The organism is Paraburkholderia sp. USG1, from assembly GCF_031570135.1.
In the GTDB taxonomy this organism is placed as follows: domain Bacteria; phylum Pseudomonadota; class Gammaproteobacteria; order Burkholderiales; family Burkholderiaceae; genus Paraburkholderia; species Paraburkholderia dioscoreae.
Genome location: NZ_JAMWXW010000013.1, coordinates 115,344 through 172,584 on the forward strand (window position 1 = coordinate 115,344; position 57,241 = coordinate 172,584).

Annotated in this window: 51 protein-coding genes and 3 pseudogenes (1 of these 54 running past the window's edge); 41 read left to right on the top strand and 13 right to left on the bottom strand. The window is 61.3% G+C overall.

What is annotated here, in order from left to right; all coding sequences use genetic code 11:
• From NE850_RS18795 to NE850_RS18815, 5 genes are all read left to right on the top strand, one after another.
• On the top strand, positions 1–727 hold the 3' portion of the coding sequence (locus tag NE850_RS18795; RefSeq protein ID WP_310699179.1) for an enoyl-CoA hydratase-related protein. It extends 65 nt beyond the left edge of the window; only the last 727 of its 792 coding nucleotides appear in the window; the start codon falls outside the window, past its left edge; the stop codon is at positions 725–727.
• Between the two features lie 42 nt (positions 728–769).
• Entirely contained in the window at positions 770–2,326 is a 1,557-nt protein-coding gene (locus NE850_RS18800) for a long-chain-fatty-acid--CoA ligase (RefSeq protein WP_310699180.1), read from the top strand.
• Positions 2,327–3,219: 893 nt separating this feature from the next.
• Positions 3,220–4,896, top strand: a complete 1,677-nt coding sequence (locus NE850_RS18805) for an electron transfer flavoprotein-ubiquinone oxidoreductase (protein ID WP_310699181.1) — start codon at positions 3,220–3,222, stop codon at positions 4,894–4,896.
• A gap of 436 nt (positions 4,897–5,332) precedes the next feature.
• On the top strand, positions 5,333–5,533 hold the full coding sequence (locus tag NE850_RS18810; protein ID WP_310699182.1) for an SMR family transporter: 201 nt from the start codon (positions 5,333–5,335) through the stop codon (positions 5,531–5,533).
• 34 nt (positions 5,534–5,567) lie between these two features.
• Positions 5,568–5,759 (top strand): integrase, encoded by a 192-nt coding sequence (locus NE850_RS18815; RefSeq protein ID WP_310699183.1) that lies wholly within the window; start codon positions 5,568–5,570, stop codon positions 5,757–5,759.
• A gap of 475 nt (positions 5,760–6,234) precedes the next feature.
• On the opposite strand, the gene NE850_RS18820 is transcribed toward NE850_RS18815, so the two are convergent.
• From NE850_RS18820 to NE850_RS18835, 4 genes are all read right to left on the bottom strand, one after another.
• Positions 6,235–7,074, bottom strand: coding sequence for an alpha/beta hydrolase (locus NE850_RS18820; RefSeq protein ID WP_310699184.1), 840 nt, complete (start codon positions 7,072–7,074; stop codon positions 6,235–6,237).
• 8 nt (positions 7,075–7,082) lie between these two features.
• Positions 7,083–8,675, bottom strand: coding sequence for a benzoate-CoA ligase family protein (locus NE850_RS18825; RefSeq protein ID WP_310699268.1), 1,593 nt, complete (start codon positions 8,673–8,675; stop codon positions 7,083–7,085).
• Positions 8,676–8,826: 151 nt separating this feature from the next.
• Positions 8,827–10,422, bottom strand: coding sequence for a 3,4-dehydroadipyl-CoA semialdehyde dehydrogenase (locus NE850_RS18830; protein WP_310699185.1), 1,596 nt, complete (start codon positions 10,420–10,422; stop codon positions 8,827–8,829).
• Positions 10,423–10,432: 10 nt separating this feature from the next.
• A complete protein-coding gene (locus tag NE850_RS18835) occupies positions 10,433–10,900 on the bottom strand; it encodes a DUF4863 family protein (protein WP_310699186.1) in 468 nt (155 codons plus the stop codon).
• Between the two features lie 185 nt (positions 10,901–11,085).
• Here NE850_RS18835 and NE850_RS18840 point away from each other — a divergent pair, with 185 nt between their 5' ends.
• The 8 genes from NE850_RS18840 (at position 11,086) to NE850_RS18875 (ending at position 20,339) form a co-directional block, all read left to right on the top strand.
• Complete coding sequence (locus tag NE850_RS18840; RefSeq protein WP_310699187.1) at positions 11,086–12,033, top strand: helix-turn-helix transcriptional regulator; 948 nt, start codon at positions 11,086–11,088, stop codon at positions 12,031–12,033.
• Positions 12,034–12,152: 119 nt separating this feature from the next.
• Positions 12,153–13,832 (top strand): 2,3-epoxybenzoyl-CoA dihydrolase, encoded by a 1,680-nt coding sequence (gene boxC, locus NE850_RS18845; RefSeq protein ID WP_310699188.1) that lies wholly within the window; start codon positions 12,153–12,155, stop codon positions 13,830–13,832.
• 76 nt (positions 13,833–13,908) lie between these two features.
• Positions 13,909–15,336, top strand: coding sequence for a benzoyl-CoA 2,3-epoxidase subunit BoxB (gene boxB / locus NE850_RS18850; protein WP_310699189.1), 1,428 nt, complete (start codon positions 13,909–13,911; stop codon positions 15,334–15,336).
• Positions 15,337–15,423: 87 nt separating this feature from the next.
• Positions 15,424–16,668, top strand: a complete 1,245-nt coding sequence (gene boxA / locus NE850_RS18855; protein WP_310699190.1) for a benzoyl-CoA 2,3-epoxidase subunit BoxA — start codon at positions 15,424–15,426, stop codon at positions 16,666–16,668.
• Positions 16,669–16,763: 95 nt separating this feature from the next.
• Positions 16,764–17,591, top strand: coding sequence for an enoyl-CoA hydratase-related protein (locus NE850_RS18860; RefSeq protein ID WP_310699269.1), 828 nt, complete (start codon positions 16,764–16,766; stop codon positions 17,589–17,591).
• The gene (locus NE850_RS18865) at positions 17,588–19,156 is read left to right on the top strand and encodes a 3-hydroxyacyl-CoA dehydrogenase (protein WP_310699191.1); all 1,569 of its coding nucleotides are present in this window, start codon (positions 17,588–17,590) and stop codon (positions 19,154–19,156) included. The genes NE850_RS18860 and NE850_RS18865 overlap by 4 nt, the downstream gene beginning before the upstream one ends.
• Complete coding sequence (locus NE850_RS18870) at positions 19,153–19,968, top strand: enoyl-CoA hydratase/isomerase family protein (RefSeq protein WP_310699192.1); 816 nt, start codon at positions 19,153–19,155, stop codon at positions 19,966–19,968. Before NE850_RS18865 ends, NE850_RS18870 begins: the two co-directional genes overlap by 4 nt.
• Complete coding sequence (locus NE850_RS18875; protein ID WP_310699193.1) at positions 19,965–20,339, top strand: MaoC/PaaZ C-terminal domain-containing protein; 375 nt, start codon at positions 19,965–19,967, stop codon at positions 20,337–20,339. Before NE850_RS18870 ends, NE850_RS18875 begins: the two co-directional genes overlap by 4 nt.
• Positions 20,340–20,486: 147 nt before the next feature.
• Here the strand turns inward: NE850_RS18875 and NE850_RS18880 are convergent, their stop codons facing one another.
• The 3 genes from NE850_RS18880 to NE850_RS18895 all read right to left on the bottom strand — a co-directional run bounded on the left by NE850_RS18880 (position 20,487) and on the right by NE850_RS18895 (position 24,123).
• On the bottom strand, positions 20,487–22,028 hold the full coding sequence (locus NE850_RS18880) for a DHA2 family efflux MFS transporter permease subunit (RefSeq protein WP_310699194.1): 1,542 nt from the start codon (positions 22,026–22,028) through the stop codon (positions 20,487–20,489).
• A gap of 190 nt (positions 22,029–22,218) precedes the next feature.
• Complete coding sequence (locus NE850_RS18885; protein ID WP_310699195.1) at positions 22,219–22,764, bottom strand: MerR family transcriptional regulator; 546 nt, start codon at positions 22,762–22,764, stop codon at positions 22,219–22,221.
• Between the two features lie 390 nt (positions 22,765–23,154).
• Positions 23,155–24,123 (bottom strand): LysR family transcriptional regulator, encoded by a 969-nt coding sequence (locus NE850_RS18895; RefSeq protein WP_310699270.1) that lies wholly within the window; start codon positions 24,121–24,123, stop codon positions 23,155–23,157.
• 241 nt (positions 24,124–24,364) lie between these two features.
• Here NE850_RS18895 and NE850_RS18900 point away from each other — a divergent pair, with 241 nt between their 5' ends.
• The 11 genes and pseudogenes from NE850_RS18900 to NE850_RS18950 all read left to right on the top strand — a co-directional run bounded on the left by NE850_RS18900 (position 24,365) and on the right by NE850_RS18950 (position 37,223).
• Positions 24,365–26,098, top strand: coding sequence for an IlvD/Edd family dehydratase (locus NE850_RS18900; protein ID WP_310699196.1), 1,734 nt, complete (start codon positions 24,365–24,367; stop codon positions 26,096–26,098).
• Positions 26,099–26,108: 10 nt separating this feature from the next.
• Entirely contained in the window at positions 26,109–27,689 is a 1,581-nt protein-coding gene (locus NE850_RS18905; RefSeq protein WP_310699271.1) for an aldehyde dehydrogenase (NADP(+)), read from the top strand.
• Between the two features lie 76 nt (positions 27,690–27,765).
• Positions 27,766–29,133 (top strand): MFS transporter, encoded by a 1,368-nt coding sequence (locus tag NE850_RS18910; RefSeq protein ID WP_405044864.1) that lies wholly within the window; start codon positions 27,766–27,768, stop codon positions 29,131–29,133.
• Positions 29,134–29,153: 20 nt separating this feature from the next.
• Positions 29,154–30,083, top strand: a complete 930-nt coding sequence (locus NE850_RS18915) for a dihydrodipicolinate synthase family protein (protein ID WP_310699198.1) — start codon at positions 29,154–29,156, stop codon at positions 30,081–30,083.
• A gap of 93 nt (positions 30,084–30,176) precedes the next feature.
• Positions 30,177–31,685 (top strand): sugar ABC transporter ATP-binding protein, encoded by a 1,509-nt coding sequence (locus tag NE850_RS18920; RefSeq protein WP_310699199.1) that lies wholly within the window; start codon positions 30,177–30,179, stop codon positions 31,683–31,685.
• A complete protein-coding gene (locus tag NE850_RS18925; protein WP_310699200.1) occupies positions 31,682–32,620 on the top strand; it encodes an ABC transporter permease in 939 nt (312 codons plus the stop codon). Before NE850_RS18920 ends, NE850_RS18925 begins: the two co-directional genes overlap by 4 nt.
• The gene (locus NE850_RS18930) at positions 32,617–33,627 is read left to right on the top strand and encodes an ABC transporter permease (protein WP_310699201.1); all 1,011 of its coding nucleotides are present in this window, start codon (positions 32,617–32,619) and stop codon (positions 33,625–33,627) included. The genes NE850_RS18925 and NE850_RS18930 overlap by 4 nt, the downstream gene beginning before the upstream one ends.
• Positions 33,628–33,661: 34 nt before the next feature.
• Positions 33,662–34,570 carry an SMP-30/gluconolactonase/LRE family protein gene (locus tag NE850_RS18935; protein WP_310699202.1) on the top strand — a complete coding sequence of 303 codons (909 nt, stop codon included), beginning with the start codon at positions 33,662–33,664 and terminating at the stop codon, positions 34,568–34,570.
• A gap of 88 nt (positions 34,571–34,658) precedes the next feature.
• The gene (locus NE850_RS18940) at positions 34,659–35,645 is read left to right on the top strand and encodes an ABC transporter substrate-binding protein (protein WP_310699272.1); all 987 of its coding nucleotides are present in this window, start codon (positions 34,659–34,661) and stop codon (positions 35,643–35,645) included.
• 45 nt (positions 35,646–35,690) lie between these two features.
• A pseudogene (locus NE850_RS39510) lies at positions 35,691–35,858 on the top strand (NAD(P)-dependent oxidoreductase); the annotation flags it as partial.
• Positions 35,859–36,305: 447 nt separating this feature from the next.
• Positions 36,306–37,223, top strand: coding sequence for an HTH-type transcriptional regulator ArgP (locus NE850_RS18950; protein ID WP_310699203.1), 918 nt, complete (start codon positions 36,306–36,308; stop codon positions 37,221–37,223).
• 5 nt (positions 37,224–37,228) lie between these two features.
• Here the strand turns inward: NE850_RS18950 and NE850_RS18955 are convergent, their stop codons facing one another.
• Complete coding sequence (locus NE850_RS18955) at positions 37,229–38,476, bottom strand: sodium:solute symporter (RefSeq protein WP_310699204.1); 1,248 nt, start codon at positions 38,474–38,476, stop codon at positions 37,229–37,231.
• Positions 38,457–39,419 (bottom strand): fatty acid desaturase, encoded by a 963-nt coding sequence (locus NE850_RS18960; protein WP_310699205.1) that lies wholly within the window; start codon positions 39,417–39,419, stop codon positions 38,457–38,459. Before NE850_RS18960 ends, NE850_RS18955 begins: the two co-directional genes overlap by 20 nt.
• Positions 39,420–39,683: 264 nt before the next feature.
• Here NE850_RS18960 and NE850_RS18965 point away from each other — a divergent pair.
• A pseudogene (locus NE850_RS18965) lies at positions 39,684–39,791 on the top strand (ribonuclease H); the annotation flags it as partial.
• A gap of 104 nt (positions 39,792–39,895) precedes the next feature.
• Positions 39,896–40,060, top strand: coding sequence for an ACT domain-containing protein (locus tag NE850_RS18970; protein WP_310699206.1), 165 nt, complete (start codon positions 39,896–39,898; stop codon positions 40,058–40,060).
• A 13-nt stretch (positions 40,061–40,073) separates the two neighbouring features.
• Here the strand turns inward: NE850_RS18970 and NE850_RS18975 are convergent, their stop codons facing one another.
• Together NE850_RS18975 and NE850_RS18980 are read right to left on the bottom strand one after the other, a co-directional pair.
• Entirely contained in the window at positions 40,074–40,286 is a 213-nt protein-coding gene (locus NE850_RS18975; protein WP_310699207.1) for a hypothetical protein, read from the bottom strand.
• Between the two features lie 144 nt (positions 40,287–40,430).
• Positions 40,431–40,787: an XRE family transcriptional regulator gene (locus tag NE850_RS18980; RefSeq protein WP_310699208.1), complete on the bottom strand. Its 357-nt coding sequence runs from the start codon at positions 40,785–40,787 to the stop codon at positions 40,431–40,433.
• A 208-nt stretch (positions 40,788–40,995) separates the two neighbouring features.
• Between NE850_RS18980 and NE850_RS18985 the strand changes: the two genes are divergently transcribed.
• The 14 genes and pseudogenes from NE850_RS18985 (at position 40,996) to NE850_RS19050 (ending at position 54,784) form a co-directional block, all read left to right on the top strand.
• Positions 40,996–41,226: a DNA-binding protein gene (locus NE850_RS18985; protein WP_310699209.1), complete on the top strand. Its 231-nt coding sequence runs from the start codon at positions 40,996–40,998 to the stop codon at positions 41,224–41,226.
• A gap of 65 nt (positions 41,227–41,291) precedes the next feature.
• On the top strand, positions 41,292–42,170 hold the full coding sequence (locus tag NE850_RS18990) for a ParA family protein (protein WP_310699210.1): 879 nt from the start codon (positions 41,292–41,294) through the stop codon (positions 42,168–42,170).
• Positions 42,167–43,891, top strand: a complete 1,725-nt coding sequence (locus NE850_RS18995; protein WP_310699211.1) for a ParB N-terminal domain-containing protein — start codon at positions 42,167–42,169, stop codon at positions 43,889–43,891. Before NE850_RS18990 ends, NE850_RS18995 begins: the two co-directional genes overlap by 4 nt.
• Entirely contained in the window at positions 43,888–44,580 is a 693-nt protein-coding gene (locus NE850_RS19000; protein ID WP_310699212.1) for a hypothetical protein, read from the top strand. Before NE850_RS18995 ends, NE850_RS19000 begins: the two co-directional genes overlap by 4 nt.
• The gene (locus tag NE850_RS19005) at positions 44,549–45,013 is read left to right on the top strand and encodes a hypothetical protein (protein WP_310699213.1); all 465 of its coding nucleotides are present in this window, start codon (positions 44,549–44,551) and stop codon (positions 45,011–45,013) included. Before NE850_RS19000 ends, NE850_RS19005 begins: the two co-directional genes overlap by 32 nt.
• The gene (locus NE850_RS19010) at positions 45,010–46,551 is read left to right on the top strand and encodes a hypothetical protein (RefSeq protein WP_310699214.1); all 1,542 of its coding nucleotides are present in this window, start codon (positions 45,010–45,012) and stop codon (positions 46,549–46,551) included. The genes NE850_RS19005 and NE850_RS19010 overlap by 4 nt, the downstream gene beginning before the upstream one ends.
• Before the next feature lie 221 nt (positions 46,552–46,772).
• Positions 46,773–47,834, top strand: a complete 1,062-nt coding sequence (locus NE850_RS19015; RefSeq protein WP_405044861.1) for a PFL_4669 family integrating conjugative element protein — start codon at positions 46,773–46,775, stop codon at positions 47,832–47,834.
• Positions 47,835–47,850: 16 nt separating this feature from the next.
• Positions 47,851–48,324 (top strand): hypothetical protein, encoded by a 474-nt coding sequence (locus NE850_RS19020; protein ID WP_310699216.1) that lies wholly within the window; start codon positions 47,851–47,853, stop codon positions 48,322–48,324.
• A 135-nt stretch (positions 48,325–48,459) separates the two neighbouring features.
• Positions 48,460–49,029: a single-stranded DNA-binding protein gene (locus tag NE850_RS19025; RefSeq protein WP_310699217.1), complete on the top strand. Its 570-nt coding sequence runs from the start codon at positions 48,460–48,462 to the stop codon at positions 49,027–49,029.
• 330 nt (positions 49,030–49,359) lie between these two features.
• Positions 49,360–50,466 carry a site-specific DNA-methyltransferase gene (locus NE850_RS19030; RefSeq protein ID WP_310699218.1) on the top strand — a complete coding sequence of 369 codons (1,107 nt, stop codon included), beginning with the start codon at positions 49,360–49,362 and terminating at the stop codon, positions 50,464–50,466.
• A pseudogene (locus tag NE850_RS19035) lies at positions 50,463–50,912 on the top strand (DNA cytosine methyltransferase); the annotation flags it as partial. The gene NE850_RS19030 and the pseudogene NE850_RS19035, both read left to right, overlap by 4 nt.
• 52 nt (positions 50,913–50,964) lie before the next feature.
• Complete coding sequence (locus tag NE850_RS19040) at positions 50,965–51,741, top strand: hypothetical protein (protein WP_310699276.1); 777 nt, start codon at positions 50,965–50,967, stop codon at positions 51,739–51,741.
• A 131-nt stretch (positions 51,742–51,872) separates the two neighbouring features.
• Complete coding sequence (locus NE850_RS19045) at positions 51,873–52,670, top strand: Nin-like protein (protein ID WP_310699219.1); 798 nt, start codon at positions 51,873–51,875, stop codon at positions 52,668–52,670.
• Between the two features lie 68 nt (positions 52,671–52,738).
• Positions 52,739–54,784, top strand: coding sequence for a DNA topoisomerase 3 (locus NE850_RS19050; RefSeq protein WP_310699220.1), 2,046 nt, complete (start codon positions 52,739–52,741; stop codon positions 54,782–54,784).
• On the opposite strand, the gene NE850_RS19055 is transcribed toward NE850_RS19050, so the two are convergent.
• A complete protein-coding gene (locus tag NE850_RS19055; RefSeq protein WP_310699221.1) occupies positions 54,694–55,218 on the bottom strand; it encodes a hypothetical protein in 525 nt (174 codons plus the stop codon). The genes NE850_RS19050 and NE850_RS19055 overlap by 91 nt on opposite strands.
• Positions 55,219–55,524: 306 nt before the next feature.
• Between NE850_RS19055 and NE850_RS19060 the strand changes: the two genes are divergently transcribed.
• Complete coding sequence (locus NE850_RS19060) at positions 55,525–55,809, top strand: HU family DNA-binding protein (protein WP_310699222.1); 285 nt, start codon at positions 55,525–55,527, stop codon at positions 55,807–55,809.
• Positions 55,810–55,817: 8 nt separating this feature from the next.
• Here the strand turns inward: NE850_RS19060 and NE850_RS19065 are convergent, their stop codons facing one another.
• The gene (locus tag NE850_RS19065) at positions 55,818–57,047 is read right to left on the bottom strand and encodes a conjugal transfer protein TraB (protein ID WP_310699223.1); all 1,230 of its coding nucleotides are present in this window, start codon (positions 57,045–57,047) and stop codon (positions 55,818–55,820) included.
• Positions 57,048–57,241: the final 194 nt, after the last annotated feature.

Below are 57,241 nucleotides of genomic sequence, written 5' to 3' on the forward strand. Positions count from 1 at the left end.
GCCAGATCAGGGCAATCCGTTGAACGCAGCATGCTGTCGTGAGTTTTGCCATGTCGCAAATGAACTGGCCAGTCGCGACGATGTTCGGGCCGTGCTTCTGCGTGCGCGTGGCAGGCATTTCAGTGTAGGTGGAGATGTCAGTCTGTTCTCCCAGGATCTTGACGCCATGGCGGGCGCCGTTCTGCACGGTACCTCAGTACTACACATGGGAATAGCCCGCCTCATGAGGTTGAACGCGCCACTCGTGGCTTGTGTTCACGGGGCGGCCATGGGCGGAGCGCTTGCAATCCTCTCCAACTTCGATGTTGTCTATAGCGCCCCCTCCGCACGTTTCGGTGCGGCCTACGCACAACTCGGTTTTACCTGCGATCTGGGCGCGTCCTTCGGGCTTGCATCCCGGATGGGACTTGCCCGCGCCCGGCGGTTCCTGCTGCTCGGAGAGATCCTTGACGCTGACGAAGCAGGGCGTACCGGTCTGGTCGACTACGTGATGGCTGACACTGAGGTTAATGCCCAGGCTGAGGCTGCTGCTGTCCGGCTCAGTCGCGGGCCGACCCGAGCCTATGGGGAAATTCGCCGATTGATGGCCCGATCTCTGGGACAAGCCTTCGAAGCGCAGCTCGAAGACGAAGCACAAGCCTTTGCAAGGGCTGCGGCTACGCAGGATGCACGCGAAGGCATTACCGCTTTCGTAGAGAAGCGAAGTCCGATCTTCAACGGTCGCTGATTGGATTTTGTTGTCCCTGTTAACTTGAAACGGAGAGAGGACGTGTGGTTATTTTCTGAAATCAGGAGCCTGGGTGATATCCCAAGGCATTATGCTAGGACCATTCCGGAAAAACCGGCGCTTATCGACGCTGACGGAACGGTATCCTTCGCGGAGCTTGATGCAAGATCGAATCGTCTAGCCAATGCATTGGTGAGGATGGGTATCGAACCGGGGGCACGCGTAGCGTTCCTCGGCAGGAATTCGAGTCGTTTTTTCGAAGTTTGGTTTGGCGTCAACAAGGCCGCCCTGGCGCTCGTTCCGCTGAACTGGCGTCTGGCTGTTGTGGAAATGGCAGCGATAGTGGAAGACGCGTCTCCTGCGCTGATCATCACCGACCGCGAATACGAAGGAATCGCGGAAATCGTCCGCAAGTCGAGCACGCGCGAATGTCGCAGCATTGTTTTCGATTCAACGAGTCCAGGCACGTCAGGGCTGGATGAGTTGATGAATGCCTGCCACCCGGCCGACCCTGCAATCCAGGTGGACCCGTGGCAGATCGCCTGCCTGATGTATACGTCCGGAACGACGGGCAGACCTAAGGGCGTTCAACTGTCTCATCAGGGCTACCTTTACTTACGCCTGTGCGAGCACCTGGATTCCTCGCTCAAATATGACGTGAATGATGTGATGCTGACGGTGATGCCGCTGTTCCATGCGATGGGCACCGGCTTGTCGTTGCAGGCGCTCTACAACGGGGCGGCCGTTGCCGTCTATTCGATGCCCGAGCCTGGCGAACTGATCAAACTGATCGCGCGTGATCGACCAACCATTTTGCCGCTGGTCCCCACGGTCATTCAAATGCTCTTGGAGCATCCGGATGCAGCCGTCGCGGACTATTCGTCAGTGCGTTTCGTGATATGTGCCGGTTCGCCGATTGGTTCGCATTTACTGTCCCGCGCCATCCGCGCAATGCAGTGTGATTTCATCCAGTTTTATGGGGCGACAGAGACCAGCACCGGAGTTACTTTCCTGAGGCCTGAACAGCATCGGCTTGATGACGAGGCAAAGCTGAGATCCTGTGGCAGTCCGCTTCCTTTGGTCGAAATCAAGGTGGTCGATGCCAAAGGTAAGGAAGTACCCAATGGACAGGTTGGAGAGCTTCTCATCCGTTCACCATCACTTGCAACGGGCTATTTTAATCAACCGGAACTGACGGCGGCAACATTCGGAAGCGGCTGGTATCGATCGGGTGATGGCGGCTACCGGGATGCGGAGGGGTTCTTTTACATTGTTGACCGTCTTAAGGACATGATCATCAGTGGTGGGGAAAATGTCTACTCGGCAGAGGTGGAGCAGGCGCTTCAAAGACTTCCGGGAGTTGACTTGTGCGCAGCGGTCGGATTGCCGGATGAAAAGTGGGGAGAAAGAGTGGTTGCGGCAATAGTCCTCGCTCCTTCCGCAACCTTGTCAAAGGAAGAGGTGATCTCGCATTGCCGCGGTTTGATTGCCGGATACAAGGTGCCGAAACAGGTAGAGTTCGTGCAATCGATGCCGATGACGTCAACCGGCAAGGTGATGAAGCGGGCGCTCCGGGATCTGCTGCTGAAAGACAGCTGACATGAATTAAAATATATTGACTTGTTTTATATGAATTAGTAGTCGATATATAAAATATTGGAGACGGTCTTGCCCAGATTGCCGGGTTAGATCCTTAAAAAGGAGGTTGCAATGTTCCGCGTTTCTCGCGTGAAGGTTGTCATGCGTTCGTTGAGTTGTGTTTCTCTTTAAGAAAATCGATTTTCTTCGAACTCTCGTCGTTGTTCATGTTTATATCGATGAACGCCCGCGCAGCCGAAGATATAACTTACGGTGGGCCGCGAGGCGGAACCGATATCGGTGGTACTTACCTTCCACCAGAAACCGGATTTTACGGACTGGCCCTCGGATGGGCCAGCGTCAAGGGTGCTACGGTAAGGGTCCCGCTGTTGTCTCGCCGGCAGACACTGCAGGGTTGGCGAAGCTGATAGCAGGATGTACGAAGTCAGGCGTTTCCGTGGGGGATCTCGCCGCGCTGACCTGGCTACCTTGATGTGGCATGGCGAAGTCTCGCGATCTGCTGCTTTACGGAACGCTCGTCGGCGAGGGTGTCGAGCGTGCGGCGTAGTGATCGCTATGACGAGTGAAGGGTTGCTGCTGGACAGGCATATGCAGTTTGAGCCGCAAGCTCCCGGGTGGCAGGTCCGGGCGAATTACTGGTGGTGGGATTGCTGCCGTCAGCATCCGCAGATCACCACGACCGGTAGTCGGGATCGTTTGATGTGTCCGACAGCTTATTCATCGGCATATGGTCGAAGGTCTGGATACGTTGGGAATAGTTTTCAGGTTTGATGCGAAGACGTAAACTCAACGCATGCCTGAACCTGGTGGAGGGACGCGGAGTTGGAGTATTGGAGCATCGTGCGAGCCCGGGTCGGGTGGCATTACGGATAACATCAAATCATCGCAACCAGATGAATCAGCTAAATCAGCAATACATGCAGCACGATGCTCGCGAGTCGATGGAATATGACGTGGTGATCGTCGGCGGCGGCCCCGCCGGCCTGTCCGCGGCCATCGGTCTGAAGCAGCTGGCGCAGGACAAGGGCGTCGAGATCGGCGTCTGCGTACTGGAAAAGGGCTCGGACATCGGGGCGCACATCCTCTCCGGCGCGGTCATGGACCCCCGCGCGCTGAACGAACTGATTCCGGACTGGAAGGAAAAAGGCGCGCCGCTGGATGTCGAAGTGAGCGAAGACCGCTTCCTGTTCCTGTCGGAAAGCGGCGCGAAGAGCGTGCCGAACTGGGCGCTGCCGGATAACTTCAAGAATCACGGCAACTATGTCATCAGCCTGGCCAACGTCACACGCTGGCTGGGCCAGCAGGCTGAGGCACTGGGCGTCGAGATTTTTCCGGGCTTCCCGGCCGCAGAAATCCTGTACAACGACGATGGTTCGGTCAAAGGCGTCGCGACCGGCAATCTCGGGATCGGCAAGGATGGTCAGCCTACCGAGAATTTCCAGCTCGGCATGGAGCTGCACGCGAAATACACGCTGTTCTGCGAAGGCGCGCGTGGTCATCTGGGCCGTCAGCTCAATGACAAGTTCAAGCTGCGCGACGGCGTCGATCCGCAGGTCTACGGCATTGGTATCAAGGAACTGTGGGAAATCGATCCGGCCAGACACAAGCCGGGTCTCGTGATCCACACGGCCGGCTGGCCCTTGGAGTCCGACACTTACGGCGGCTCGTTCCTCTATCACATGGACAACAACCAGGTGATGGTGGGCTTCGTGGTGGGTCTGGGGTACTCGAATCCGTACCTCTCGCCATTCGAGGAGTTCCAGCGCTACAAGACACATCCTTCGATTCGTGCGTTCCTCGAAGGCGGCAAGCGCGTGTCCTACGGCGCCCGGGCTATTGCTGCCGGTGGCCTGATGTCACTGCCGAAGCTCGTGTTCCCGGGCGGCGCGCTGGTGGGCGACGACGCAGGCTTCCTGAACGCGTCGCGCATCAAGGGTTCGCACGCTGCGATCAAGACCGGCATGCTGGCCGCCGAAGCGGCCTTCGATGCCGTGCAGGCAGGCCGTCAGGCGGACGCGCTCAACGCCTATCCGGAAGCATTCAAGACGTCATGGCTGCACAACGAACTGTACCGCGCCCGCAACTTCAAGCAGTGGATGAGCAAGGGCCTGTACCTGGGCACGTTGATGGTGGGGATTGAGCAGAAACTGCTGGGCGGCAACGTGCCGTGGACGCTGCATCACCAGCATTCGGATCATGAGATGTTGCGGCCCGCGTCGCAATGCAAGCCAATCGTCTATCCGAAGCCGGATGGCAAGCTGACGTTCGACCGGCTATCTTCCGTGTTCATTTCGAACACGAATCACGAAGAGAACCAGCCGGCTCACCTGACGCTGAAAGATCCTTCAGTGCCGGTGAACGTGAACCTGCACACCTATGCGGGGCCCGAGGCGCGTTACTGCCCGGCAGCCGTGTACGAGTTCGTCAAGAGCGATGACGGCAACGAACGGCTGGTGATCAACGCGCAGAACTGCGTGCACTGCAAGACCTGCGACATCAAGGACCCGACGCAGAATATCGTGTGGGTCACGCCGGAAGGTGGCGGCGGGCCGAATTATCCGAATATGTGATTGAAGCACACAGCGCCGGTTTTGAATTCGTTATCTTAAGGTTGATGTGACGGTTGTCTGCCACAGCGACGCCTGATGTCCCACTCAGATGATTCACGCACACCACGGATTCCGGAATGGCTACCCCAACTGTCTGTGAGGCGATACTCCGTGGGTGCGGTTGGCAGTTACATTGCATGCAGGCCTTGCAGGGAGACCGAAGCCGAGGATCGTTCAAGAGGCAATTTGATGAACGGAATGCGCGTCTCGCTGGTCAATGCACAGCCAGCTCAAATGCCGAAAAGTAAATCAAGCACATGAGACAAATGACATGACAAAAACAGATAGCGGCTGCCTTGCGATCCTCTGCCTCTTGTACTAATCTAACCGCATCCGGGGTACCGCAGTCATTCTCTTCTCAACGTTCGGTATAAACGCTGGAGTAGTGAGGATTTGTATGCCCGCGATTCAAATCGCATGGATTCTTCTCGGTGTCAGCGTCACTGCTGAAGTGCTCGGCACCATCGGCCTCAAAATCTCTGTTGGATTTACTCATCCCCTGCCGACGGCTTTCACCGTTGCTCGCTATACCGGTGCAGTCTGGCTCATGGCGATTTCCACGAAGCATATTGAGATCGGTATGCATCCTATCTCTTGATAGAGATAGTCGACATGCGACGGCGACGCATCTGTTGCATGCTGGCGTCGACATCAGCGTCATCGCATTGTGGCTGGGCCATGAAAGCATCGACACGACACACATCTACATGGAGTCGAATCTTGCACACAAGGAAGAAGCGCTAGGTCGCCTGCAGCCTGCCGGCCAGCGTACGCCGCGTTTTCACGCAACCGACAAGGTCATGGCGTTCCTCGAAACCATCTGATTATGCGCACCGCAACGGCTGGGGTTTCGTGCTCCAGACGGCTCCCTGGCCTTCGCTTCGCCTAATCTGCCGGTGTGGGTAATCCTGAATATCTGAAGCTTCAGATATTCAGGAATCCCGGCCGGCCCTCATCGACAAATAGAGGTGGAAAACATTCCGCGCGAAAGCGATCAGTCGTCTCGACCCGGGATTCAGGAGTCGAGCTCTTTACGCCGTATTCGAACTACATGTTCGATGACGTGCTGTCTTTGGAGTTCACGCATTCCGATATGTCGACGGGTATCCAGGCCGCAGATCCGATAGCCGGAATGATGATACGTTTTTATCAGGACGTCAGCGCAGCCCGGATGCTACAACCCAGCTGTGGATGCAGCCGTCCACTTGCTGCTTCGCAGTTCCGACCCGCTGACCGCCAGCGGTCTGAACCAGGTCATGCCGCTTCGCTACGTGCGGTAAGCATTTGATCTTTGGCGAATTATTCTTTGATGCCCGCAGTAAAGGTCGCGATTGCATTTGTCAGTGTCTCGGGCGCGTCCCGATGGGGCGAGTGGCCGCCGCGATCGAGTCGCAACAGCCTTGCGCCCGATACGTGCCGGGCGATGGTTTCGATCTGGGCCATCGTGCCGTATTGGTCGTCGTGAGCTTGAATCGCGAGCACAGGGCAGCGTATTGTCTTCAACTCATTTACGATATTCCAGGCCCTGAATGCCGGATTCAGCCAGACGTCGTTCCAGCCGTAAAACGCCGAATCAACGTCACCGTGGTATCGGGCGAGCTTCGTACGCAGGTCCGTCGTTTCGTATGCGATCTTTGTCTGCGCGATGCTTTCGACCGAGATACCTTCAACGAACACATGTGGCGCAATCAGGACTGTGCCAGCGAGCGCGTCAGGGAAGGCGCTCGCGTAGAGAAGCGCAATCGAACCACCGTCGCTATGGCCGACCAACCACATACGGCTGCGTTCCTGCGCATCGACTCCCAGTGTGTCCAGCAGCGCGGGCAGCACATCGTGCGCCTGGACCGACATGAAATCGACAGGCCATTTTGCGTCATGCGGCCTGGGCGTCGAATGTCCATAGCCGGGGCGCGAATAGACGAAACCACGCAGGCCAAGCCGGTCGCACAGCATCTGTGGCCAGTCTTTCCACATTGCGATCGAGCCGAGCCCCTCGTGCAGAAACATGACGATAGGGGCTTCGCCCAGTTCGGGGTTGAGCCAGCGGTACTCTATGCGCAATGGGCCATGCAAGGAGGTAGCAGGCAGTTCGGCGAACCCGCTGTCCTTCACGGCCGTCGTCGTCGCGGGAATATGCATGGGGTACCTTAAAGCTGATCGCGCAGTTTGAAGCGTTGAATCTTGCCGGTCGCCGTCTTGGGGAGATCGTCGACGAATATGATCTCGCGCGGATACTTGTGTGGCGCGAGTCGTTCCTTTACGAATGCTCTCAATTCGTCCGCCAGTGTTGGAGAAGTCGATGCATTGTGTTTGAGCACGATAAATGCGCGGGTCTTCAGGACGCCACCATGGTCAACACCCACCACGGCTGCTTCAAGCACCGCCTGGTGCTCCATCAGCACCATTTCCACTTCGATTGGCGACACATACTGGCCGCTGACTTTCAGCATGTCGTCGCTGCGCCCGGCGTAGACATAACAGCCATTGGGCAGCTTGCGATACTTGTCACCGCTTCTGATCCATTCGCCAAGGAAGGTCGCGCGCGATTTCTCCCGATTGTTCCAGTACATGATTGCCGCGCTCGGCCCCTTGATGTACAGATCGCCGATTTCGCCTTCGGACACTGTGTGCCCCGTCTCGTCGCGCAGTTCGACTTCATAGCCGGGTACCGGTTTGCCTGTCGTGCCATATTCGACAGCACCTGTACGATTGGACAGGAAGATGTGCAGCATTTCGGTCGAGCCAATACCATCAAGTATCTCGCAGCCGAAATGCGCGGTGAAGCGTTCACCGATCTCGCGCGGCAGGGCTTCGCCCGCGGATGTGCAGATGCGCATTGCTACGTCCGCACGCGCGGGCAGATTCGATGACGCGAGCATGCTGGCATAAAGGGTCGGCACGCCGTAGAACACCGTGGGGCGGTGCTGTACCAGACGCTTGAACACGGCGTCGGCGGTGGGCCGCTCCGCCATCAGCACTGCAGTGGCGCCGACCGATAAGGGGAACGTCAGACCATTGCCGAGACCATAAGCGAAGAATAGCTTGGGCGCGGAAAACACGACGTCGTGTTCCACGATGCCGAGCACTGGCTTCGCATACAGCTCGGCGGTCCAGTACAGGTTGGCGTGAGTATGAACCGTGCCTTTCGGCTTGCCTGTCGAGCCGGACGAATACAGCCAGAAGGCGATGTCGTCACAACTGCTCGCTACTGGCTTGATGGTGGGCACAGCGGTGTCAATCAGTTTGCTCAATACCTGCTCAGAGGGCAGTTCGGCATCCTCAGGCTGCGAAACGACTAGCAGGCAACCGTCATGATCGGCATCGGCAAGGGCCTGCGCAACGGTCGGCAGCACGCTGCCCGACGCGATCACCACCTGGGCATGGCTGTGCGTTAGCATATAGACGTAATCGGCCGACGTGAGCAGCGTATTGGCGACCACCGGTACGACCCCCGCATAGAGCGCGCCGAGGAAGGCGACGGGCAGTTCCACCGTATCGAGCATCACCAGCAGGATGCGCTCTTCCGCATGCACACCGAGCCTGTGCAATACTGCCGAGAAACGGCGCGCACGATCTTCGAGCTTTCCATAAGTGGTTGAGCCGCTGTCGTCGATATAAGCTGCCTTGTCTGCCCGGACCTGATTGAGGTCGAACAGCCATGATGCGAAATTGAACTGCGCGGGTGGTGGCACAGGGGCCACCCCAGACTGATGCGCGGTTTGTTCAAGCAGGGCTTCCATATCTCCTCCAACGGTGAGGCGACAACGGCCCGACGTACGTCGGTTCTCGCCAAGCAAGCCGTCGATGCCTGTCTCCAGCGCCTCTTATTTCGCGCAGCTTGCAGCGGGTAGCTGGGCGCTCGCAGTCCCGGCACGTCACGACAAGCCGAAATCAGCCAGCGGGCTGCACGGTCAGGTGTGCCAGAACGTCGATGGCGGCGGCGGGTGCCTGGATCGCTGAGCGCCGGTGATAGAAGTCCAAGGCCCGCAGACCCCCCAGTTCTTCGCCACTGCCCGCGCGGCCGGGACCGCCATGCAGTGACATTGGCATGACGTTGCCGTGGCCGGTATGGCTGCCTTGCACCGATGGCGAGACCGCATGCACGCGACCGTGCGTGTCGGCGAGCTCCAGTGCAACACGCGCAAGGTGCGCGTCGTCGTTCGAATAGATTGAGGCGACGAGCGAGCCCTGGCCGCGCCGCGCCAACGTGATGGCATGTGCTTCGCGCAGTTCGCCGGCGTCGCTGGCTGGCTGATACGTAGCGACGGTTGCGACCGGTCCGAAGACTTCGACGTCGTGCAGCAGCGTCGCGCGATCGGGATCGTTGACCACGAACAGATGCGGCGCGATGCACGCGGCAATCGCGGGATCCACGTCGACGGGCGGCACGGCCGAGCCGTCATACGCGAGCACGGCTTCCTCGCGCAATGCGGCGATTCCAGCCAGCACGCTCTCATACTGTTCGCGGCTCACGAGCGAACCCATCCGCACGCTGTCGTTGCGCGGATTGCCAACGGTGATCTTCGCGAGCTTTGCCTTTAGCGCATCGAGCACCGCTTCGAGCGAGGCCTCAGGGACGAATGCTCGCCGGATCGCGGTGCATTTCTGCCCCGACTTCACCGTCATTTCCCGCACCACTTCCTTGATGAACAGTTCGAAGGCTGGCGTATCGGGCGTGGCGTCGGCGCAAAGGATAGCGCTGTTGAGACTGTCTGCCTCGACGTTCAGGCGCGCGCCGCGCTGAGCGAAGGCAGCGTGAGCGCGGAGTATCGCGGCGGTTTCAGCGGAGCCGGTGAACGACACCACGTCGAAGGCCTGCACCTGATCGAGCAGGCCTGCGGAGCTGCCGCAGATGACTGATAGCGCCCCCGCCGGCAGTATGCCTGCCTCGACCACGTCAGCGACCATCCGTTGCGTGAGCCACGCGGTCGCGGTAGCCGGTTTGACGATCACCGGCACGCCCGACAGCAACGCGGGGGCGGCCTTCTCCCACAGCCCCCACGACGGGAAATTGAACGCGTTGATGAAGAGGGCGACACCGCGCGTGGGTGTTAGCACATGCTGGACGCTAAACGACTGGTCCTTACTGAGCGAGACGACGGGGCCGTCGCGCAGCGCGTGCACGTCGCCCAGTGTTGCGCCAAGTTTCGCGTAGTAAGAAAGCGTGAAAATCCCGCCGTCGATATCCACCGCAGAATCGTTGCGCGTGGTGCCGGAGTTCGCGATGGCGATGGCGTAGTAATCGTCGCGCTTCGCCTGCAACAGCTTGAGGATGTCGGCAAGACGGGCCGCACGTGCTGCATAAGTGAGCGCGCGCAACGCGGCACCGCCTTGCTCGCGGGCGAAATCGAAGGCGCGTGGAAGATCGAGCCCCTGGCTCGACACGCGCACCAGCGCTTCGCCCGTCACCGGGTCGGTCAACGTGCTGCCTTCGCCATTTCCGGCGACCCATTGGCCCGCCACGTAGTTCTTCAGCAATTCAGCCATAGTGGGGATCTCAGGCAGGGGTGAATTCAATGGCGCCTTGCGGCAACAGATACAGCACCAGCGCGTGGCCATTGGCGACAGTCGGGCGATGTGCGCTGCCGGGACCGTACACGCACCAGCCGGCCGGATGGCCATCGAAGGTCGCGCCCTCGGTGAGCGGCATGACCAGATCGATCTCGCCGTGCGGATGCACATGGTGCGGCCCGGCAATATCTTTCATATCGACCACGTCGACCGAATAGCCGTGCGTGTCGGGCAGTGCCTTGAAGATGCGTCCGTAGCGAATACCGCCGCCTTCGCGGTTGCACAGCCAGCCTTCGGCGACGCCTTGGCGGCAGGCGTCGGCAAGTTCGCGAAAGGTCGTGCCGCCGGCGGGGAGAGTGTCGTTCAGCCACCTCGCCAGTTCGTCGTCCAACGGGCGATCGACGAGTTGTTCTGTGACGCCGGCGACGAGGCGCTGGAAGTCTTGTGGGGTCATGCGAGCCTCTAAAAAAAGGGCCGGCGCGCACCTTGGTTCATGTGCGTCCGCTGGCCGTCTCCGACACGCCCCCAAAAAATCTGCGCGGCGTTTGTGATTGGATCAATATTTGGCGAAAATTAACCGTTCGCTGGGTGCGTGTCAAGCACTATAGTACATATACAGAAGTCACGAGGTCCGAAAACATGAATCAAACTGACTCGACGGTGCCCCTGGACGAGCGTCCGGAGGACGCAACGCGGACGGAGCGCGATCCTTTCCTGACGGCGATGGGCGAACGCGTGCGGCTCCTGCGCGCGCGCCGCGGCATGACTCGCAAGACCCTGGCGACCGAGACGGGGCTGTCCGAACGGCATCTGGCCAATCTGGAGTCGGGCGTGGGCAACGCGTCGGTGCTGGTGTTGCGGCAGATCGCGAGCACATTGAACTGCCCGCTTGCCGAGGTGATCGGCGACGAGACCACTGCGTCGGCAGAATGGCTGCTGATCCGCGAGTTGCTGCACGGGCGTGATCAGGCCGCGTTGCAGCGGGCCCGCGTCGCGCTGGCCGAGATGTTCGCGCAGGCGCCGCGCGACCCTTACCGGATGGACCGTATTGCGCTGATCGGTTTGCGCGGCGCGGGCAAGTCGACACTTGGGCGCATGCTCGCGCAGGAGCGCAAGGTACCGTTCGTTGAGCTGACGCGTGTGATCGAGCAACTGGCGGGCTGCCCGCCTTCCGAAATTCATTCGCTGTATGGCGCGAGCGCCTACCGGCGCTACGAGCACCGGGCCCTTGAGGCAGTGATCCAGGAGCATAAGAAGGCGGTCATCGCATCGCCGGGTGGACTGGTTTCGGAGTCGGGCACCTTCAACATGCTGCTCGCGCATTGCTTTACCGTATGGTTGCAGGCCACCCCGGAAGAGCATATGCGGCGGGTGGTTGCGCAAGGCGATCTGCGGCCGATGTCAGGCAACAAGGAAGCGATGGACGACCTGAAACGCATTCTGGCGGGCCGCAGCGAACTGTATGGACGAGCGGACATGACTTACGACACCAGTGAGAAAACCCTTGCGGATGCCTATCTGCAATTGCGCGACCGTCTTGCCGCAAGGCTGGCGGCCGAAGCGCCGGATGACGTTCATGTGAACTGAATTGCCGTACTTGTCTAAGGGTTTACGATATAAAATGAAGTAAAGTGCTTTACATGGGTGTGATGGTGCATTATTGTTCACAAAACAGTCTTGTATCGTCCAGTCCAGGAGACGCCCCCATGTCCTCAGCAGAAACCGCCATCGGCGCAGCGCAACGCGTCGATTACCGTACCGATCCCTCGCAGTACAAGCATTGGAAGCTGACGTTCAACGGCCCCGTTGCGACGCTCGGCATCGACATCGCCGAAGACGGTGGAATTCGTGACGGCTACAAGCTCAAACTGAATTCCTACGATCTCGGCGTCGACATCGAGTTGCATGACGCGATCCAGCGTATCCGCTTCGAGCATCCCGAAGTCAGAACGGTGGTGGTGACGAGCCTGAAGGACCGCGTCTTTTGCTCGGGCGCCAACATCTTCATGCTGGGTCTGTCCACGCACGCATGGAAGGTCAACTTCTGCAAATTCACCAACGAAACGCGCAATGGTCTTGAAGACTCGTCACGCCATTCGGGTCTCAAGTTTCTCGCCGCAGTGAACGGCGCCTGCGCGGGCGGCGGCTACGAATTGGCGCTCGCTTGCGACGAAATTTATCTGGTGGATGACCGGTCGTCGTCGGTGTCATTGCCGGAAGTGCCGTTGCTCGGCGTGCTGCCGGGCACCGGCGGTTTGACTCGTGTAACCGACAAGCGCCGTGTCCGCCACGATCGCGCCGATATTTTCTGCACGGTGGTCGAAGGCATTCGCGGTGAGCGCGCAAAAGAATGGCGTCTGGTGGATGAAGTCGTGAAGCCCAACCAGTTCGATCAGGCGATTGCCGCGCGCGCGCTGGAACTCGCCGCGCAAAGCGACCGTCCTGCCGATGCGAAGGGCGTGGCGCTGGCCTTTATCGAACGCAACGAGCGCGCGGATGGCCTGGGCTACCAGACTGTCGACGTCACGATTGACCGTGCAAAACGTACCGCTACCTTCACCGCCAGGGCACCGGCGAGCCCGCAACCGACGGACATCGACGCCATTGTCGCTGCCGGGACGCGCTGGTGGCCGTTGCAGTTCGCCCGCGAACTGGACGACGCGATCCTGTCGATGCGCACCAACGAACTCGAGATCGGCACGTGGATCTTCAAGACCGAAGGCGACGCCCGTGCTGTGCTCGCCGCCGATGCGACGCTCATGCAACACCAGAATCACTGGTTCGTGCGCGAAACGATCGGTCTGCTGCGCCGCACGCTGGCGCGCATCGATGTCTCATCCCGCTCGCTCTTTGCCTTGATCGAACCGGGCTCGTGCTTTGCCGGCACGTTGGCGGAACTCGCGTTTGCCGCTGATCGCACCTATATGGCCGCTCTGCCCAGCAACGAGGACGAAGAGCCGGCGATCACCTTGTCGGAAGTCAACTTCGGCCTCTATCCGCTGGTCACGCACCAGTCACGCCTTGCGCGCCGCTTTTACGAGGAAACAGCACCTCTCGACGCCGTACGCGCGAAGATCGGCCAGGCCGTCAAGCCGGTCGAGGCCGAACGCCTTGGCCTTGTGACCTCATCGCCGGACGACATCGACTGGGCCGACGAAATCCGCATCGCGCTCGAGGAGCGCGCGGCGATGTCGCCGGATGCGCTGACCGGTCTCGAAGCGAACCTGCGTTTCAACGGTCCTGAGACGATGGAGACGCGTATTTTCGGCCGCCTGACCGCATGGCAGAACTGGATTTTCAACCGGCCGAATGCAGTGGGCGAGAAGGGTGCACTCAAGGTGTACGGCAAGGGCAGCAAGGCGCAATTCGACGTCTCGCGGGTCTGATCGGCTCCGTTGCCCGCAGTCCGCAGTCAATACGCGCCTCTCATCTCAATGCTGTTTCCCGACCAAGGAACCGACCATGTCAACGATTAACTACAGCGAAAAGATTCCGAACAACGTCAATCTTGCCGATGACCGCACGCTGCAACGCGCGCTCGAACAGTGGCAACCGAACTTCCTGTCGTGGTGGGGCGATATGGGCCCGGACGGCTCGCATGGCTATGACGTCTATCTGCGCACGGCGGTGAGCGTCGATGCAGGAGGCTGGGCCCACTTCGATCACGTGAAGATGCCCGATTATCGCTGGGGCATTTTTCTCACGCCGGGCGAGCAGGACCGCAAGATCCAGTTCGGCGAGCATAAAGGCGAAGCGGCGTGGCAGGACGTGCCCGGCGAGCATCGCGCGAACCTGCGCCGTATCATCGTCACGCAGGGCGACACGGAACCGGCGTCGGTGGAGCAGCAGCGTCACCTCGGATTGACCGCGCCGTCGATGTACGACCTGCGCAACCTGTTCCAGGTCAACGTCGAGGAAGGCCGTCACCTGTGGGCCATGGTGTACCTGCTGCATCGCTACTTCGGTCGTGACGGCCGTGAGGAGGCCGAAGCACTGCTCGGCCGCCGCTCGGGCGACGACGACAATCCGCGCATTCTTGGCGCGTTCAACGAGAAAACGCCGGACTGGCTCGCGTTCTACATGTTCACGTACTTCACGGACCGCGACGGCAAGTTCCAGTTGTCGGCGCTCGCAGAGTCGGGCTTCGATCCGCTCGCGCGCACGACGAAGTTCATGCTGACCGAGGAAGCGCATCACATGTTCGTGGGCGAATCGGGTGTTTCGCGCGTCGTACAGCGCACCGCCCAGGTGATGAACGAACTGAAGACCGATGACGTCAACAAGATTCGAGCCGCCGGGGTGATCGATCTGCCGACGATCCAGCGCTATCTGAATTTCCACTACTCGGTGACGATCGATCTGTTCGGTGCCGATCATTCCTCGAATGCGGCAACCTTCTATAGCTCGGGCCTGAAGGGCCGCTATGAGGAAACCAAACGCGACGACGACCATCAGCTTGGCAGGCAGAGCTACAAACTGCTCGACGTCCAGGACGGCAAATTGGTGGAGCGCGAAGTGCCGATGCTCAACGCGATGAACGAAGTGCTGCGCGACGACTACATCAAGGATTCGGTGGCGGGCGTGAACCGCTGGAACAAGGTGCTGGAGAAGGCAGGCATCGACTTCCGTTTGACGGTGCCGCATAAGGCGTTCAATCGCCAGATCGGCACGTTTGCCGGCACGCGTGTGGCGCCGGACGGGCGCGTCGTCAGCGAAACCGAATGGGCTGCAAATGAGGCGAAATGGCTCGCGACACCGGAAGACCGCGCGTACGTCGCGTCGCTAATGGGGCGCGTGGTTGAGCCGGGCAAGTTCGCCAACTGGATTGCCCCGCCGGCGATGGGCATCAACCGCCAGCCGGTTGACTTCGAATATGTGCGATTCAACTGATCTGGCCAAAGCCGTATCTGCGTCATATCAGGCGACCGGCCACGCTGAGCGTTCGGGCAGCGGGTCCGGTCGCAGGGAGGGATAACCATGAATGCTCCAGTTCCGATAGAAGTGCTCAGGCAGCATCTGATCGACCCGGAGATCTGTATCCGCTGCAACACGTGCGAGGAAACCTGTCCGATCGATGCAATAACCCATGACGGTAACAATTATGTCGTGAAAGCCGAGGTGTGCAACGGCTGCATGGCATGCGTGTCGCCGTGCCCGACCGGCGCCATCGACAACTGGCGTACCGTGCTCAAGGCCGAGGCGTATAGCATCGACGAGCAGTTCACCTGGGATGAGCTGCCGGCGCAGAACACGACCGCGAACGCCGCGCTTGATGCGACAGCGCAAGCAAACGGGGATGAGGAAGCGGGCGAAACAGCGAATGGCATCGAAGTCGATGCTGCGCGTGGCTCGACCGTGCCGCCGTGGTCGGCGGCGAAGCCCTACGTGAACCTGTATACGCACAAGGCGCCGACTACGGCGACGGTGGTGGGCAATTACCGTCTTACCGACGAATCGGCCGATAGTGACATCCATCATATCGTGCTGGATTTCGGCACGCTGCCGTTTCCCGTGCTTGAAGGACAGTCGATCGGGATTCTGCCGCCGGGCACCACGAAGGACGGCAAGCCGCATCACGCGCGCCAGTATTCGCTCGCCAGTCCACGCGATGGCGAGCGTCCCCGCTATAACAATGTATCGTTGACAGTCAAACGCGTCACGCGTGACTATCAGGACAATGCGGCCGACGGCGTGTGCTCGAATTACCTGTGCGACCTGAAAAAGGGCGACAAGGTCACCGTGATTGGTCCATTCGGTAACACCTTCCTGATGCCGAACCACCCGGACTCTCATCTGCTGATGATCTGCACCGGTACGGGCTCGGCGCCCATGCGCGCCATGACGGAATACCGCCGGCGCCGCCGCCTGAAGGGTGCGACTGGCAAGCTGATGCTGTTCTTCGGGGCGCGCACAAAAGAAGAGTTGCCGTACTTTGGACCTCTGACCAATTTACCGAAGGACTTCATCGATACGAACCTTGCGTTTTCTCGCACGCCCGGACAGCCGAAGCGCTATGTGCAGGATGCGATGCGCGAGCGTGCGGTTGATATCGCACAGTTGCTGAAGAGCGACGGCACGTACATCTACGTTTGCGGCCTGAAGGGCATGGAGGACGGCGTGCTGCAGGCGCTGCAGGAGATTGCGGAACGGAACGGTCTCGACTGGGCGACGCTTTGGCCGCGCCTGAAACGCGAAGGACGTCTGCATCTTGAAACATATTGATTGACGCGAGTGCCACCCGGGTGCCGCAGTTGATTCTGGCGGCGCATTGCCCGGTTGGTGTAAGGGACGGCACGACACGTCGCCGCCTTAAGCGAATGGAAATCCAGGTGACTGAAAAGAACACATTTGACGACAAGTTCGCGACACTTGATTGTGTTGTCGACGAGACGGGTGTGGCGCGCGTTAAGCTAAACCGCCCCGACGTGCATAACGCGTTCAACGAGGCGATGATCGAGGAGTTGACGCGCTGCTTTCTGCAACTGGGATCGCACGACGGCGTCCGGGTGATCGTACTTGCATCGTCCGGCAACGTGTTTTGCGCCGGCGCGGACCTCAACTGGATGAAACGGGCGAGCGCTAACAGTGCCGATGCGAACGTCCAGGACGCACGGCGATTCGCCAGCATGATGCAGGCGCTTCATGCATGTTCCAGGCCTATCGTCGCGCGGGTGCAGGGCGGGGCGTTTGGCGGCGGCGTTGGCCTGATCTGCGCCTGCGACATTGTGGTTGCGAGCGAGCAGGCCCGGTTTGCTGTCACCGAGGCGCGTTTTGGCATTCTGCCCGCTGTGATTGGCCCCTACCTGATTGAAGCCGTCGGTGTGCGGCAGGCGAGACGTCTTGCACTTACCGCATCGCTGATTGACTCGGCCGAGGCCCGTGACCTGGGTCTCGTTCACTATGTAACCACGAGCGAGGGTTTGGACGGGCAGGTGCAGAAGGTTGTGTCTGGGCTGATGGGAAATGGTCCGACTGCATTGCAGGAAATAAAGACCTTGTTCGGCGATATCGCTGGCCGTCCGATTGACAGGAGCGTCACAGATCTCACCGCGGCGACCATCGCCCGAGTGCGCTCCACGGAAGAGGCGAAAGAGGGGTTCTCCGCGTTTTTCGATAAACGGCCCGCAACCTGGAGTGTCCAATGAATTGGGACGCTTCCGGGCTGAGGAATGACGCGGCGGTCGGCATTATCGGCGCCGGGACCATGGGCGCAGGCATTGCGCAGATCGCAGCCGCAGCCGGACATCGGGTCCTGCTCTTCGACGCGAGGAGCGGCGCTGCGGCGCAGGCACTGGATAAGCTCAACGCTGCTCTGAAAAAGCGGGTCGATGCGGGAAAACTCGATTCTACTGATGCCAAGGCACTGCTTGCGCGAATCAAGCCTGCCGATGCCATTGCCGCCGTCAGCGAAGCCGGTATTGTGATTGAAGCGATTGTTGAACGTCTCGACGCCAAGCGCGAACTGCTCACCCAACTCGAGAGTCTCGTGGCTGACCGGACGATTCTTGCGTCCAATACATCATCGATTTCCGTTACCGCATTAGGTCGTGATCTGCGCTTGCCGCAACGGCTCGTCGGGATGCATTTTTTCAACCCGGTGCCTGTCATGAAGCTCGTCGAAGTCGTCTCAGGCGCGGCGACCGACAGCGCTGTTGCGAACGCGGTGGCCGATCTGGCGGTGCGTTGGGGCAAGGTGCCGATCCACGCACGCTCCACTCCGGGTTTTGTGGTCAACCGCATTGCCAGGCCGTTCTACGCGGAAGCGCTGCTTCTGCTGCAGGATCAATATGCGACGCCGTCGCAAATCGATGCCGCATTGCGTGCCGCGGGCTTCCGCATGGGCCCCTGCGAGCTGATGGACCTGATCGGGCACGACGTCAATTTCTCGGTGACCGAGTCGATGTTTGCGGCCAGTTTCTTTGACCGGCGCTATACGCCATCTATTGTCCAGCGAGAACTGGTGGATGGTGGCTTGCTGGGCCGCAAGACAGGGCGAGGTTTCCATGATTACCCGGGTGAACCCCTGGCAGAAGCTGCTGCGACGCCCGCACAGGTCGATACCGATTCACCATGCGTGAGCGTATGCGGTGGCAGCTTCACCATTGCAACGCTAGGCGCTGAACTGTCCGGCGAGGGATGGGAGGTCGAGTATGCCGATCCCACAGGCGCCTCACCGGGGCAGGCCGACAACGTATTGCCGAAAGACACGCTGCGTGTTGGCGATACGCTGGTTTGCGTGACGGACGGCCGTCCTGCCGCGCTGTTGGCCGTGCAGTCTGGTCGCCGCCATCTCGCCGTCATCGACATCATTCTCAGCGAGGACGCTGGCCCGGTTTGCGTCGCGTTTGCGCCAGGCTGCGGAGAACAGCAACGCGCGGTGGTGCGCAATCTCCTGGAAACGGCGGGCCGCAGGCCCATCGAAATCGACGATGCGCCGGGGATGGTCGTTGCACGCACAATCGCGATGCTGGTTAATGAGGCGGCCGACGCCGTGCAACAGGGCGTGTGCGATGAAGCCTCGGTTGATACCGCCATGAAGCTGGGTACCAACTATCCTTTGGGGCCGTTCGAATGGCTCGACAAGCTTGGTGCGCCGATAGTGTGCAACCTGCTTGATCATCTTGATGCCCTGTATCGCGGTGAGCGATATAGGGCGAGTTTGCTGTTGCGCCGACGCATCTGGGGGCAAGCGATGGGGACTGAATCATGAGCGACCGGTTCGAAGTTGATACCGATAATTTTCGTGTCGAGTTGAATGAAGGCGTGGCCGAGCTTGTATTTGGCGCGCCGGGGAGCATGCCATTTGCGGACGAGCGCGGACACCGCGAACTCTCCCGGGTCTGGTCGCGGCTTGACGAGCATCCGGGCGTAAGGGCGATTCTTGTTCGCAGCGAGGGCAAGGGCTTCTGTGCGGGCGGGACCCTTGATGTCGTGAGGCAGATGGTTGCGAGCGAGACCATGCGCCTGACTGTCATGAAGGAAGCCAGAGCCATCGTCCAGGGAATGCTGGATTGCGACCGTCCTGTCGTTTCCGCGATTAATGGTGCGGCGGTCGGCGCCGGACTTGCGGTCGCGTTGCTCGCAGATATTTCGATTGCGGCGAGGACAGCGAGGCTCATCGACGGCCACACGAAGCTCGGTGTTGCCGCAGGCGACCATGCGGCATTGATATGGCCGCTCTTGTGCGGGATGGCAAAGGCAAAGTACTACCTGCTGCTATGTGAGACCTTGAGCGGCGAGGAGGCGGAGCGCATCGGCGTCGTCAGTGCTGCTGTGGACGAAGCCGAACTGCTTACAACGGCTCGCAGCGTGAGCAGGAGGCTCGCGGATGGGAGCCCCACAGCGCTGGCGTGGACCAAACGCTCGCTTAACCACTGGCTGCGTGCCGCGTGGCCAGCTTTCGAAGTGTCATTGGCTGCAGAAATCCTGGGATTTGCGGGTTCCGACGCTAGCGAAGGTCTTCGTGCCCTGGAAGAGAAGCGGGTGCCGTCATTTCGCAGTGTCGAAGAAAAGACGGCATGAAATTCGACGAGTTCATTCGCCAGCAGGTGATCGAGGCCGGTCCATACGTTGTGACCGAAGCTGAGGTACTTGAGTTCGCCCGTCACTATGACCCGCAATGGTTTCACGCTGATCGGAAGGCCGCAGAGGTGGGGCACTGGGGTGGACTGATTGCCAGCGGATGGCACACCTGTGCCGTGGCCATGCGGCTCGCGTATGACGGGGCTCTGATTGGATCTGAGTCCTGGAGTTCGCCAGGTCTCGATTACGTAAAGTGGCCGCAACCAGTACGTCCGGGTGATTTACTGACGCTGCGCGCGACGGTTATCGATGTGCGCAGATCAATCCCGAAACGGCCTGCACAAGCGCATCCGCGGTACAGATCCGGCTGACGTGGACAGCAGGCGGAAACGCCCCTTCGAGCAGCGCGCAACACCCGCCGGTCGAGGGGCAGCACGGCGGCATGTCGCTTCCGGTACCGGCAGATATTCGTTAGTCAGCTATCGTATGGGCATCCGGCAATCTGGCGAACTGTAATTTCAATGTTCAGGCGGTGCGGTGATACCGGCCCGACGTTGCGGCGTATTCAGCAGCAGGAGAAACGGCATGACCGCAAGGGCGAGCACGAACAGGAGCTTGAAGTTGTCGACATAGGCGATCATGGATGCCTGTCGGGTGACCTCCGCATTCAGCGCTGCAAGTCCGGAACTGCTGTTCATGTCCCAGATGGCAGGCAACACGTCCGGCTGGGCAAGTGGATTGAAGCGACTGATGTGCTCGACCAGGGACGAATGCGCGATCTGCGTGTTGCGCGTGAGTTCAGTCTGGACAAACGAAATGCCGATACTGCTGCCGATATTGCGGCTTAGACTGTAGATGGACGTACCATCTCCGCGCAGATTGGGCGTAAGCGTGGAAAATGTCGCGGTGGTGAGCGATACGGAGATGAGTCCGAGCCCGAGACCCTGAAGAAAGCCGGACCAGATAACCGTGCTTTCAGACATGTAGAGGTTGTAGCCCGACATCTGCCACAGGGAAAGGGCAGCGATACCGAACCCGGCCGCAATCAGGGTCCGCGGTTTGACCGGGCCCACGAGGCGACCTGCCAGCATCATGGTGATCATCGTCCCGGCACCGCTGGGTGCCGTGGCGAGGCCCGTGGTGACGACCGAGTATTGCATCAGGTTCTGCAGGAGAGGCGGAAGGAGCGCACGCGTTGCGTACAGGACCGCACCCATGACGAAATAGAAACCACATCCGACCACGAAATTGCGATCCTTCGCGAGTTCACGATTGAAAAACGACGTGGTCTCGACCGTTAGCGTATGAACGAGAAAGAACGCGAAGGCGATCAGCGCGGTCAGCGATTCGATCCAGATTTCGATCGAATCGAACCAGTCCTGCACCTCGCCGCGGTCGAGAAATAGCTGGAGCGCGCCGATGGCGATGCTCAGCGTGGCGAACCCGAAGAGATCGAGTTTTCGCGCGCTGACTTTCGTTTCGCTCATGAAAAGCAGTATCCCGAAAAAGGCGATCACACCGATCGGGACATTGACGTAAAAAACCCACCGCCAGTTGTAGCTGTCGGTCAGCCAACCGCCGAGAGTGGGTCCGAGGATCGGGCCCACCGTGACACCTGCGCCCCAGACGGCCATGGCCTGTCCATGTTTGTGCGGCGGATTGATGTCCAGCATGACCGCCTGGGAAAGCGGCACCAGCGACGCACCGAAGAGGCCCTGCAGCAGGCGCGCGGCCACCATCTGCGTGAGCGTGGCCGACATCCCGCACGCAATGGACGCCGCCGTAAATCCGGCGACTGACCACAGAAAAAGTCGCTTGCGGCCGAACCGCGAAGCGATCCATCCGGTAAGCGGCGTGCCGATCGCTGCGGCGACGATGTAGGACGTCAACACCCAGGTGATCTGATCCTGCGTGGCCGAAAGACTGCCCTGCATGTGAGGTAGCGCGACATTGGCGATCGTGCTGTCCAGCACCTGCATGATGGTCGCGAGCATGACGGCAATGGTCACGAATGCGCGGGTTCGGCCAGACATGCCGGGCGAAGGGCTTGGGGATGTCATGACTGAGACCAGACCTGCGGTGAAGTGCGGAGTTGCGCGCCTGAACGGGCAGAAGGCGGGCAACCGATGAGGTGTGCGACCGGGTGGTGCTGCTCCGGCCCGGTGCCGACTTTTTGCCCGGCACATGCGTCAGCATCAGGGCGACCCTCGTAGACCTGATATTTGGCGATTGCCTGATACCGATAGACACTCATGGTTTTGACGCAGGAGGTTTCCCGTTGTCAGCCGGTATGCCCGGGTTTTTGGTGGCCCGACGGGTGCGCGACTGGCGACGGGCAGAAAGCAGCTCTTCCACATCTGCGCCGGCGAGCCGACCTTCCACGTATTCCAGATCGAAGCGCAGCTCCTCACGCATCTTGCGCACTTCCGCGAGTTCGCGTTTCACGGCCGCGACCCGTTCGTCGAGAAGTTTCAACTGGCTCGACAACTCGCCATGTATCTCTCTCAGGGACGATTCCGAATAGCGTGCTTTGCCTTTTTCGGGAACATGGTCAAGGGGCCGTTTGAGCATCTCCATGACCGTTCGGATGGAAAATCCGAGCGAGCGCAGACGAAGAATGCGTGCAAAGCGCTCCATGTCCGTTTCGTCATAGAGCCGGTAACGGCCCTTGCTGCGCCCGGGCACGACAAGTCCCTGTTCTTCGTAATACTTGAGCGTGCGTGCCGTGACACCCAGACGTCGGGCCGCCTGTTGAACAGTCAGTGGCGAAGCTTCGGGTTTCACGGCACCCCTCATGTGTCGTCTCGGCAAGGATTCCATTATAGGTAACCTGAACGTGGACGTACAGGTATGTCCAACTGGTGGCGGAGCAGGCGGAACCGTTTGATCGCGGATATTCCTGTTGACAACGCTGGCGTCGCGCTGGATAACGCCTGGTGCAGGGCGATCAAGTGATCTTCGGGCTATCCAGGTACCAAAACGTCTGGCGCTGTGCACGAAGGCTGTGCTTGAGTTGCAGATCCCGGGGCTGTGTGCTCACGAAGAGGCTGCGACCTTGATCGCGTTTATCGCAAGCGACGTAGCCGGGCTCATGACGGGCAGTCATGTCTCGATGAACTGCGGTCGGCAGATGTATTGCACAGTCCTGCGTCTTGCCACCGATGCGTCGACAAGCTTGAAGCACATCTATGCGAGCGGCGAACCTGCCTGTTCTGTGTGATAGGTGGCGCGGGCTGTCGCACGCAGGGCCTGAGCCATCAGGTGCGCTGCTGGCGAAAGCGGGCGGTCCGTGCGCGTGATGATGCCGAAGTCATCCATATGGCATGGCAGTGGAAGCGGCAGGACCCGGACCATGCCGTGATTCGCATAGTACTGTGCGACGTCGGCTGCCAGTACGGCCAGCATGTCCGTTTCCGCCAGCACGCGGGTAAGAACCAGTAACGCACCGGTTTCGATGAGGTTTGTTGGCGGTGCGAAACTCTCGCGCTGAAACATCAGTTCGAAGCGGTGTCGTAGCACGCTGCCCGCGGGCGGGACGATCCACCCGGCGTGCCGGACCTCGCGTAGCGTGAGCCCGCTGCCGGTTGCGAGAGGGTGTCCCGGTCGCACAACTGCGCAAACCGGCTCGCTTGCGAGCGGCTCGTAGTTCAAGTGCTGTTTGTCGTGCTCGGCAGACAGCCGGCCCACGACCAGGTCGAGGCGGTCCTGGGCGAGCCGCTCCAGCATGACATTGCTGTTTTCCATTTCCAGCGCAATCCGCAGGCCAGGATGTTCACGCTTGATCTGTGCAACGGCCAGAGGCAGTAGCCGGGTCGCAGGCGCTGTAATCGCGCCAACCGCGACATGCCCGAGATCGCCAGTCCTTACTGCGAGGATTTCGTCCTGTGCCAGATCGAGACTCCCCAGCACGGCGCGGGCGTGGCGGATCATTACCTCTCCATACACGGTCGGTCGCATGCTTCGAGGCAATCGCTCAAATAACGAGACGCCCAGCATTTCCTCGAGCTCACGCAGCAGTTTGGTTGCGCCAGGCTGGGTCATGTTCAGCATTTCCGCCGCGCGATGAATGTTGCCCGTATCGGCGATCTGACTCAGGAGCAGTAGTTGACGGGGCTTCAGTCTTGCACGGATGTACCAGGGCGTTGGAGATGGCATGGGGTTTATACGAATATTGAAATCGATATCGATTTTGGATGGATTTTCATTGGAATGATATCGAATTGATTCGTACACTGCGTCGGTGTCAACGGTCAAAGGCGGGGTCTGGCCTTTGACCGGGCCCCCGAATGCCGGGCGGCATCTGGCGCCAGTCACGCTGTCATTTACGCTGCGAATCCATTGGCGGACACCGGCCTGAGCCGATCTCCGGTGCGCCATTTCAGAATCAGAAGAGAACATGTCGGAATCGAAACCCAAGCTGCGCTCCACCCAATGGTTTGGCACGGCGGACAAGAACGGCTTCATGTATCGAAGCTGGATGAAGAATCAGGGCATTCCCGATCACGAATTCGATGGGCGGCCCGTCATCGGCATCTGCAACACGTGGTCCGAGCTGACGCCCTGCAATGCCCACTTCCGGAAGATCGCCGAGCACGTCAAGCGTGGTGTCTACGAGGCCGGGGGATTCCCGGTTGAATTCCCGGTGTTTTCCAACGGGGAGTCGAACCTGCGTCCGACCGCCATGCTGACGCGCAACCTTGCGTCGATGGACGTTGAGGAAGCGATTCGCGGCAATCCGATCGATGCGGTGGTTCTGCTTGCTGGTTGCGACAAGACCACGCCGGCACTGTTGATGGGGGCGGCCAGTTGCGACGTGCCGGCGATCGTCGTCAGCGGCGGCCCAATGCTCAACGGCAAGCTTGACGGCAAGGACATCGGTTCGGGCACGGCGGTCTGGCAGCTTCACGAATCGCTCAAGGCCGGAGAAATCGATCTCCATCATTTCCTGTCGGCTGAAGCAGGGATGTCCCGCTCAGCCGGGACCTGCAACACCATGGGAACGGCGTCCACGATGGCCTGCATGGCCGAGGCGCTTGGGGTGGCACTGCCGCACAACGCGGCAATTCCCGCCGTGGATGCCCGACGCTATGTGCTTGCCCACCTGTCTGGCACGCGCATTGTCGAGATGGCGAAGGAAGGCCTTGTGCTGTCGAAGGTGCTCACGCGTGCAGCCTTCGAGAATGCGATCCGCACGAACGCCGCGATTGGTGGCTCGACCAACGCGGTCATCCACCTGAAGGCGATCGCGGGCCGGATCGGTGTCCCGCTGGAACTGGATGACTGGACGGTCCTTGGGCACGCTGTCCCGACCATTGTTGACCTGATGCCGTCGGGGCGGTTTCTGATGGAGGAGTTCTATTACGCGGGTGGCCTGCCGGCAGTATTGCGCCGGCTCGGCGAGGCGCAGTTGCTGCCGCATCCGGATGCGCTGACGGTGAACGGAAAGACGCTTTGGGAGAACGTCCGCGAGGCGCCGAATTTCAACGAGGAAGTGATCCGTCCAATCGGGCAGCCGTTGATTCCCGATGGCGGTATCCGCGTGCTGCGCGGCAACCTCGCGCCGCGTGGCGCTGTGCTGAAACCGTCGGCGGCCACGCCGGCCCTGCTCAGGCATCGCGGGCGGGCGGTGGTGTTCGAGAATCTGGAGCACTACAAGGAGCGGATCGTCGACGAAACGCTCGAAGTCGACGAGAACTCGGTGCTGGTGATGAAGAACTGTGGGCCGAGAGGGTATCCGGGTATGGCCGAGGTGGGCAACATGGGCTTGCCGCCGAAGCTGCTGCGCCGTGGGGTCAAGGACATGGTGCGCATCTCCGATGCCCGCATGAGTGGTACCGCTTATGGAACGGTGGTGCTGCACGTCGCGCCCGAGGCCGCGGCAGGCGGGCCACTCGCAATCGTACGGGATGGCGACTGGATTGAGCTCGACTGCGAGCGCGGGCTACTGCACCTGGAGGTGGATGAGGACGAGATCGCAAGGCGCATGAAATCCGTGGCACCTCCGGATGGCGGGCGTGACGGCGGCTATCAGCGTCTCTACGTCGAGCACGTATTGCAGGCGGATGAAGGGTGCGACCTGGACTTTCTCGTCGGCAAGCGCGGTGCAGCGGTACCGCGCCACTCCCACTGAGGTTACTGGTATGACATTGACAGGAGCATTACTCATCGGTGATATGGAGCGCAGCGGTGCGGGCCCCGCGTTCCGTGCGATCCATGCAACCCACGGCGACGCCATTGAGACACCGGTGTTCGGCAGTGCCCAGGATACCGATGTCAACGAAGCCTGCCAGCTGGCGGTGGAGGCTTTCGATGTCTACCGGACACAGCCTTGCGAGGCGCGCGCCAGTTTTCTGGAAGACATCGCCCTTCGTATTGAACGCCTGGGTAGTGCATTGATTCTGCGTGCCGCGGACGAGACCGGATTGCCGCAGGCGAGGCTCGAAGGCGAGCGTGCGCGTACCTGTGCGCAGCTACGCATGTTTGCGGCGCTGGTGCGCTCCGGCGATGCGCTGGACGTGCGCGTGGAGCCTGCGTTGCCCGACCGGCAGCCTCCCCGTACCGAGCTGCGGTTCTGGCGGATCGGGCTGGGTCCTGTCGCAGTGTTCGGCGCGAGCAATTTCCCGCTCGCGTTTTCGGTCGCCGGTGGCGATACCGCGTCCGCGCTCGCGGCCGGCTGTCCGGTCGTCGTGAAGGCTCACCCGGCCCATCCCGGCACATCCGAGCTGGTGGGGCGGGCGATTCGGGACGCGGTGCGCGCGGCCGGGTCGCCGCCGGGCGTGTTCTCGCTACTGTTCGACTCGGGGCATGAGGTCGGCGCGGCACTGGTTGCCCATCCTGCGATCAAGGCCGTGGGTTTCACCGGCTCGCGTCGCGGCGGATTGGCGCTGGTGACGCTCGCCGCCAGGAGACCCGAGCCGATCCCGGTCTATGCGGAAATGAGCAGTGTGAATCCGAACCTGCTGTTGCCCGCTGCACTGTCCGCAAGAGGGCCGGCCCTGGCGCGCGATTTCGTGGCATCGGTCACGCTCGGATGTGGACAGTTCTGTACCAATCCCGGTCTGGTGCTTGGGGTAGGGGGAGCCGATTTTGACGGGTTCGTGCGAACCGCTGCCGAAGCGCTGACACCGGTTGCGGCCGGTGTGATGCTGAATGCAGGCATCGAACGAGCCTATACGGCGGGTGTGGGACGGCTGGCAGCACACCCGGCTGTTGACGTTGTCGCGCGCGGCAAGGCAGGTGAGGGCCGAGCACAAGCGGTACTTTTCCGCGTTCACGCCGATGCGTTGCTGGCCGATGCCGCACTGGCCGACGAGGTGTTCGGGCCAGTCAGCATACTGGTTGAATGCAGCGGGACAGGCCAGGTACACGAGGTGTTGAAAAGGCTGGAAGGGCAGTTGACGGTCACACTCCACATGGATGACGACGACCTTGACGTCGCACGGTTGCTGCTTCCGGTGCTCGAGCGCAAGGCCGGCCGCATTCTCGCGAACGGCTTTCCGACAGGTGTCGAAGTCTGTGACGCAATGGTTCACGGCGGTCCGTTTCCCGCGAGCTCCGATGGACGCAGCACGTCCGTGGGAACGGCGGCCATTGAACGTTTCTTGCGGCCGGTCTGCTACCAGAACCTGCCCGATGCGTTGCTGCCCGCCGCACTCGGGTCCACCAATCCGCTCGGATTACGCAGACGTGTCGCGGGCAAAGTCGAAAACCCGCCGGACTGAACCGGGCGGCGTTACGCACCGGCATGCAGCATCCAGGCATAAAAACATCAAGGAGACAGGGATGGGCGGTATTGAGATGGCGCAGACGAAGGCGAAGAGCAGTCCTCCGCAGGCAGGGGCGGCACTGCATGAGCAGCGGGTTATCGGTTTGCTGATCCGCAGGCTGCTGCCACTGCTCGTGGTGATCTACATTGCCGCCTATATTGACCGGGGAGTCGTCGGCTTCGCCAAGCTTCACATGAACGCCGCGGTCGGTATCGGTGACGCCGCCTATGGGTTAGGTGCCGGCCTGTTCTTTGTTGGCTATTTCCTGTGCGAGATTCCGAGCAATCTCGCACTCGAACGTTTCGGGGCGAGGCGCTGGTTTGCCCGCATCCTGGTGACATGGGGCGTTATCACCATGGCGATGGCGCTTATCGACAGCGCCCGCACGTTCTATGTGCTGCGCTTTCTGCTGGGAGCGGCCGAGGCCGGTCTGTATCCCGGCATCCTGTATTACCTCACCCAATGGTTTCCGCTGCGGCATCGCGCGCGCATCATCGGCCTGCTCGTGCTGGCCCAGCCCGTCGCGCTGATCATCACCGGCCCCCTGGCGGGCTGGCTGCTGTCGACGCACGGGTTCCTGGGACTTTCGAACTGGCAGGCGCTGTTCGTGTTGAGTGGTCTGCCGGCCGTGCTGCTGTGCTGGCCGACCCTTCGATGGCTGCCGGACTCGCCGGCACACGCGCGATGGCTGGTTGGGGAGGACCGGATGTGGCTGGAGCGCGAACTGGCCGAAGACGCTTCTGCCCACGCGCTCCAGGCGCACGGCAACCCGCTTGGCGCGCTGGTGGACAGGCGTGTGCTATTGCTTGCCCTGTTGTTTCTTCCCTTTCCGCTCAGCATTTACGGGCTTTCGCTGTGGCTGCCCACGATCATCAGCCAGTTCGGTACGTCTGACAGCACGACGGGTCTGCTTTCGGCGGTGCCTTACCTGTTTGCCGTCGTGGGGCTCTGGGTTGTGCCGCGACATTCCGACAGGACCGGCGAACGGTACGGACACATCGTTGTGGTGTCCGCACTGGCCGCGGTCGCAATGGCAGCCAGCGCCTGGTTCCGCCTGCCCGGGCTGCAGTTCCTCTTCATCTGCATCGCTGCGCTTTGCATCTATTCAATACAGGCAGTCGTCTGGACACTTCCCGGCCAGTTCCTGACGGGCGCACGCGCTGCGGTGGGCATCGCGACAATCAACTCGCTGGCCAATCTCGGCGGCTATCTCGGCCCCTATGGAATCGGGCTGGTCAAGGAGGCGACCGGACGTCTTTCAGCTGGCCTTTATTTCCTCGCCGGGACGCTTGTGTTTGCTGTTCTCATGACCTTCGTGGTGCGCGCGGCGTTGCGCGTTCCTTCGCCCAACGGTGTGCCCGAAGCGGCCCCAGCCGGAACTATTCCACCATTCCAGTAACTTTCTGCATCCTTTTCATCATGACCTCGTTACGTTTGCCGCGTTACAGCGGAATATTCCCCGTGGTACCCACGACGTTCACCGAAGCGGGTGAACTGGACCTCGCGAGCCAGAGACGCGCCGTCGATTTCATGATCGACGCCGGTTCTGATGGGCTTTGCGTCCTCGCCAATTTCTCCGAGCAGTTCGTGCTTGCCGACGACGAGCGAGAACTGCTGACGCGCACGATCCTCGAGCATGTGGCTGGGCGCGTTCCGGTCATTGTCACGACGACGCATTACAGCAGCCGGGTCTGCATCGAACGAAGCCTGCGCGCGCAGGAGTTGGGCGCAGCGATGGTGATGGTGATGCCGCCGTATCACGGCGCCACGTTTCGCGTGCCAGAAACACAGATTTACGAGTTCTACGCCAGGCTGTCGGATGCCCTGCGCATCCCGGTGATGATCCAGGATGCGCCGGCAAGCGGCACGGTGCTTTCCGCCGTGTTTCTCGCACGAATGGCGCGAGAAATCGAGCAGGTGGCGTACTTCAAGATCGAGACTGCTGGCGCGGCCCCGAAACTGCGTGAACTGATCCGCCTCGGGGGGCATGCGGTGGAGGGGCCATGGGACGGGGAAGAAGCGATTACGTTGCTGGCTGACCTCGCGGCTGGCGCGACCGGTGCGATGACGGGCGGTGCGTACCCTGACGGTATTCGCCCGATCATCGAAGCGCATCGCGAGGGAAACCACGATCTGGCTTTTGAACGCTATCAGCGGTGGTTGCCGCTCATCAATCACGAGAACCGGCAGGCTGGCCTGCTGGCCGCCAAGGCATTGATGAAAGAGGGCGGGGTGATTGACAACGAAAGTCCGCGGCATCCGTTACCACCCATTCACCCGGACACCCGTCACGAACTGATCGATATCGCGCGGCGGCTCGATCCGCTCGTATTGCGCTGGGCCCGATAGCCCAATGTGGCCGGCAGGGACTACTGACCACGAAGACGTGGGCAACATTGCGGAACGCATTGCAATGCGTCCGATGGAGGAGACGTGACATCTATGGAACCATCTGCTTTGTCCGGGCTGGCAGACTCGCAGCCATTGCTCGAGTTCGTCGGTATCGGCAAAACATTCGGCAAGGTCAAGGCGCTGTCGCAGATCAGTTTTGCGTTCATGCGCGGGGAATGTGTCGGCATCGCGGGGCACAACGGGGCGGGCAAGTCGACACTCATGTCGGTGCTCGCAGGAGTGTACGAGCCAAGCGAAGGCCGCATCGTCATTGATGGCAAGCCGCTTTCGCGCTACGACGCGAACGCGGCGCGCCTCGCGGGCGTGCGCTGCGTGTTCCAGGAACTTTCGCTGTGTGCGAACCTTGGCATTGCGGAGAACATGTGCGTTGTTCATCCCCGGCTCGGCGGGCGAGGCTGGCGCCGGCGCGCCGCTGCGCTGATGCGCGAGATGCTCGGGGAGATCTTCCCTGGCAATGGACTGAGCGGCGATGAGCTGGTGTCTGACCTCACGCTCACGCAGCGGCAGATGGTCGAGATTGCGCGCGCGTTTACCGTCACCGATGTGCCGGTGCGCCTCGTGATTCTCGATGAGCCAACTTCCAGCCTCGATGCGCGTACTGCTGGCCAGTTGCTGGCGTTCATTCGCAAGGCGGCGCACAGCGGGATTACCTGCCTGCTCGTCACACACATGCTGGGCGAAATGGAGCGTGCGTCGGATCGGGTGATGGTGATGCGCGACGGCGTCCTCGTGGATGTACTGGTGCACGGGAATCTGACGCGCAGTGCGATCATTCAGGCGATGGGTCAGCAGCGGGAAGTCCGGAATGATCCCGTCGAGGCCCGGACGCGGAAGGACCGCGCAACGCAAACCGGTTATATGTGGACAGTCGGTACCGGGCAACCGTCGAGAATCGACGCGTCACGGGGAGAGGTCGTGGGTTTCGCGGGTCTTGCGGGGCACGGCCAGACCGACGCACTGCTTGCCATTTATGCGGACTCGACGCGTCGGGGTTCTGGCCGCGCTCGCGTGGCCTTCGTGGCTGGTGACCGCGGCCGGGATGGCGTATTTCCACTCTGGTCGATTGCCCAGAACCTGGATCTGCGCTGGCTGCTCGGTGGGATGAACAGGCCTTCGCGCAGATCGGCGGTGGTCGCATGGCTCGTGGACTTCGCGAGAGCGCGCTCGCTCGTCGACCTGTGGCGCACGAGAGTCGGCATCCGCGGTGCGTCGATGAGTTCGGGAATCCTGTCGCTGTCGGGCGGCAATCAGCAGAAGGTGCTGTTTGCCCGTGCGCTCGCTTCCGATGCGGACCTGATCCTCATGGATGACCCGACGCGCGGCGTCGATGTCGGTACCAAGGAGGAGATCTACCAGCTGGTGCATGAAGAGGCTTCGCGGGGACGAACGTTCATCTGGTACACGACGGAGAACGACGAACTGCAGTATTGCGACCGGACCTTCGTCTTCCACTCCGGCCATGTGACCCGTGTGCTCCATCTCGACGAGTACAGCGAAGAAGCGCTGCTTAGCGCCAGTTTTGAGGAGCATGCAGCATGAGGCTCGTATTGTTCCAAGCCCGGCTGCGCACATGGTTGCCAGCCATTTCACTAGCTGCCGTGCTGGTGCCGATCCTGATCCTGCAGCCGGCCACGTTCAGTTACTTCGGTTCGGGACTGCTGTTGAACCTCGCGGTGCCGATCGTGTTTGCCACGCTTGCGCAACTGGCGGTCATCACGGTCAACGATCTGGATCTTTCAATCGGCCCGTTTGTGAGCCTGGTCGCGTGTATTGGCGCGACGGTGCTCGTTACACGCCCCGCTGCGGGCGCGCTCGCGCTGGCCGGCTGTATCCTTGCCTACGCGGCTGTGGGGGCGCTCATCGAATGGCGGCAGATCCCATCGATCGTCGTCACACTGGGAATGTCCTTCGTCTGGAGCGGGGTGGCGATCGTGCTGCTGCCGTCCCCGGGCGGCACGAGCCCGCAGTGGCTCGGTACAGTCATGAACTACCAGACACCGTGGGTGGCCGCACCGATCGTGTGGTCAGTCGCCGTTGCCGTGGCCGGCCATATGCTGCTGATGCGTTCGTCCACGGGCGTACGGTTGCGCGGCGCCGGCGGCAATCCGCGCGCGATGCGTCGTTTCGGGTGGTCACTGATACGCGCCCGGGCTACGTTATACGGCGTCGCAGGTCTGTTCGGCGTGCTCTCGGGGCTGTCGCTGCTTGGCCTCACGACATCGGCCGACGCGAACCTCGCGCTGCGCTACACGTTATTGTCCATTGCTGCGGTCATTCTCGGCGGAGGTGAATTCGCAGGCGGACGCGTCTCGGCGATCGGCGCGGTGCTGGGGGCGATTACGCTCACGCTTGCGGCATCGTTTCTCGCGTTCCTGAACATTTCCCCGGACTGGCAGGTCGGGATGCAGGGCGCGATCCTGATTGTCGTGCTGTCGTTGCGTGTGCTGCTCCAGCGACGTGGAGACAAACAATGACCACCCGGACTCCAGACGGTGTGAGTGACGGCGGGCACGATGCATCCTCGGTCTCGACGGCGGGCGTTTGGACCCGCCTGAAGGACACCCGGGCACCATGGGCCTGGTCATTCGCCGGCGCGTTACTCGTACTGGTTGCCACGGTTTTCGCGTTCGGCCTGCCTGTGGCCGGCAACGTTATTCAGACAGCGTTTGTCTATGGTGTGTTCATGGTGCTCGTGGGTCTCGGGCAGATGCTTGTGATCACCTCCGGGACCGGCAACATCGACCTGTCTGTGCCATCGACGATTGCGCTTGCGGGTGTCGTTGGCATGCGCGTGATGAACGGCGACGATAGCCTTATCGTGGCGGGTGTGGTGGCAGCGCTCGGCGTCGGTGTCGTGGTCGGGTTCGCAAATTACGCACTGATCTGGTTGCTGCGTATTCCGCCGATCATCGCCACGCTTTCGTCGAGTTTCCTCATCCAGTCCGTAGCAATTACGCAGGCACACAATCTGGCCGAACCGCCTGGTGGCCTGAAAGTGTTCGCCACGGCAAGCGTGCTGCATCTTCCTTATATCGCACTCGCCACGCTTGCGTTGTCAATCGTGCTGGCTGTCCTGGTGCACCGTTCTGTTTATGGGCGCAAGTTGTCGGCGGTCGGCCAGAACGCGCGCGCAGCATGGCTTGCGGGGGTCAACGTCGAGCGGACGCGTTGTGTTGCATACGTGCTTTCGTCAGTTATCTCGGCGTTGACCGCAATCCTTCTCTCGGGGGTATCGGGAGGGGCTTCACTCGATATGGGCGTTGAATACATGCTGATCTCGATTGCGGTCGTGGTGATCGGCGGGACGTTCGTGAGTGGTGGAAGAGCCTCGATTGCGGGCGTATGGGGTGCCTCGATGTTCCTGTTCCTCACGAACGCGATGCTCAACGCCGTGGGTGCGGACGCGGGCGTGCGCTCCATTGTCTATGGCTTGCTGATTATTGTCGTGACGGTCGTGGCAGGCACAAAGCCCTTGCCATGACATGTCCTGGTACAGACTTGGAGACTGTTAGCACATGACATCCACCGATCACGAAATTCTCGACGTGCGCTTCCGGAAACTGATCCAGCCGAACGCGCCGCTGCAAAAACTGTCCGCAGACAGCCTGTGGGCCGAGGGGCCGGTGTATTTCCCTGCGGCAGACCTGCTCGTGTGGAGTGATATTCCCAATAACCGGATGATGCGGTGGGTGCCCGGCATCGGGACCGGGGTGTTTCGGGTGAATTCCTGCTTCAGCAACGGCAATACCCGCGATCGGGAAGGGCGTCTCGTGACGTGTGAGCACGGCACGCGACGTGTCACCCGTACGGAGCACGACGGTAGCGTGGTCGTCCTGGCATCGGCTTACCAGGGCAGACGCCTGAATTCACCCAACGACGTGGTCGTCGATTCTCGCGGGTCCATATGGTTCACCGATCCCGACTACGGAATCCTGAGCGACTACGAGGGTGTTCGCGCAGAAAGCGAGATAGGTCGTTGCAACGTCTATTGCGTGTCGCCACACGACGCACAGGTGCGGCTGGTCGCCGACGACTTCGTCAAACCGAATGGCCTTGCGTTCAGCCCAGACGAGTCGCGGCTTTATGTTGCTGATTCAGGTGCGTCGCATGACGCAAATGGACCGCGGCACATTCGGGTATTCGACGTGGACCGCACGGGCGCGCTGCACGGCGGGAGGGTCTTTGCCGAAATGGCGAGCGGCGTACCTGATGGCTTGCGTGTCGATGAGCATGGCAATGTGTGGAGCAGCGCCGAAGACGGGGTGCATTGCTATGCGCCGGACGGCACGCTGCTCGGCAGGATCCTGATTCCAGAGACCGTTGCAAACCTGACGTTCGGAGGCCCGCGCCGGAACTGCCTGTTCATTACGGCGAGTTCATCGGTGTATTCACTGTATGTAAGTGTCCGTGGCGCCGGGAGGTGAGCGCGGTGACACGGACGACGACAGAAAACAACCTGAGGAGATAAAGTTGAATATCCGGAACAGAAAGCCCGTTGTAGTTGTCTCGATCATGCTGGCTGTGCTTGGCGTGGATGTCCGTGCACAGGTGTTGCAAACGACAACGGCAACAAGAAAAATCGCGCTGTCCAACAACTACGCGGGTAACGCGTGGCGTCAGGCCATGCTGAAAGACTGGGCGGTTGTGGCAAAACAGGCGCAGGTAGGAGGGAAGGTGGCTGCGGCCCCGTCATTCACAACGGCGGAAAACCAGGTGACGGAGCAGGCGCAGCAGATCCAGAACCTGATTCTGCAGGGCTACAACGCGATCGTCATCGATGCCGCTTCGCCAACCGCGTTAAACGGCGTGATCAGGCAGGCGTGCGCGGCGGGCGTCGTCGTGGTGTCGTATGACGGCACGGTAACAGAGCCGTGCGCGTACCGCGTGTCTTTCGATTTCCGCGGCTGGGGCGAGCAGGAAGCCGATTATCTTGGCAAACGTCTTGGTGGGAAAGGGAACATCCTGGAAGTGCGTGGGCTTGCTGGTGTTTCGGTTGACGAGGAGATTCACCAGGGGCTCATCAACGGTCTTAAAAGGTATCCAGGCGTGAAGATTGTTGCGAGTGTCAATGGCAACTGGACACAGACGGTTGCGCAGAAGGCGGTCGCAGGTGTCTTGCCGACATTACCGACGATCGACGGCGTGGCAACGCAGGGCGACGACGGCTTTGGCACCGCAGAGGCCTTCAGGGCCGCGGGTCGCACGATGCCGGTCATTGTGCTGGGCAATCGTTACGACGAGCTGAAATGGTGGAAAGGACAGGCGGCGAGCGGCTATACGACGACATCGGTTTCCAATCCGCCCGGAGGGGTAACGGCAGCGTTCTGGGTTGCGCAGCAGGCGCTCGCAGGGGCGAAGATGCCCAAAGACATTCAGGTGCCGCTGCTGGCCGTGACACAGGACACCCTCGATGCCACACTCGCGAAGATGCAGCCCGGTGGCGTGAGTGACACGGCTTTTACCGTGGATCAAACGATGTCGATGGTCAACAGGAAGTGAAGGGTCATCACCCGAGAGGATCCGGAAGCGGAAAAAACGCTGCTGGTGCAACGATGGAGTCTTGATGATCTGCTTGAGCAGGCGCAATTCGTCGGCATACAAACTGCCTTGACCGGGCAGACACGCTACCTGATTGGTGCGCGCGAGTTCGTGCGCATGAAGCGCACGGCATTCCTGATCAATGCGGTACGCGGGCCGGTCGTGGATGAGAAAGCCCTGATATACGCGCTGAAAAACAGTGCAATCCACGTGGCAGGCCTCGATGTCTTCACGAGGTGGCTAGTAGGTCGCACCAGGACTGCTGGTCGAAACGTTCGCCGGGAGTAGGGTGTCTCGTGTATCGATTTTCTTGCTGCTGGCATTCAAGTTGAATTCTCTCTATTTTCGCAAAGGTGATTCGCGGGGAGTGAGATAGATTAGTGTTGACCAGAAAAAAATCACGGTTAGTCTAACGACAGCCCTGCAAAAACATCCTTCCACAAGAAAACGACATTAATGCCAAAAATAGACATTTTGGCCAACGAGGACGTGAACGGACAGGATCGTCGACTACTTCCTTGATCGATCGTGACGCGGCTGCAACACGATGAAGCAGTTGCAGGTCTTGTAGCACGCGGGTTCCCAAATCGGCAACTATAGGCTCATCCCTGGGAGAAACTCTTGCTAGACCGTCAACAACTTGAGACGTTTGCCACGGTGGTTCAGCAGCAGCATTTCCGCCGCGCGGCCGCTGCTTTGAATATTTCGCCAGGCGCCGTCTCGCAACGGATAAAATCGCTGGAAGAAGCCGTAGGTGCGATGCTGCTGATGCGGGAGCCGATGATTGCTCCGACGCAGGCTGGGGAGGAGATTCTCCGCTACATCATGGCAGTGCGTCTGCTGGAGGACGATGCACTCCAGCACATCAAGCCCGACCGGTTCCCGCCGGTGGACTTTGCCATCGCGGTCAATGCGGACTCCCTGGCGACATGGTTCGAACCGGTTGCCTGGGAGCTTGCAAGGCAACATGTGTCGCTCGAGATCATCGTCGATGACCAGGACCATACGCTGACTGCCCTGGCGCGGGGTGACGTGAAGGGTTGCATTTCCACACAGCGCAAGCCATTGGTCGGCTTTGCCGCGGAGCTTGTCGGGGGAATGCGTTACCACTGTGTTGCGACGCCCGAATTTATCGCGGAACATCTTGCCAGAGGACTCGTGCTGCCTGATGTACTGAAGATTCCGGCCATCCTGTTTAATCGCAAGGATGCCCTGCACGACAGCTTTCTGGCGTCATTCTTTCGGGTAACGGTAGGGGCGTACCCGAAGCACTATTTTCCGTCCTCGACTGCATTGCTGGATGCGATACACAATGCGTTAGGCTATGGACTTGTCCCCGCGATGCAAGCTGAACCGCTGATCTCGTCAGGAAAATTTGTTAATCTGGCGCCAGCCCATAGCCTTGTGGTGGATCTGTACTGGCATCACTGGGAGTCGGAGCCGGCGCCAGCGGCGAGCATCAGCCAACTCGTGATGGAACAGGCCAGACGCTGTCTCATTCAGGCTAGCCCGGAAGGGGATGAAGCCGGGAATGTATAGCACAACTAACCGGTTTCGCCGCGTGTGTGTGCGAAAGCCTGCCAGAGATTTGTGGCGCCTGACGCAACCAGTCCAACGGGCAGGGCAGACCAGGACGGGGTGCCGCCAATACCTGCCCAGTTCATGACGGACGCGCCGAGCGAAAACGTGGCCCCTGATGCCAGCATCCAGGCTGCGTATCGTGCGTTGACAGGCCAACCTGCCAGATACAGAACAAACGGTAGCCCGACTGCGGAGACATACACGATATTGAGCGAGACAATCGTTGAAATGATTGTTTGCCCGTCAATGGCGAGTGCCCCAGCTAAAGCGACAATCAGAAACCGCCATGCCAGTCGATGTCGCGTGGTTGCGGGCAGGGTAGTCGCAAGTGCCCCTGTCATCGCCCGGGTAATCGCAGTGCCCGCACCAAGCGCTGCGGCAAGGAGAACGCCCAGCGCGATCAATCCTGCACCGCGGCCAAGCCCATGAGTTTCCTGTAACAGCAGCAGGGGAATAGCTTCAGTTGCGTCGGTTAGACCACGGAGCTTGTCAGACTGGTTTGCCGCAATCACGGCTGCCGCAGGAAGAAATCCTGTCAGGAGAAGAAACGAGGCCGCGATGATGCAGCCGGCCAGTGCATCTGCGGGTCGTCGTGCGGCAATGATGAACTGCTGGTAGTCTGCACCGGTGACGACCAGGAAGCCAACGGCGACCATGGTGGTCAGCAAGTCGGCGCGCGGTAGGCTGCCTGCGTCCCGGATAAACTCCGGGGCGGCATGGAGATACAGGGATAATCCTCCCGCCTGTACAACGATGTGGAATAGAACAACATTGCTTGCGAGCAGACAGCAGGCAAAAAAAGCTGCAGCAACGCCTATGTCAATTGATGAGCAGAACAGCAATGCCACCACCATCACGATGGATGCATACGACCGGGGGACACCGGTAATCATCAGGATCGCGATGCCGCCGTGGATCTGTGCAGCCAGTACGCCCGCCATCCAGGTCAGGGAAAGCAGGGCAACCCCTTTTTTGACCACGTCGCCGTATGCAATACCCATCACGTCCCAGATGAGCTTGTCCGAGATCCATAGCCGTCGGCTGAATGCCGAGAGCAGGACTATGCCCAGCGCGGTCACCACAGGGTAAAGGCTGCCTGCCATGCCCCAATGGATTGCCATTTCACCCGAACCGAACAGGAAGGCGATGCCATAACTGGCGGACACCAGCAATGCGCCGACCTGGAGGGCATCAAGCTTGCGATGCATCATGATGACCTCTGGACGCACGTCTTGCCCATGCTCGTACTACGGCGCCTTGACCGCGGAAGTAAGCGTTACAGACCCGCGCCCGGGTTGCAAAGATGGGGAGCTCCTTCAGTATATGGTGCGCTTCTGGCAGGCGATGATACGGAATCGAGGGCATCAGATGGTGTGTCAGGTGATATCCGTTGTTGTGGGGGTGGATGATGTTCTGCCAGATTCCCGGTGCAGTCATCTCTCGCGTGAAGCTGAAGATGCCATCAGGTCTTAGTCCCACGTGATCGCACATCTCGCGGAATGTTGTAATGGCATGAAACGTCGTGGCCCGAGCGCTCAGCCACACGAAAATAAACGCGAGGACAGCATGAAGGCTGATCCAGATCGAGGCGGCTCCCATGACAGAAATCCACCAGGCGACAATGCCAAGCCTCTGGAGGCTGCTTATTCCGGATATGTGAAGATGTCCGAAAAGGGATCCTAACAAAGTACGACGGGACAGCAGCACCTCGAGGTAGGCCTCGGTCCACGAGCGATCACCCGGAACACTCGGGGTGTAATCTGGATCGGCGAGAGGGTCTCCGAGCCAGGCGTGATGCCGCGCATGCAGGTCACGGTAGATCGCGAGACTGGCGAATAGCGGTGGGCCAAGGAACAGGCGACCGATCACATCGTTGACCCGATGACTTCGGGCCAGGGTGCGATGACCAGCATCGTGCAGCAGATTGCCCAGGGCTCGTTGCCGGTTGCCAACCCAGAAGATAACGATCGGCCACAGCCACCACCCGAACCGGTACAACGCGAACACGGCAGCCACGATGCTCAGCCAGTCGAGCGCAATATCACGCAATACATGGCACACGTCGGGTGAGGTGACGCAGGCATGGTCCGCCCCGCGTGCTCGCAGTGCCATGCGTATGGTTTGCTGATCCGCCTTGACCGAAAGAATACTCATAGCGTGCCTCGTGGCGTTGGCAAAATACCCCGGGGTACGTGGCCTATGTTTGCACTACCGTTCTATGACGTCCGGGCCGGAAAATTCATCTTAGGAAATCGTGTGCTTTTTGATCCGGTGATCAAAAATTTTGCATGCCGTTTAATTTTCCTGAGTGCGGGGGCACGCGACTTTTTTATGAGTAACCTGAAAGGAAGCTCACGGGAGGATTGGATGAATGGCGAGCGTGACTTGACGAGAATTTGCGCTGCAATGCGGCCGTTGATGCATGGGGAGATCTATGTCTATTGCTGTTTTCAGGATTTTCGTTTTCCGGCCGGACTGGGGCATAACGGGGTGTTCTTCACGTTCCGTGAGCGAGAAGGGTTGACAGCGGTCGTGCAAAAACAGACCGCGGAGCGACTGGCGTTGCCGCATTCATTCGAATCCCGCTGGTCACGCTCGATGTCTATTCGAGCCTGGATGCCGTCGGCTTCATGGAAACGATTGCCGCTACCCTGGCCGATGCGAAGATTCCATGTAACGCCATTGCGGCGTATCACCACGATCATCTGTTCGTTCCCGTGCTCCGGGCCGACGAGGCTGTCACACGGCTGGAAAGCTTGCGTGGTGCGGCACTGAGGAGACTATCGTCGTCCTGAGCACAAGATCGATCTAGGTGTCATCCGCATCGTTTTTCCGGTTGATCGTCAATTCGACATGCAGATTATGTGGCGAATCCAGCGGCACAAAAAGCTGCAGACAGATATGTATAGGTGGGGTCATCCCGTCGTCGAGCGATGCCGGCTTGCGGGACGCCTGGGCATCATCCTCGATTTCTTTCACGAGCCGTTCGAGTTCCTCGCGCACTTCTTCCAGACGACCCATGCTGTTTCTCCACAACCGGTTTTCCTCCGCAAGGGAGGAGACGGAGATGTTTGCGATACGTTTGCATGTCTGAAGATTAATCTCCTCCAGGGTAGTTTTCTGCTGCTGTTTAATTTTCCCGCGTGCTGATTAATCGGACAGCAGTCACTTCAACAGTCTATGCAATCGTGAATCATCAGGCAGATCGTTTTCTGTCTGGCTGATAAGCTGGGATTGCTCATAAAGGAGGCCGATCAGCCTTGCCTTGCGCCGGGTTTTGAGTGGCTGCCCGAGGTGCTGCTCTATCCGTTCGGCAGCGGCCACCGCACTGTCGAGCACGCGCTGGTCCAGCCGGTAACGGACATCCCGGTCAACAATCATGGTCCCTTCGCCGGTAAGTAACCATATCGGGTCGATTGAACACTGCTCGTACAGGGCACGTACCAGCTCGACGGGAATCACGCGCTCGCCCCGCTCGTAGTTCGCATATGCGCGCAGGGAACATTTGATACGTTGTGCCATCTTTTCCTGTGAGAGTTCAAGGTGTGCGCGAACCTGTGCAACGCGTTCGTGATAATCCGTGGCAGTCTCCACGCTTGACATGTACGCCTCACATTCCTAAAGTGATTTTGTGCCTTGATTATAGGCATCGTTGAGTAATGAACAAGGATAGATGTGCTTGAGCGGTGGCAGACGCTGCTGGACGGGATTCTCTCAGTGGAGCGTGGACATGCGGTTCTATACGCTGGAGGAAATTGCGCGCGAGCTGCATATCGCAGCCGCTACGGCACGCAACCGGTTGACATTGGGGCAGCCCATGCCACCTTCGATCCGTGTCGGCCGGCGACGCCTTTTTCCTGCCGACGAGTACGAGAAGTGGATCGCTGCACAGTTGACTCTGCCGCACGATGGTGAAGGTCCGGATGGACCGGAAGGCGAGTCTTGTCGTCAATCCTTGTAACGTAACAACACTTCTCCCATCAGGTTTTGCAATTCCTGACATGACCTTGTATTGGAACTCTCGCCGTGCCAGTTGTTATCTCCTTCGTCTCCACCAAAGGCGGCGTCGGTAAGACGACCGTTGCCGCCAACCTGGGCGGCCTGCTCGCAGCCTTCGGCATGAAGGTTCTGGCGATCGACGCCGATGTCCAGCCGAGTCTAAGCAAGTTCTTTCCCGTCCATTACCGTTCACCACAGGGTCTTAGCGCAGTGGTGACGTCCGGGGGCAACCCGACGCCGGATTGCATCAGCCGGACCATTTTTTCCAACTTTGACCTGATCTATTCGGACACACCCGGCGCGGGTCTCCAGTCATGGCTTAACCAGCGCGAGGACCGGCTGATGATCCTGCGCCGGGCCATGCGAAGTCCAGTGCTCGAAGCGTATGACATAGTGCTGATTGATACGCAGGGTGCGGTGGGGGAGTTGCAGAAGTCCGCTGCAATGGCGGCCGATTTCATGATTTCCCCGGTCAAGCCGGATGCACTGAGTGCAGGTGAATTCGCAACGGGCACTGTTGCGATGCTGGACGAGCTGAACCGTCTGGCCGACTTCGGGGCGCCGTTCCGATCTGGCGATCTGCTCGTGCTGATCAATGCCCACGAGCGGACGAGCAATGCGAGGGCGCTGGCCTCCGTCTTGCGACAGAGATTTAGCGCACATCCGAAGGTTAGTGTGCTGGATACGGTGGTGCCCTCGGCCGCTGCCTATGCAGCGGCCGCTACCGCTCGCGTTCCGGTGCATGACTTCGACCGGCGTCGTCGTTTCGAAAACTCCGCATGGAACATCATGCACCGGCTTGCCTGGGAACTGTTCCCCTCTCTCGCGAATGTGTATGTCGGGGCGTCGGGGGTGAAGCTGGCTGGCTTGCCTGGACCTGGCGTGCCGGAGGAGTGCATCGCATGAGTGCTTCACCGGACCGGATCAACCAACATCACGACAAGGCGCGCCGGGAGGCAACCAGGGCGGAGACAGTCGCGCGACGACTGGATGTGCCATCACCCGGGCTGCATGAGGCAGAGCCTCAACTGTCGTCGGTGATTCGTCTTCGTATTACCGACGTGAGACCGTATGACCGCAATCCGCGGCGCGCCTCGCATGAACGCATCACCGAACTGAAAGAATCGATCCGCGCGAATGGCATAGAGCAGATTGTCACCGTGACCCGGCGGCCGGAGGGCAATCACTACGTCGTCGCCAAGGGCGGTAACTCGCGAGTCACGGCGGCCACCGCGCTTTACGAAGAGACGCGCAATGACCGGTTTCTGTTCTACGATTTTGTGTATGTGCCCTATCCCGGCGAGGCGAAGCTGCTCGCTGCGCACCTGCGCGAGAACGACCAGCGTGCGGACCTGTGTTTCTGGGACAAGGCGAATGGCTATCTTTCTCTCAAGGCGGACCTCGAAAGGGAACGGGCTAGCCCACTGTCGCTGCGAGAATTCTCCCGGATTCTCGAGGAAGAAGGTACGCCGGTCAGTCATGTGCTACTGGCGTTGTTCCAGTTCGCGGTCGACCGGCTGTCGGCGCTGGGACCCGCGACGGAATACCTCAGCCGGCGGGCGGTGGTTGATGTGATCCAGCCTGCGATCGGGGCGTTGATGCGGCTCATACGCCGGCTGGATCTCGATGATGCATGGCTGCAACAACAGGTGATTGATCCTGAACTGGTGCACATCTCGGCAGGCTTCACGTCAGTATCAGCCAGGGGCGAGCGTTCTGCTTCGCTGGACGCGGGGGCGCTCGCCCGGGCTTTCCGGACACGCTGTGCGAGTGTACTCAGCGTTTCGCCGGAAGGGCTGGACCGGATGATGCGTCTTCAGGAGAAAGCCCCCGACATGAGTGCCGAGGAACTCAGGCGGAGTGGCAGCGATTTCATCGGGACTGCCAGTATCTCGCGAGCGGAAGCCGATAATCCTGCTTCGCACGGTCAGTTTGAGCATTCCGCTGCGCCACGCAGTCACGTTGCCCCCTACCGTCAGTCAGGGACAACGACCGCGAGTGAGGCTGACACAACGCGTATTCCCGATGTCGGTCAGGTCGGACAGGAGGATACCCGGGAGCCTGCCCTTCGTGACGGACCCTCGGGGGCAACGTCGGACAGTCGGCTTGCCGGGACCGCCGATGCTTTTCGGAGCGCGGTGCGCTCTTTTGCACAAACCTGTGGTCTGGAGGGGTGTGTGGAAGATGCGCCCGGTTTGCCCTATGGGTTCATGGTGGAGCCGCCCTCGTCGGACGTGCTGCCGCAGGCGCTCGACAGTCTGGCACGGCGGGACGCCGCCGAACTCAACCGGTATCTCGGTTGGTGGTGGCTGGTCAGCCTCTCACGGCAGAACACCGCGTATGGTCTGGAGCAGGTTCCAAAGCAGAGCCGGTATGCGCAGATGGCACGCGACGAGGACCGTTGGGCGCGGATGTGCGACACCCACGTGGGCGAACCGCTGCTGGCAGATCGCATGGACGTGATGTTCGCCGTCATGCTCAATCCCGACAGGCCGATCGGTCTGTGGTGGGCTCAGCTTATCCAGATTGCGCGGGCGTTTCGTGCCGCGCATCCCGAGCGCTTTAGCTCGCCGCGGTGGCCCGAGCTGGATGCCGACGAGCGGCTGGTGCGTGGGGAGGGGGCATGAAACCTGTTCTGCTTCCCGTGCCTGGTGACGCAGTCGGGCGGTTCGTGCTGCTCGAACTCATGACCTTGTCACGCAGTAACGACAATAGACAACCTTATATCACTTTGGATTGCAAAGTTTCATGTGAAACAAAACCGGTCGATTGCGAAGCGACGGAAACCGTTATTCCAGATGCCATCCGGCAGGTATTGAACGACGACCGTGCCGCCACCCTGACTGACATCCTGCTGGCCTCAGGCGCACTACGCGTGTTCATCGATGTGGACGCGCTCGAGCGACGCTGCAAGCTGATCGGGCGGCAGTGGCGCGATGAACATCTGCTGCTTGCGTTCGTGAGAGCGCAAGCGAGCGTTCCGATGATCCGGCATTTTTTCCGGACAGCAACGCGCACGACCATCGCGCGACTGCGGCGCGAGGAAGGCATTTCGCCCCCGACGAAGCCACGCATTCCAACGATTCGCGAAGCTGACGCCCTGCTTGAGTGCTGGCACAACCTTCCGGGTGTCACTGAGCCGCGCGAGCGCTATCTGGCATTGCATGCCGAATGCGGGGGTGCCTGGTCTCTCGCTTCACTTTTTGCCGTGGTGAACGGTGCAACCATTCCTGACGATGCACAGTCACGCCAGGTCCTCTCTCCAGACACGAAGGAGCTTCATCATGTACGACATGCGCCTCGACCCGCAGGGTAACCTGCTGCCGGGCAAGAGCTGGGACGATCCTCCCGGTCTTCCGCCGGCCGAAACCGACCTGATGCTGTCGATGCTGGATATGCCGGTGACGATTGACCGCTGTTTCATCGAGATCTGCGGCGACCTTGCGGCCGCCGCCGTACTCACCGAACTCTCGACGATCGAGGCAGAGACCGGCAGTCGTCATCAATGGCTGCCGGTCGCACAGGCCGAACTCGCGCGGCGACTTGCCCTGTCGGAGCGGCAGCAACGGGCGGCGTGCCGGGTGCTATGTTCCAGGGGACTCATCGGACATCGCCGCACGGGGCAGGCCCGGGTGGACGAATTCCGGGTGTGCTGGCTGGCGGTCATGACATTGCTGCGGCAGAAAGCGGCCGAGCGCACGGCGCATATCGCATGGCCGCCGCAGCGGCCGGAAGGGGCGCGGCCATGATCGAGGGATCACTGCCCTACATTGAGGATTTCGAGGACCTCTGGCTGGCCCTCAAACCCTACCGGCCGATCGCCTTCGGTACACGCCTCGCCCGCATCACGGGTCATCCCAAAGACGCCATGCTGCTCTCGCAGCTCGTCTACTGGACCCGGCGGGGGCGTGATGTTGGAGTCAATGGCGGCTGGATCCACAAGACGCGCGAACACTGGTTCGCTGAAACCGGGCTGTCGCGCGAGGAGCAGGAGAATGCGCGGCGCCGGTTGCGTCGCATGAATCTTGTGACGGAGTGGCGCGGTGGTCGTCCGGCCTGTCTGCACTACCGGCTGGATGTTGGCGCGATGTCGTCTGCTGTGCGGGGCAGTTGTCAGTTCGTCGGTCCGCTGCCATGGTCAATCGATGCCATTCGCTCGGACGAGTACGCGATGCGGGAGTTGCTCGGTCCGACGGTCGCATTCCGGCGCGTGTTTGTGGATCTGGTGGGCAACCTGAACGCGGCGTTACTCCTCTCGCGCATGCTCCAGCTCCAGCGCCGCGAAGCAGACCGGCAGTGCACATGGTTCACGCAGACCTCGACGGAGTGGCAACGTACGCTCGGCCTGAACCGGGTGCAACTGGAAAATGCCCGGGCACGGCTGGTTCGCCAGGGGCTCATCCGGGAAATGACGCGACACCGTACCGGCAGACGCGTGTTCACCCAGGTCAACGCCGCGGAGCTGCGGCAGCAACTTGAGCGCCTGGTCTCCCGCGCGGACGTGCTTGACCGGTTGGCGACCCGCAAGAGTCTGATTGCTCGGGGAGCCTCTGCAGATGTTCTGGAACCGGGCGCAGGGAGGGCTTCTCCTGTTATTCCGGGCAGTGAGCCAGCCGTGAGTCGGGCTACCAGTGACGCCATCCATATGCCGTACGCCGGACCGTTGCGAAACCCGCCAACCCGAAGTCCCCAACTGAAGCCGATGCCTGCCTGTGCGTCACCGTCGGTGACTTTGATGCATTACCAATGGCGGGAAACGTACGAGCCCATTGCGCGCGTGTATACGAGGATTACATATTCGACTACGACAACCACAGGGCTGGCGCTGGCGGCGCGATACATGCCGGCCGTTGTGGGCGGTTCGGGGCGAATTTTCCCTGATCCCGATCATGCCGCCGGACTGGTGTGGCCCGCGATGCTGCACGCAGAGGAGCGCGCGCTGGTTGCGGTGCTCCTCGGGCGCGTGCCCCTTCCGGATCGCCAGGTCCTGCTCGACGAAATGGCCGCCTGCCACCGGCATCGTCCCGTGCTCTCGCCAGTGGCCTATATCGCCGGTCTGGTGCGCCGCAGCCTCGCGGGTGAGTTTGTGCCGGTGCGTGCTCATCTCGAACGGGCAGCGAGGGAGCGGCAGCTGATTGTCGAAAGGGTGGTGGCTCCTGGCGGCGATGATGGCCGGCCCGGAACGGCGCGCGCCTCTACGCCCGAGACCGCACGACTGCATCTCGCGGCCATTCGCACCCGGTTGCGGCAGGACCAGTTCGCCCCGCGTGGAGATTGCCATGCGTGAGGCCGCGTCGTGGTGCCGATTCCACGGCGTTCCCCGCGTTTGTGTTACCCGGGGTAACACCCCCGGTTGCCGTTCCCACACCCAGCTGACTGCAAAGGCTGTTACCCCGGGTAACAGCGGTCGGACGTTGGGCGCCCGTTTGCTACTGGGGGCGTTACCCCGGGTAACACGAACTGGGTCGGGAGCATGTCCCCTGTTTTCTGTCGTGAGGAGGTTGGTCCATGGATACGCCGTCAGTGAACGTCGACCCGTCCGTTGATGCCTTTGCCCGCTCTTCTGCGTCACCGTTTGTCGACGGCTACGATCTGGAGGCGGAACGCGCCGTGCTTGCGCATCTGATCGCGGCAGGCGATCCCGATCCTGCTGATCCACTGTTCGGGCGGTACCAGCTACTCCTTGAGCGTGAAGAGGCGCTGGATCAGCGACAGCAGGAGCACGCTCTGCGTCTGGGCAGCGATCCGTTGGTACGGCCACATGAGGCACAGGAGATCGCCCGTATCGGCCAGCTCACGAGCGAAGGCGGTGACCGGATGCGTCTGCATACGCGTGATGCGATGCGTCTCTTTCTGGGGCGGTCCGTCGCACCGGGTGAACAGGGCCATGCGATGGCCGGCGGGCGGCGCGTGGCGGCAGCACTGCGTGCGCTCTGGTCGCTCTCCGGCAACGACAATCCCTACGCCGACTGGAAGCTCGTCGAGATCGCCGACAGGATTACCGGTATCCGGGGCGCGAACGAGCTGGAGCAGCAGCATGCGCGGCAACTGCTGGATGCAGCACGCGAGAAGGGGCTTGATTTCTCTGTGCTGCAATCGCGCGAGCCTGCCCAGGTTTCGCTCGGATTTGGTTCACCCTACGGCTACATGATCGTGATGATGCTGGTCGAGATCGACTGGCTGGTGCGGCTGGTGCGCTCGGCCGTTCTTCGGGATCTGATGACGTCGGGCGAAGGCGCTCGCCGGATCGGCTCAGCCAGACACCGGTGCCTGTCCGTGTTCCATTTCGCGGTGCACTGCCAGCGCGTGCTGAGTCAGCCCGAACTCCTGCCGCTGTCGCGCGCCGATTTCCTGCCCAATGCGGACGCTGCCGCGAGCCAGCGCGTTGAGGCGGCGCGAGCACTGCTCGGTGTGATTCCCCGCGATGTCTTCACGGGCGCACGCGAACCACGCCACAGTCGCCGGCGCGTGAGCCGCCTGTCGGATGCCGAACTGCGTCTGCTCGACAGTGTGTCCCTGTCCGGTGACGATGCGCTTGCGAATGCTGCGGCAAACGCGCTGGTGCAATGATGCGAGGACTGCGGCAATGACGGATCGGGCTTCACCTCTGGATCGCCGTTCAAAGGCCTTTAAGGGTAAGGGGGAACCGCTGGCTGTGCTCGCGGTTTCCCAGGTGACCGGGCGCAATGCGTTTCGTGTGCTGTTGCGTTCGTACGAGGGCTGGCATGCTGAGACTGTCGACGGAATGGAAGGGCTCGCGCGCGAGACGACTGCCACGGGGCTCGACGCCACGCTCAGGTGCGTGCGTATTACGCTGCCGAGCGGGGCCGTGCGTCGTCGGCTCGACTGGTTCTTGCGCGGCGAACCGCATGCTGTGACCTTTTCCCGGGTGCAGGCCTGTTTCAGCCGCCTTCCGGCACCCCTGCACGATTATCTGCGGCAATGCCATGCGCGCGCGAAAGAACTCAATGCGCTCGAATCGGTGTTCCGGTATGCAGCAAGCCAGATTGCGATGTATCTCGATCACGGCACGGTCAAGGTCAAGCGTCCCGATACCTGACGCCCATACCGTGCTCCGGCACAGGTATCGAAGCTTAATCATCAGGCTGGCGCAGATCAGCCTCCTGCAACAGCAGGCAATGGACAGCGCGTTCGACTCACAAGGGGCTTACCTTGATGACGAATGGAGTCCGCAATGGGTATCTACGCAGAACTGGTCGGCAACGTACTGGCGTCGCCGACGATGAAACAGGTCAACACCTCCGGCGGTGCGCGGCGCATCGTCGAGTTGCGCGTCATGTCCGCGAGCTACCGCCGGCTCGACGACGGTTCGATCGAGCAGCGTGACGAACGGACCTTCCCGGTCGACGTGACGATCTGGAACGAGCGCCTTACCGAGCGCGTCCTGCAACACATCCGTACAGGCGCCAGCGTCGTCGTGCGTGGCGACCTCTATGTCAGTCCGTGGATCAACCGCGATAACGAGGCGGACGCGGGCGCCCACATCGACGCTGAGTCCATTTCGCTCAATCTCGTGCGTATCGATCAGGTCGTGTATCGAGCGCGCCAGCCACGTGAAGGCGCTGATCCGGCATCGGAGGGGGCAGCGGACGATCCAGCGGCCGGTATCGATGCTGGATCACGGGAGTCCGCCGCACAGGCTGGAGACGAACCGCCCCAGGGCGGCGGGGGCGACGGTACCGGCGCCCAGGGACAGGCTGCCGGCCGGCGGTCGCGCCGTGCCACCGGGACCGCCGCACGGTAGTCCACGTCTTCATTCCACGCGCACGGTGGGTCGATATGTACTGTGCGCGGCTACCCTTGCGGAGGAAGACGTGGAACTCACGTACGTGGTGTGTCCGGCATGGCCGGACGCGGCGGAACTCGGGATGTTGCGGGCACTGGTGGCCGAGGGCGCGACCGCGTCCCGGAGTCGCGCGTATTCCGCTCGGTTTCACGGTTGGCATATCCACGTCTGGCGCGCTGGCGGCTCGCTAGGACGTCTGCTGCAGATCGAGATCCGGTGTCCTGACGGAGCGCTGTGCGCGCGGGCCTGGCGGTGGGTGGCATGCGGCCTCACTGATGAGGTGTTCCCATGACCGCGAAACGCTGGATCGACGCCTGCCACTTTGGGGACTGCCGGTTGCTGATGGCACGCATGGCAGCCGACGGGGTGCAGGCGCAGACCGTGGTGACCAGCCCGCCCTACTACGGCTTGCGCTCGTATCTGCCGGAGGACGCTCCCGACCGGCAGCACGAACTCGGACTTGAGCGCACACCGCGCGAATACGTGGACCGGATGGTCGACGTGTTCCGGCATGTCCGCAGTCTGCTGGTCGAGGACGGCACGGTCTGGTTATCCATCGGCGACAGCTATGCGGCCAGCCGTTCCTGGCAGGCGCACAGCACCCTCGGAGGCCGCAAGCACGGACCGGCGCAGGGCATCGCTGGCCGGTCCAGTGCGGTTCCGCCTGGCCTGAAAGCGAAGGACCTGATCGGGATCCCGTGGATGCTGGCCTTCGCACTTCGCGACGATGGCTGGTACCTGCGCTCGGCCATTGTCTGGGCCAAGCCGAACGGGATGCCCGGCAGCCAGCTTGACCGGCCCACCTCGTCCTACGAGTACGTGTTCCTGCTGTCGAGACGTGCGCGGTACTACAGCGACTTCGATGCGATCGCGACACCGCCACGTGAGTCGACGCTCGTGCGCCTCGCCCAGGATGTGCAGGCGCAGGCCGGTAGCCATCGTGCCAACGGTGGCACGCGTGCAGCGCGTCCGATGCGGGCTGCCGCCGGAAGTCGCGGTGGGCACCACTGGACAACCCGGGACGGCCGCAGGGAAATCGCCACCGCCAAGCAACGGGGGCACTCACGCCGGCACGCCGGGTTCAACGAACGATGGGACGCTGATCCCGGTGCGGCGGCGCAGCCCGTGATGATGCGCGACGTCTGGTTTGTGGCGCCCGGTGGCTACCGTGGCGCGCACTTTGCCGTGATGCCGCCTGAGATCGCACGGCGTTGTGTACTCGCTGGCAGCAGGCCTGGCGACGTCGTGTTCGATCCGTTCATGGGCAGCGGGACGACGGCAGCCGTAGCCGCAGGTCTCGGGCGTCGTTTCGTGGGTTGTGAGCTGAATCCCGCCTACGCCTCGCTGCAGCGCGAACGCCTCGCACGGGAGGGTTCCGGCGGTGGCACGCCATGACTGCCTGGTACAACGAGCACGATCCGTACGCTGCCCAGTGGCTGCGCAACCTGATCGCCGCGGGCCTGATCGCGCCCGGCGACGTTGACGAAAGGGATATACGCGATGTCACGCCACAGGAGCTTGTCCGCTATGACCAGTGCCACTTCTTCGCGGGCATCGGCACGTGGTCGTATGCGCTGCGTCTCGCCAGCTGGCCGGACTGCCGCCCGGTCTGGACCGGCAGTTGTCCATGCCAGCCGTTCAGCGCGGCCGGCCGCGGGCTTGGATTTGCCGACGAGCGGCATCTCTGGCCTGAGTGGTTCCGCCTCATCGCGCAGTGCCGCCCTGACATCGTGCTTGGCGAGCAGGTTGCAAGCCGCGACGGCCTCGGCTGGCTCGACCTTGTTCACGCTGACCTGGAAGCAGCGCGTTACGCCGTCGGGGCGGTCGATCTGTGCGCTGCGGGCGTCGGTGCGCCGCACATCCGGCAGCGCTTGTGGTTCGTGGCCCACGCCGATGGCTCAACAGGCAAACGGCACACCCGAAGCCTTCCTCGAGCGCAAGCGCAGGTCGGTGGCGCGGGGCTCGCGCATGGGCATCTCTCTCACGGACCTGCAGATGGTTGCGCAGCTCGCAGCGCACTGGCCGACACCGACGTGTCCCAACGGAGGCCGCAGCCCGCGGGGCGGCCAGATGTCGCCGACCGGCCGCACGCCCGACGGGAAAAAGCGGCAGGTCGATCTGCAGTGGATCGCAAGGCTTGCATCGTGGCCGACTCCGCAGGCGAGCGACATGACGGGCGGCGGGCAGGCGCGGCGCGCGTGCGGCGTGACGAAGCACGGCGCGAACCTGAACGATTTCGCGGTGCTCGCAGCGTGGCCGACGCCCACGGCGGCCCTCGCCACGAGAAATGCGCGAACCCTCACTGGCGCACTCGCGGAGGTTGCGAGAAAGGGCGGGCCGCAGGATCTGTGCGCGGCGGCACTCCTCGCCGGGTGGCCGACCCCCACGAGTCTCGCGCCCGCTGCGAACGGTCACAACGCCGCGGGCAACTCGGCCGGGCTGGTCGCGATCCGGGCGCTGGCGCTCTCGATGCTGCCGGTCCGGCTAACGGCTTCTGGCGCGCTGCTGACTGGATCGGATGCCGCGACGGCCGCTTCCGGCCAGTTGAACCCGGCACATTCCCGCTGGCTCATGGCGCTGCCTCCCGCGTGGGACGACTGCGCGCCTATGGCAACGCGATCGTCGCGGAGGCGGCCGCAACCTTCATCCGGGCCGCGGACGAGGCGTTGAACGCCCTTCGGGCGAATTCGTGACGACATGACATTCAGTATTCCTTATCAGGTGATGAAATGATTCATCCAGCGTACCGGGTTCAGGGACCGGCCCAGATCTGTTTCTCGGGCGGCCGCACGAGCGGCTACATGTTGCACCAGATCCTCGAGGCGAACGACGGTCTGCCACCGGATTGCCATGTCACGTTCGAGAACACAGGACAGGAGCGTGAGGAAACCCTGGTGTTCGTTGAGGAGTGCAGTCGTCGCTGGCATGTCCCGGTGCACTGGCTCGAATGGGTGAGCGGGCAGGGACCGGGCGGGTTCCGTCGACCCGAGTGGCGTTTTGTGGATTTCCATTCTGCTTCGCGCCACGGCGAACCGTTCGCGCGCCTGATTGCGCAGAAGCGTTATGTGCCCAATGTCCGCCACTGTCTGTGTACCTCCAATCTCAAGGTCCGCGTGGGCGAGGCGTTCATGCGCTCACTCGGGTATGTGGACTGGGATTCTGTCATGGGCATCCGGGCGGATGAACCGCAGCGGGTGGCCCGCATGCTGGCACCTGGCCGTGACAACAGTGCCGGACTGCCGTATCTGCCGCTCGCACGTGCGGGTGTCACCAAAGCAGACGTGCTGCGCTGGTGGGCGGGGCAGCCTTTTAACCTTGCGCTCGATCCCGCTGGCGACCTGGGCAACTGCGACCTGTGTTTCCTGAAGGGCCGGCGCAAACTTGTCAGCGCGATCCGGGCGGACCGCACACGGGCGGTCTGGTGGCTCAACCAGGAGCATGTGAGCGGCCAGCGGTTTCTCACCGGATATGCCAGCTATGCCGATCTGCTGCGCGAAGCCGATTTCCTCGACCGGCAACTTGAACTGGACGGGCTGGAGCCACCCGACCTGGACCACGAGTCCACAGCGCCGCTCTTCGACTGCCGGTGCGGCGACTGAGCGGTTCCAGAACATCTTCTCCACGCGCGTCACCAGGGAAGCGGACCCCATCCCCGATGGAGGTCGGCATGAAGCTGTACATCTGCGAGAAGCCCTCACAGGCGAAAGATCTGGCGCCACATATTGGCGCACGCTCACGCGTCATCGGCGCATTCACGGGCAACGATGTCGCCGTTACGTGGTGTGTCGGACATCTCGTCGAGCACGCGAAGCCCGAGCAATATGTACCGGAACTGGCTAGCTGGAATCTCGATCTGCTGCCGGTGCTGCCTGAACGATGGGCGGTCACGGTCAAACCTTCCGTGAAGGCCCAGTTCGATGTCGTCGTGCGGCTCATCCGGGAGGCGCACGAGGTGGTCATTGCGACCGACGCAGACCGTGAGGGGGAGGTCATCGCGCGGGAGATGATGCAGCTCGCGGATTATCGCGGCCCGGCGTCACGCCTGTGGCTGTCGGCAATGGATACGGCGTCGGTGCGCAAGGCGCTCGCCCAGTTGCTGCCGGGATCGAAGACGTTGCGCCTGTACCACTCCGGGCTCGGGCGCGGGCACGCGGACTGGCTCGCCGGAATGAACCTGACAATGGCGCTGACGAAGGCGTTCGGCACCGGCGGGAAGGACGGCACGCTGCATTTCGGTCGGGTGCAGACGCCGGTGCTCGCGTTGATCGTCCGGCGCGAGCGCGCGATCCACGATTTTGTACCGAAGGTCCATTACGACCTGAAGGCAGTTTTCGATCTGTCGGGAACCGGAGTGCCGATGCAGTGGATCGCGCCGGCCGGCTTGGCCGACGCCGCAGGTCACGCAACGGATCATGGGAAGGTGAAGGTGGTTGCGGCACGTGTACGGGGGCGAACAGGACGCGCCGATTCGGTGGAGACCACACCCGAGCGGGAAGTTGCTCCACTGCTGTTCAGTCTTGGCAGCCTGCAGCGCGAGGCGTCGGCACGGTACGGGCTGAAGGCGGCAGCGGTGCTCGACGCCTGTCAGGCGCTCTACGAGACACACAAGGCAACGACCTATCCCCGCACCGACTGCGAACATCTGCCGGTGTCGATGCTTGCCGAAGTGCCGAAGGTACTCGCGGCGATCACTGCGATCGATCCATCGCTGAGGGCACTTGCCTCGAAGAGCCAACTGCAGTCACCGGGGCGGGTGTTCAACGATGCGAAGATCACCGCGCACCACGCGATCATTCCGACCGTGAACGGGGCAGTCAGGCTCGCCGGGTTCACGAGGACCGAGCGGCTTGTTTACGATCTGGTCCGGCGTCGCTACCTCGCCCAGTTTCTGGGAGACTTCGAGTACCTGAGGACAGTCATCGGGATGACGTGCGAAGGTGAGCTTTTCCGGGTGACGGGTCATGTACCGACCGTTCAGGGGTGGCGTGAGACGGTCGATACGGCTGCCAGGCCGGACCGGCAGGATGGCGCGGGTGACGAGACGACCGACGTCCCGGCGTTACCTCCAGTGACCGTTGGCCAGCCAGCACTGAACGTGTCCTGTGACGTCGAGCGCAGGCAGACGAAGCCGCCAAAGCGCTATACGGAGGGCACACTGCTCGCGGCAATGGAGTCGATTGATCGAGAGATCGATGATGAGCGCCTGAAGAAGATCATGCGCACGAAGGAGAAGGCGGGCATCGGTACCGACGCGACGCGTGCCGGCATCATCGAGAATCTCTTTCGTCGGGACTATATCGGCAATCACGCGAAGCAGAAAAGGCAGATCGTGCCATTGCCGCGGGGCGATGCATTGATCGCGTTGCTGGAGCAGGTCGCGCCCGAACTGGTGGACCCGGTGCTGACAGCCGAATGGGAGGATCGCCTGATGCAGATCGAGTCTGGAAAACTTGAACTACTGCAGTTCGAGTCCGAACTCGGCGAATGGATCAAGCAACTGGTGGCGCGCATCAAGGCACAATGCAGCAAGAATGGCGGAGGGCAAGTGGTATCGATGGCAGGAGCGACCGTGACATGTCCGGCGTGTGGCGCTCCGATGCGACGGATCAAGGGTTCGCGCGGTTATTTCTGGGGATGCTCGGCGTTTCGCGACGGGTGCCGCGCCACGTTACGGGACGTTGATGGAGTCGCGGTGCAGCCAGGTGGGTCGTGACCCAACGGGGTCCGCGTCGCTCCACCGGCCTGGGCCGATGTTAGCGGCGGCAATGGCGACGGCGCAGTGCCGTTGATGAAGTCGCGCAAATCGCCTTCCGCTTGAACGATGGCGTAAGCCGGCGCCGTGTCGAGCTGGCGATCATGGAGTTGCAGGATGTGTTCGAAGAACGGGTATCCGTCTTCATCCAGGCACCAGAGATTTTCCAGTGCGCCTCGCCTGTTGGCGATTTCCATGTACTGTTCGGCAGCGTGAAATTCTTCCAGTGGAAGGTCTCCGTATCCGGCGCGTTGCAGAAACCAGGAGACGTACATGACGCTTGCCAGTTCGACCAGATGTTCGGTCGAGCCAAATCCCTTGCGGACGGTGGTCAGACAGGCGTGAAACTTGAGCGAGCGCGTACGCGTCGCCGCGAGAGGCAGGGGCAGCAGCAACTCGCGCGAATAGCGGGAGCTGCGACGCTTACGGCGGCGGGCAGATTGGGACTACGGTCGTGCGGTCAGCGGGCAGGGGCGGGTGAACGCTGCGATTTTACGACAGCTTTTATCGGCGTCCAGCCGGTCACGGTCCCTGTTCCTGTCAGGCCGGAGTCCTGGGATTGCCAGCGCCGGTCGACGGATCTTGTGCGGTGAACCGTGTATGCGGTACGGTACGTGGGTCGCTCTGCGGCCGCTGCCGTTCGGGTAGCCATTTATGGGAATGTAGCAGTCAACTTTATTAATCGACAGAGGATGCATTTTATGAACAAGCAGGAACTGATTGACGCCGTCGCGTCTGCGACGGGTGCGAGCAAGGTAATTAGCGGCGAGGCCATTGACGCCGTGATTGGTGCCATCACCAAGGCTGTCGCGAGGGGCGATACGGTGCAGCTGGTTGGTTTTGGCTCGTTTAGCCAGGGCAAGCGGGCAGCTCGTACGGGCCGCAATCCGTCAACCGGCGAGGAGATCAAGATTGCTGCTGCGAATACGGTGAAGTTTACGGCGGGCAAGGCATTCAAGGATGCGGTGAACGGTACCGGGAAATAACGAGTCGGTTACCTGTTTGTGGCGCGCAGCAGCGGTGCACCCGCCAGGCGCGCCACGGCTTCGATGCTTTGCCGCTGGATGTTGGCGAGTGCGAGATCGGAATCGAACCATCCGTTCGACTGGCTGACGATCACGTCTGGTTTGTCCAGCAGCGTGCGCCAGTGCGGCCACCACAGCAGGTCCTCAAAGCATAGTGACATCGCGGCGCGGTAGCCGGCGATCATCAGATACGGCTGGTTGATATCTCCCCTGATGGCACTGATCGTCGCTCCGGGTCGCCACAGGGCGACGGGGACCGGCTGCCGGCTGTCGAGCCGTCCACGTCCGGCGCCGGTGATCAGCGTACTGTCGGTGTACCGGAATGGGCTGACGTTCACCGTCAGGTCCATCCCGATCACGAGTGTCTGTCCGGCAGCGCGCATGCGTTCAATGTCGGCGCGCCACCACAATTTCATCGCGGGACGCCACAAACCGGCGATCTCTTCCGGCAGGATCACCACGTCTGTTCCGTCTGCGAACGAGCGCTGGACAATCGATTGAACGTGCACGGTCCGCGCGTAGAGTGACGGGTAGCTGGACTGATCGAAGCGGCCAAGCGCGGTGTCGACCGCACGCCATCCGGCTGGTGGCGACTGTGGGGGTTCCTGGCCGTTTGCGTAAAGAGCAAGACCGGCCAGGGTGGCGATACATGTGACCCAGCCTGCGGATCGGCGAGACGGTATGGAGGCGGTGCACAGTGCTGCGAGCCCGAGACCCATGCCAGTGATTCGCCAGCCAGGATACAGCGTGCCTGCCACGTGAATCGGCGACAGCCATCCAATGATGCCGAGCGGCGGAGCCGTCACGATCAGCGTAGCCAACGACGCCCGACATGCGTGGCTGAAGCCGGATGCTGTACGTTCTGGTTTGAGTACCGTCCAGGGAAGCGCGAGGACCGCGGCCTGCAATAACCAGAAAGCGGTGCCCTGAGTAACGGCCATGCCAACGCTGAGTTCCTGATGGCCGACGAAGAACCGCTCACAGACCGCTGGTATGTCGCGGGCACCTGCGAGATAGTAGGTTGTCCAGAGCGTGAATGCGGCGACCCTGCTGGGCAGCCTGGACCATAGGGCGGGAAGGGCGAGAAGAGTGATGGGGAAGTGTCCTGGGTACCAGGCCAGGAGCGCGATGATGATGCCCGCACTGAACGCCAGCAGGTGGTGTGAGCCGTTGCGAATCGCTCCAATGGTTTGGAACAACAGTCGGGACCGAGATTTATGCATGATGGCCAGCAACGCAATAGTGGGCGGGTGTCGGTTACATGACGGACACCCCTGTACGTGATGCGCGCTGCTGATCGCCCGATGGGACTTGATTAAGTTGAGGCAGGGGCTGAAGTAAGTTGACCTGCCTGTTGATATGTTAGTCGTTCTCGGTCGGCGGTGGAACATGC

What these genes read in the sequence shown, in the direction of transcription:
- NE850_RS18925 (WP_310699200.1), top strand. Translation starts at nt 31,682, where the DNA reads ATGAGGCTCGTATTGTTCCAAGCCCGGCTGCGCACATGGTTGCCAGCC.
- NE850_RS18840 (WP_310699187.1), top strand. Translation starts at nt 11,086, where the DNA reads ATGAATCAAACTGACTCGACGGTGCCCCTGGACGAGCGTCCGGAGGAC.
- NE850_RS18885 (WP_310699195.1), bottom strand. Translation starts at nt 22,764, where the DNA reads ATGAGGGGTGCCGTGAAACCCGAAGCTTCGCCACTGACTGTTCAACAG.
- NE850_RS18835 (WP_310699186.1), bottom strand. Translation starts at nt 10,900, where the DNA reads ATGACCCCACAAGACTTCCAGCGCCTCGTCGCCGGCGTCACAGAACAA.
- NE850_RS18875 (WP_310699193.1), top strand. Translation starts at nt 19,965, where the DNA reads ATGAAATTCGACGAGTTCATTCGCCAGCAGGTGATCGAGGCCGGTCCA.
- NE850_RS18910 (WP_405044864.1), top strand. Translation starts at nt 27,766, where the DNA reads ATGGCGCAGACGAAGGCGAAGAGCAGTCCTCCGCAGGCAGGGGCGGCA.
- NE850_RS19040 (WP_310699276.1), top strand. Translation starts at nt 50,965, where the DNA reads ATGGCTCAACAGGCAAACGGCACACCCGAAGCCTTCCTCGAGCGCAAG.
- NE850_RS18960 (WP_310699205.1), bottom strand. Translation starts at nt 39,419, where the DNA reads ATGAGTATTCTTTCGGTCAAGGCGGATCAGCAAACCATACGCATGGCA.
- NE850_RS19045 (WP_310699219.1), top strand. Translation starts at nt 51,873, where the DNA reads ATGTTGCACCAGATCCTCGAGGCGAACGACGGTCTGCCACCGGATTGC.
- NE850_RS18940 (WP_310699272.1), top strand. Translation starts at nt 34,659, where the DNA reads ATGCTGGCTGTGCTTGGCGTGGATGTCCGTGCACAGGTGTTGCAAACG.
- NE850_RS18820 (WP_310699184.1), bottom strand. Translation starts at nt 7,074, where the DNA reads ATGCATATTCCCGCGACGACGACGGCCGTGAAGGACAGCGGGTTCGCC.
- NE850_RS18810 (WP_310699182.1), top strand. Translation starts at nt 5,333, where the DNA reads ATGCCCGCGATTCAAATCGCATGGATTCTTCTCGGTGTCAGCGTCACT.
- NE850_RS18825 (WP_310699268.1), bottom strand. Translation starts at nt 8,675, where the DNA reads ATGGAAGCCCTGCTTGAACAAACCGCGCATCAGTCTGGGGTGGCCCCT.
- NE850_RS18955 (WP_310699204.1), bottom strand. Translation starts at nt 38,476, where the DNA reads ATGATGCATCGCAAGCTTGATGCCCTCCAGGTCGGCGCATTGCTGGTG.
- NE850_RS18920 (WP_310699199.1), top strand. Translation starts at nt 30,177, where the DNA reads ATGGAACCATCTGCTTTGTCCGGGCTGGCAGACTCGCAGCCATTGCTC.
- NE850_RS18985 (WP_310699209.1), top strand. Translation starts at nt 40,996, where the DNA reads ATGCGGTTCTATACGCTGGAGGAAATTGCGCGCGAGCTGCATATCGCA.
- NE850_RS19005 (WP_310699213.1), top strand. Translation starts at nt 44,549, where the DNA reads ATGTACGACATGCGCCTCGACCCGCAGGGTAACCTGCTGCCGGGCAAG.
- NE850_RS18905 (WP_310699271.1), top strand. Translation starts at nt 26,109, where the DNA reads ATGACATTGACAGGAGCATTACTCATCGGTGATATGGAGCGCAGCGGT.
- NE850_RS18860 (WP_310699269.1), top strand. Translation starts at nt 16,764, where the DNA reads ATGGAAATCCAGGTGACTGAAAAGAACACATTTGACGACAAGTTCGCG.
- boxC (WP_310699188.1), top strand. Translation starts at nt 12,153, where the DNA reads ATGTCCTCAGCAGAAACCGCCATCGGCGCAGCGCAACGCGTCGATTAC.
- boxB (WP_310699189.1), top strand. Translation starts at nt 13,909, where the DNA reads ATGTCAACGATTAACTACAGCGAAAAGATTCCGAACAACGTCAATCTT.
- NE850_RS19010 (WP_310699214.1), top strand. Translation starts at nt 45,010, where the DNA reads ATGATCGAGGGATCACTGCCCTACATTGAGGATTTCGAGGACCTCTGG.
- NE850_RS18870 (WP_310699192.1), top strand. Translation starts at nt 19,153, where the DNA reads ATGAGCGACCGGTTCGAAGTTGATACCGATAATTTTCGTGTCGAGTTG.
- NE850_RS19025 (WP_310699217.1), top strand. Translation starts at nt 48,460, where the DNA reads ATGGGTATCTACGCAGAACTGGTCGGCAACGTACTGGCGTCGCCGACG.
- NE850_RS18895 (WP_310699270.1), bottom strand. Translation starts at nt 24,123, where the DNA reads ATGCCATCTCCAACGCCCTGGTACATCCGTGCAAGACTGAAGCCCCGT.
- NE850_RS19060 (WP_310699222.1), top strand. Translation starts at nt 55,525, where the DNA reads ATGAACAAGCAGGAACTGATTGACGCCGTCGCGTCTGCGACGGGTGCG.
- NE850_RS18995 (WP_310699211.1), top strand. Translation starts at nt 42,167, where the DNA reads ATGAGTGCTTCACCGGACCGGATCAACCAACATCACGACAAGGCGCGC.
- NE850_RS18915 (WP_310699198.1), top strand. Translation starts at nt 29,154, where the DNA reads ATGACCTCGTTACGTTTGCCGCGTTACAGCGGAATATTCCCCGTGGTA.
- NE850_RS18880 (WP_310699194.1), bottom strand. Translation starts at nt 22,028, where the DNA reads ATGACATCCCCAAGCCCTTCGCCCGGCATGTCTGGCCGAACCCGCGCA.
- NE850_RS18970 (WP_310699206.1), top strand. Translation starts at nt 39,896, where the DNA reads ATGGAAACGATTGCCGCTACCCTGGCCGATGCGAAGATTCCATGTAAC.
- NE850_RS18865 (WP_310699191.1), top strand. Translation starts at nt 17,588, where the DNA reads ATGAATTGGGACGCTTCCGGGCTGAGGAATGACGCGGCGGTCGGCATT.
- NE850_RS18830 (WP_310699185.1), bottom strand. Translation starts at nt 10,422, where the DNA reads ATGGCTGAATTGCTGAAGAACTACGTGGCGGGCCAATGGGTCGCCGGA.
- NE850_RS18975 (WP_310699207.1), bottom strand. Translation starts at nt 40,286, where the DNA reads ATGGGTCGTCTGGAAGAAGTGCGCGAGGAACTCGAACGGCTCGTGAAA.
- NE850_RS18805 (WP_310699181.1), top strand. Translation starts at nt 3,220, where the DNA reads ATGAATCAGCTAAATCAGCAATACATGCAGCACGATGCTCGCGAGTCG.
- NE850_RS19015 (WP_405044861.1), top strand. Translation starts at nt 46,773, where the DNA reads ATGGATACGCCGTCAGTGAACGTCGACCCGTCCGTTGATGCCTTTGCC.
- NE850_RS19050 (WP_310699220.1), top strand. Translation starts at nt 52,739, where the DNA reads ATGAAGCTGTACATCTGCGAGAAGCCCTCACAGGCGAAAGATCTGGCG.
- NE850_RS19020 (WP_310699216.1), top strand. Translation starts at nt 47,851, where the DNA reads ATGACGGATCGGGCTTCACCTCTGGATCGCCGTTCAAAGGCCTTTAAG.
- NE850_RS19000 (WP_310699212.1), top strand. Translation starts at nt 43,888, where the DNA reads ATGAAACCTGTTCTGCTTCCCGTGCCTGGTGACGCAGTCGGGCGGTTC.
- boxA (WP_310699190.1), top strand. Translation starts at nt 15,424, where the DNA reads ATGAATGCTCCAGTTCCGATAGAAGTGCTCAGGCAGCATCTGATCGAC.
- NE850_RS19030 (WP_310699218.1), top strand. Translation starts at nt 49,360, where the DNA reads ATGACCGCGAAACGCTGGATCGACGCCTGCCACTTTGGGGACTGCCGG.
- NE850_RS18930 (WP_310699201.1), top strand. Translation starts at nt 32,617, where the DNA reads ATGACCACCCGGACTCCAGACGGTGTGAGTGACGGCGGGCACGATGCA.
- NE850_RS18900 (WP_310699196.1), top strand. Translation starts at nt 24,365, where the DNA reads ATGTCGGAATCGAAACCCAAGCTGCGCTCCACCCAATGGTTTGGCACG.
- NE850_RS18980 (WP_310699208.1), bottom strand. Translation starts at nt 40,787, where the DNA reads ATGGCACAACGTATCAAATGTTCCCTGCGCGCATATGCGAACTACGAG.
- NE850_RS18935 (WP_310699202.1), top strand. Translation starts at nt 33,662, where the DNA reads ATGACATCCACCGATCACGAAATTCTCGACGTGCGCTTCCGGAAACTG.